49 protein-coding genes and 1 pseudogene are annotated in these 43,070 nt (G+C 42.3%); 12 read left to right on the top strand and 38 right to left on the bottom strand.

All coding sequences use genetic code 11. The features are described from left to right. Positions 1-371 precede the first annotated feature (371 nt). From V7K60_RS33825 to V7K60_RS33785, 9 genes are all read right to left on the bottom strand, one after another. The gene (locus V7K60_RS33825) at positions 372-911 is read right to left on the bottom strand and encodes a YqeG family HAD IIIA-type phosphatase (RefSeq protein WP_099100917.1); all 540 of its coding nucleotides are present in this window, start codon (positions 909-911) and stop codon (positions 372-374) included. A gap of 53 nt (positions 912-964) precedes the next feature. Continuing rightward, positions 965-1,591, bottom strand: a complete 627-nt coding sequence (locus V7K60_RS33820; RefSeq protein ID WP_334932449.1) for a hypothetical protein — start codon at positions 1,589-1,591, stop codon at positions 965-967. Positions 1,592-1,826: 235 nt separating this feature from the next. Continuing rightward, on the bottom strand, positions 1,827-2,399 hold the full coding sequence (locus tag V7K60_RS33815; protein WP_334932447.1) for a DUF3727 domain-containing protein: 573 nt from the start codon (positions 2,397-2,399) through the stop codon (positions 1,827-1,829). A 143-nt stretch (positions 2,400-2,542) separates the two neighbouring features. Then, on the bottom strand, positions 2,543-3,040 hold the full coding sequence (ruvX, locus tag V7K60_RS33810; protein ID WP_334932445.1) for a Holliday junction resolvase RuvX: 498 nt from the start codon (positions 3,038-3,040) through the stop codon (positions 2,543-2,545). Continuing rightward, positions 3,021-4,277, bottom strand: a complete 1,257-nt coding sequence (locus V7K60_RS33805) for a GNAT family N-acetyltransferase (RefSeq protein WP_334932443.1) — start codon at positions 4,275-4,277, stop codon at positions 3,021-3,023. The genes ruvX and V7K60_RS33805 overlap by 20 nt, the downstream gene beginning before the upstream one ends. A 208-nt stretch (positions 4,278-4,485) precedes the next feature. Then, positions 4,486-4,692: a hypothetical protein gene (locus V7K60_RS33800; RefSeq protein ID WP_094352643.1), complete on the bottom strand. Its 207-nt coding sequence runs from the start codon at positions 4,690-4,692 to the stop codon at positions 4,486-4,488. Positions 4,693-4,816: 124 nt separating this feature from the next. Then, positions 4,817-5,308, bottom strand: coding sequence for a hypothetical protein (locus V7K60_RS33795; RefSeq protein WP_334932441.1), 492 nt, complete (start codon positions 5,306-5,308; stop codon positions 4,817-4,819). Between the two features lie 103 nt (positions 5,309-5,411). Beyond that, complete coding sequence (locus V7K60_RS33790) at positions 5,412-7,553, bottom strand: pentapeptide repeat-containing protein (RefSeq protein WP_334932440.1); 2,142 nt, start codon at positions 7,551-7,553, stop codon at positions 5,412-5,414. Positions 7,554-7,840: 287 nt separating this feature from the next. Beyond that, positions 7,841-8,179 (bottom strand): hypothetical protein, encoded by a 339-nt coding sequence (locus V7K60_RS33785; protein ID WP_334932438.1) that lies wholly within the window; start codon positions 8,177-8,179, stop codon positions 7,841-7,843. 777 nt (positions 8,180-8,956) lie between these two features. Between V7K60_RS33785 and V7K60_RS33780 the strand changes: the two are divergent. From V7K60_RS33780 to V7K60_RS33765, 4 genes and pseudogenes are all read left to right on the top strand, one after another. Continuing rightward, positions 8,957-9,103 (top strand): annotated as a pseudogene (locus V7K60_RS33780) (energy transducer TonB); the annotation flags it as partial. A 135-nt stretch (positions 9,104-9,238) separates the two neighbouring features. Then, the gene (locus V7K60_RS33775; protein ID WP_334932436.1) at positions 9,239-9,376 is read left to right on the top strand and encodes a hypothetical protein; all 138 of its coding nucleotides are present in this window, start codon (positions 9,239-9,241) and stop codon (positions 9,374-9,376) included. Positions 9,377-9,846: 470 nt separating this feature from the next. Further along, on the top strand, positions 9,847-10,170 hold the full coding sequence (locus V7K60_RS33770) for a hypothetical protein (RefSeq protein ID WP_334932434.1): 324 nt from the start codon (positions 9,847-9,849) through the stop codon (positions 10,168-10,170). Between the two features lie 357 nt (positions 10,171-10,527). Continuing rightward, positions 10,528-10,959 (top strand): hypothetical protein, encoded by a 432-nt coding sequence (locus tag V7K60_RS33765; RefSeq protein ID WP_334932432.1) that lies wholly within the window; start codon positions 10,528-10,530, stop codon positions 10,957-10,959. A 42-nt stretch (positions 10,960-11,001) separates the two neighbouring features. Here the strand turns inward: V7K60_RS33765 and V7K60_RS33760 are convergent, their stop codons facing one another. From V7K60_RS33760 to petB, 6 genes are all read right to left on the bottom strand, one after another. Further along, on the bottom strand, positions 11,002-11,373 hold the full coding sequence (locus V7K60_RS33760) for a hypothetical protein (RefSeq protein WP_334932430.1): 372 nt from the start codon (positions 11,371-11,373) through the stop codon (positions 11,002-11,004). Between the two features lie 82 nt (positions 11,374-11,455). Beyond that, positions 11,456-12,637 (bottom strand): glycosyltransferase, encoded by a 1,182-nt coding sequence (locus V7K60_RS33755; RefSeq protein WP_334932428.1) that lies wholly within the window; start codon positions 12,635-12,637, stop codon positions 11,456-11,458. An 11-nt stretch (positions 12,638-12,648) separates the two neighbouring features. Next, complete coding sequence (locus V7K60_RS33750; RefSeq protein WP_334932426.1) at positions 12,649-13,638, bottom strand: GDP-mannose 4,6-dehydratase; 990 nt, start codon at positions 13,636-13,638, stop codon at positions 12,649-12,651. Positions 13,639-14,123: 485 nt separating this feature from the next. Then, positions 14,124-14,567, bottom strand: a complete 444-nt coding sequence (locus V7K60_RS33745; protein WP_292744744.1) for an ATP-binding protein — start codon at positions 14,565-14,567, stop codon at positions 14,124-14,126. A 629-nt stretch (positions 14,568-15,196) separates the two neighbouring features. After that, positions 15,197-15,679: a cytochrome b6-f complex subunit IV gene (gene petD, locus V7K60_RS33740; RefSeq protein WP_104907753.1), complete on the bottom strand. Its 483-nt coding sequence runs from the start codon at positions 15,677-15,679 to the stop codon at positions 15,197-15,199. Positions 15,680-15,932: 253 nt separating this feature from the next. Then, entirely contained in the window at positions 15,933-16,580 is a 648-nt protein-coding gene (petB, locus tag V7K60_RS33735; protein ID WP_094332660.1) for a cytochrome b6, read from the bottom strand. A gap of 407 nt (positions 16,581-16,987) precedes the next feature. Between petB and ctpA the strand changes: the two genes are divergently transcribed. Next, positions 16,988-18,232: a carboxyl-terminal processing protease CtpA gene (gene ctpA, locus V7K60_RS33730; protein WP_334932424.1), complete on the top strand. Its 1,245-nt coding sequence runs from the start codon at positions 16,988-16,990 to the stop codon at positions 18,230-18,232. A 74-nt stretch (positions 18,233-18,306) separates the two neighbouring features. Here the strand turns inward: ctpA and V7K60_RS33725 are convergent, their stop codons facing one another. Together V7K60_RS33725 and V7K60_RS33720 are read right to left on the bottom strand one after the other, a co-directional pair. Further along, entirely contained in the window at positions 18,307-24,600 is a 6,294-nt protein-coding gene (locus V7K60_RS33725) for an ATP-binding sensor histidine kinase (RefSeq protein WP_334932422.1), read from the bottom strand. Between the two features lie 502 nt (positions 24,601-25,102). After that, positions 25,103-25,231 carry a hypothetical protein gene (locus V7K60_RS33720; protein WP_334932420.1) on the bottom strand — a complete coding sequence of 43 codons (129 nt, stop codon included), beginning with the start codon at positions 25,229-25,231 and terminating at the stop codon, positions 25,103-25,105. 577 nt (positions 25,232-25,808) lie between these two features. Between V7K60_RS33720 and V7K60_RS33715 the strand changes: the two genes are divergently transcribed. Together V7K60_RS33715 and V7K60_RS33710 are read left to right on the top strand one after the other, a co-directional pair. Further along, positions 25,809-26,117 carry a hypothetical protein gene (locus tag V7K60_RS33715; RefSeq protein ID WP_334932418.1) on the top strand — a complete coding sequence of 103 codons (309 nt, stop codon included), beginning with the start codon at positions 25,809-25,811 and terminating at the stop codon, positions 26,115-26,117. A gap of 173 nt (positions 26,118-26,290) precedes the next feature. Further along, the gene (locus V7K60_RS33710) at positions 26,291-26,575 is read left to right on the top strand and encodes a hypothetical protein (protein ID WP_334932416.1); all 285 of its coding nucleotides are present in this window, start codon (positions 26,291-26,293) and stop codon (positions 26,573-26,575) included. A 166-nt stretch (positions 26,576-26,741) separates the two neighbouring features. Here the strand turns inward: V7K60_RS33710 and V7K60_RS33705 are convergent, their stop codons facing one another. The 21 genes from V7K60_RS33705 to V7K60_RS33605 form a co-directional block, all read right to left on the bottom strand. Further along, entirely contained in the window at positions 26,742-27,053 is a 312-nt protein-coding gene (locus tag V7K60_RS33705) for a hypothetical protein (RefSeq protein ID WP_334932414.1), read from the bottom strand. Between the two features lie 8 nt (positions 27,054-27,061). Continuing rightward, positions 27,062-27,871: a LamG domain-containing protein gene (locus V7K60_RS33700; RefSeq protein WP_334932412.1), complete on the bottom strand. Its 810-nt coding sequence runs from the start codon at positions 27,869-27,871 to the stop codon at positions 27,062-27,064. A 3-nt stretch (positions 27,872-27,874) separates the two neighbouring features. Continuing rightward, a complete protein-coding gene (locus V7K60_RS33695) occupies positions 27,875-28,186 on the bottom strand; it encodes a hypothetical protein (RefSeq protein ID WP_334932410.1) in 312 nt (103 codons plus the stop codon). Continuing rightward, on the bottom strand, positions 28,186-28,509 hold the full coding sequence (locus V7K60_RS33690; RefSeq protein WP_334932408.1) for a hypothetical protein: 324 nt from the start codon (positions 28,507-28,509) through the stop codon (positions 28,186-28,188). Before V7K60_RS33690 ends, V7K60_RS33695 begins: the two co-directional genes overlap by 1 nt. Continuing rightward, the gene (locus tag V7K60_RS33685) at positions 28,509-28,856 is read right to left on the bottom strand and encodes a hypothetical protein (RefSeq protein ID WP_334932406.1); all 348 of its coding nucleotides are present in this window, start codon (positions 28,854-28,856) and stop codon (positions 28,509-28,511) included. Before V7K60_RS33685 ends, V7K60_RS33690 begins: the two co-directional genes overlap by 1 nt. After that, the gene (locus V7K60_RS33680) at positions 28,853-29,356 is read right to left on the bottom strand and encodes a hypothetical protein (RefSeq protein WP_334932404.1); all 504 of its coding nucleotides are present in this window, start codon (positions 29,354-29,356) and stop codon (positions 28,853-28,855) included. Before V7K60_RS33680 ends, V7K60_RS33685 begins: the two co-directional genes overlap by 4 nt. Continuing rightward, positions 29,340-29,558 carry a hypothetical protein gene (locus V7K60_RS33675; protein WP_334932402.1) on the bottom strand — a complete coding sequence of 73 codons (219 nt, stop codon included), beginning with the start codon at positions 29,556-29,558 and terminating at the stop codon, positions 29,340-29,342. The genes V7K60_RS33680 and V7K60_RS33675 overlap by 17 nt, the downstream gene beginning before the upstream one ends. Then, positions 29,558-30,100 carry a hypothetical protein gene (locus V7K60_RS33670; protein WP_334932400.1) on the bottom strand — a complete coding sequence of 181 codons (543 nt, stop codon included), beginning with the start codon at positions 30,098-30,100 and terminating at the stop codon, positions 29,558-29,560. The genes V7K60_RS33675 and V7K60_RS33670 overlap by 1 nt, the downstream gene beginning before the upstream one ends. 116 nt (positions 30,101-30,216) lie before the next feature. Continuing rightward, a complete protein-coding gene (locus V7K60_RS33665) occupies positions 30,217-31,038 on the bottom strand; it encodes a hypothetical protein (RefSeq protein ID WP_334932398.1) in 822 nt (273 codons plus the stop codon). After that, positions 31,038-33,905 carry a hypothetical protein gene (locus V7K60_RS33660; RefSeq protein WP_334932396.1) on the bottom strand — a complete coding sequence of 956 codons (2,868 nt, stop codon included), beginning with the start codon at positions 33,903-33,905 and terminating at the stop codon, positions 31,038-31,040. Before V7K60_RS33660 ends, V7K60_RS33665 begins: the two co-directional genes overlap by 1 nt. A 9-nt stretch (positions 33,906-33,914) precedes the next feature. Then, on the bottom strand, positions 33,915-34,220 hold the full coding sequence (locus tag V7K60_RS33655) for a glucose-6-phosphate dehydrogenase (protein WP_334932394.1): 306 nt from the start codon (positions 34,218-34,220) through the stop codon (positions 33,915-33,917). Between the two features lie 474 nt (positions 34,221-34,694). Next, positions 34,695-37,628, bottom strand: coding sequence for a DUF3854 domain-containing protein (locus V7K60_RS33650; protein ID WP_334932392.1), 2,934 nt, complete (start codon positions 37,626-37,628; stop codon positions 34,695-34,697). A 140-nt stretch (positions 37,629-37,768) separates the two neighbouring features. Then, complete coding sequence (locus V7K60_RS33645; protein WP_334932390.1) at positions 37,769-38,056, bottom strand: hypothetical protein; 288 nt, start codon at positions 38,054-38,056, stop codon at positions 37,769-37,771. 159 nt (positions 38,057-38,215) lie between these two features. Next, positions 38,216-38,506, bottom strand: a complete 291-nt coding sequence (locus V7K60_RS33640) for a hypothetical protein (protein ID WP_334932388.1) — start codon at positions 38,504-38,506, stop codon at positions 38,216-38,218. A 9-nt stretch (positions 38,507-38,515) separates the two neighbouring features. Beyond that, the gene (locus tag V7K60_RS33635; RefSeq protein ID WP_334932386.1) at positions 38,516-38,722 is read right to left on the bottom strand and encodes a hypothetical protein; all 207 of its coding nucleotides are present in this window, start codon (positions 38,720-38,722) and stop codon (positions 38,516-38,518) included. Positions 38,723-38,733: 11 nt separating this feature from the next. Beyond that, positions 38,734-39,114, bottom strand: a complete 381-nt coding sequence (locus V7K60_RS33630; RefSeq protein WP_334932384.1) for a hypothetical protein — start codon at positions 39,112-39,114, stop codon at positions 38,734-38,736. A gap of 11 nt (positions 39,115-39,125) precedes the next feature. Next, complete coding sequence (locus V7K60_RS33625) at positions 39,126-39,383, bottom strand: hypothetical protein (protein ID WP_334932381.1); 258 nt, start codon at positions 39,381-39,383, stop codon at positions 39,126-39,128. Continuing rightward, on the bottom strand, positions 39,376-39,636 hold the full coding sequence (locus V7K60_RS33620; protein WP_334932379.1) for a hypothetical protein: 261 nt from the start codon (positions 39,634-39,636) through the stop codon (positions 39,376-39,378). Before V7K60_RS33620 ends, V7K60_RS33625 begins: the two co-directional genes overlap by 8 nt. Before the next feature lie 28 nt (positions 39,637-39,664). Next, positions 39,665-39,886: a hypothetical protein gene (locus tag V7K60_RS33615; protein ID WP_334932378.1), complete on the bottom strand. Its 222-nt coding sequence runs from the start codon at positions 39,884-39,886 to the stop codon at positions 39,665-39,667. An 88-nt stretch (positions 39,887-39,974) separates the two neighbouring features. Beyond that, complete coding sequence (locus V7K60_RS33610) at positions 39,975-40,466, bottom strand: hypothetical protein (protein ID WP_334932377.1); 492 nt, start codon at positions 40,464-40,466, stop codon at positions 39,975-39,977. Between the two features lie 238 nt (positions 40,467-40,704). Next, the gene (locus V7K60_RS33605; RefSeq protein ID WP_334932375.1) at positions 40,705-41,094 is read right to left on the bottom strand and encodes a hypothetical protein; all 390 of its coding nucleotides are present in this window, start codon (positions 41,092-41,094) and stop codon (positions 40,705-40,707) included. 303 nt (positions 41,095-41,397) lie between these two features. On the opposite strand from V7K60_RS33605, the gene V7K60_RS33600 reads away from it, so the two are divergent. The 5 genes from V7K60_RS33600 (at position 41,398) to V7K60_RS33580 (ending at position 42,922) form a co-directional block, all read left to right on the top strand. After that, positions 41,398-41,655, top strand: a complete 258-nt coding sequence (locus V7K60_RS33600; protein ID WP_334932373.1) for a hypothetical protein — start codon at positions 41,398-41,400, stop codon at positions 41,653-41,655. Between the two features lie 25 nt (positions 41,656-41,680). Then, a complete protein-coding gene (locus V7K60_RS33595; RefSeq protein ID WP_334932371.1) occupies positions 41,681-41,863 on the top strand; it encodes a hypothetical protein in 183 nt (60 codons plus the stop codon). Between the two features lie 121 nt (positions 41,864-41,984). Further along, entirely contained in the window at positions 41,985-42,221 is a 237-nt protein-coding gene (locus tag V7K60_RS33590; protein WP_334932369.1) for a hypothetical protein, read from the top strand. An 86-nt stretch (positions 42,222-42,307) separates the two neighbouring features. Continuing rightward, positions 42,308-42,541, top strand: a complete 234-nt coding sequence (locus tag V7K60_RS33585) for a hypothetical protein (protein WP_334932367.1) — start codon at positions 42,308-42,310, stop codon at positions 42,539-42,541. 63 nt (positions 42,542-42,604) lie between these two features. After that, positions 42,605-42,922, top strand: a complete 318-nt coding sequence (locus tag V7K60_RS33580) for a hypothetical protein (protein WP_334932365.1) — start codon at positions 42,605-42,607, stop codon at positions 42,920-42,922. The last annotated feature ends 148 nt before the right edge of the window (positions 42,923-43,070 follow it).

Here is a 43,070-nt window from a genome sequence, read left to right as displayed (position 1 = left end):
TACTTCAACAGCAAGATTTGATTCAAGGCTTAACTGGTTTTCATTGGTGGATTCAAATCGAGGCTTAATCATAAGTAATTTACCGAACATGATATCATTGGTCATTAGTCATTAGTTATTGGTCATTAGTCATTGGTCATTAGTAACTGACGAATGACAACGGACAAATTACAAAGGACAAATGACTAAAGAAATTGTAAAGCGCCAATCCCTCTATAGTGAAGGTTGACGCTTTACGAAAGTATATTTACTTAGTATGAGTTAGGGTCTTTTTTGGCTGACCCCATGTTATTAATACTTATGATCCCCGATTTTTTGGTTCCAGTAAGATTCCTTAACCATTTCTTTAGATTTACTTTCCTGATGATTTCTCAACTTTTGTGAATCTTGGTTTTCTTGGGAGTAATAGAGGCTCCCAGAATTTCAGATATCCAAACTTCAAAGTTGCGGACGGGATGAGAACGGAGAGCTGCGTCGGCATGAACAATCGGTTCAACTAAAATGGTAAACATTCCCAGACGATTACCTGCTAAAACATCAGTGAACAAGCGATCGCCTACCATTCCCACTTGATGCACTGGTAGATCCATTCCCCTCAGTGCTGCTCTAATTTTGCGTCGGGAAGGCTTGGCTGCACCTAAGTAGTAAGGTAAGTTGAGCGATCGCGCAATTCCACCAATTCGGGCTTCACTGAGGTTGTTACTCACCAAGCACAGTGCAGTACAGGTACGGATTTGCTCTACCCATTCTCGTAGTTCTGGGGAAGCTATCCCGACTGTAAAGGGTACTAAAGTTTCATCTACATCCAATACCAGCCCTTTAAGCCCGTATTTTTGGATAATATCTGGTGTTAGGTTCAACACTGAACCCTCTAAAATCAAATCAGGCTGTAAAAGATTGTTCCAGACCATAGTCAACAGTCAAATGTAGATAGCTAAGACAAATGAGCATAACCCAATATAGTTTAGTCAGTCGAACTCCATTTTGGAATATCTACCTGAACATTTTGAGATAAAATCCCTAAAATCTTATCTATTTCTTTGATGTAATAATTACTCAAATCAATAAATATATCGTTTTCTTCTAACTTCAAAAATTTCCAAATGTCCCCTGTTGTTACTGCACCGCAAATTTTTCTGATTTCATTTCCTTCTTGTTGATTAAACAATTGTGCTGCCAACATTGCTGCTGCACATTGACCTAATCCACCTTTAATATTTTCATTTTTGGCTTCAATAATAACCACCACAGGCACATTAATTGTTAGTTGCTCTTTAGAACGACTAATGATAAAGTCACAATAGCCATTCAGACCGTTTTCTGCATCTACATTAAAATCTATTCCCGAAAACAAACTAATTGGATAATTAGCCCTACGTCTTACCTCCAACAAGATTGGAGTGATAATCATTTCTGAGCGAGCTTTTTCAGTATTAATTGCTAAAGCTAGTTCTGTAGTTTCTTCTAAAGAATTTTTGAGTTTCTCACTTGCCTGTAAAGGTTCTATGTCAGCACATAAATCAGTTTCTTCATCAATGCGGATGCTGAATGACTTTTTAAATTTACTTAATGTAAAATCGCTATAAGCCATCTATTCTCAGCACCTCATCCTAATTTTGGATTTTAGATAATGGAATTAAAAATCCCTACCAAAATGCTTTTTTCCGAATTTTAAACAATACTAATTGTCCCAATGTAGTGTTAATGTTTCATTGCTTCTAACATTTAATGGGACATAGTAAAAGATTTAAGTAAATTGTGATTTCAATGAAAAATTCCCAATTAAAAAATTCAAAATGAAAATATTACATTTTGAATTTTTAATCTTATTCCACTTCATTAAAAAGATGTTCTTCTAACAGAGGTTGCACTTTACGAAACTCCTCTGGAGAAAGTAATTCAGGCTCACCTGTTTTTGTTATCCGTGCAAAAAACAACAGGGGATCTAGAGGTGTATAAATTGCATACTCCTGATCTTCATCATAGAAGCTAGCGAGTAGCTGTAATTGCTCAGGCTCTAAATCTGCCTCTTCGTCTTCGATTTCTAAGGTGAAGAGTTCTGATTCTTCCACTGGCGGTAAATCACCTGCAACTGTCAGAGCATAAGCTGTGTTCTTCAATATCAAATTTTGCTCAGATAGTACAGCTTGGGCATTAGCAAAAATTTGCTCAATTATAGTGTCATCTTCTACCAGAACTGCTTCTTCTTCCTCACCGTCACCTTCCCAAGAAAAAATTTCTACAGGTGAGTCTACAGGAAGAAGCAAAACGTATTCTTGTCCATCTACCTCCAGGGAATGCTCTATGTAACAGTCGAGCGATCGCCCTTTGTCATCGGTTAAAGTGATGGAACCCGCATGAGCGTTATCATTTTCTTCAGGAAATGGAGAGGAAAACATAGCCGAAATGTAGAAATTTAATAAATACCAGCAAGTTTGAAAATCGCTTAACTATAGTCAATGACATATTATGTCAAACAAATAGCCTTATACGTAGATACAACTGCTGGCTAATCGTTTTCAGAATATCATGTTAAAAGGTATCAATATTCAATAGCCGTAACTGAACTGCGGGAGTTGGCACGCTTAACATCCAGCCATTGTTGCAAAATCAAAGCGGCTGCCTTGCGGTCAATCAAAGCTTTATGGCGTGATGGGGAGCAGTTTTCAGCTATCAGCAGTTGCTCTGCTTGAAATGAAGTTAATCGCTCATCCATATATTCCACAGGCAAGTTTAGTGCTTTAGCAAGTCTTGTAGTAAATTTCTGAACTTGACGAGCCTGAAATCCTATTGAGCCATCCATTGAATAAGGTAAGCCCATAACTAAAACTTGCACCTCACGTTCATTAACTATTTGTCGGATTTGCTGGACATCTTTCTCAAAAGATGTACGCTCAATTGTGGTGATACCCGTGGCAATTAAACCCGTGCGATCGCACCCAGCCACACCAATCCGCTTGCGACCAAAATCTAGTCCCAAGGCTGAAATAAACGGTTTTGGTTGCTCTTGGGATATCACACTAATTCTCCTGCTTTCCATCTGCTGATTCAGAAATCGGCGATGTTTCTATGCTAGGGTTTTTTACCGAAAAGTTAATCGGTTCTGACTTACTTGGCAGAGGTTTATCTGATGATGGCAACTTTCCTGGTTGTATCCATGACATCCCACCTGGTATAGGTTTACGAGTCGGTTGTAAACCTTGCAGCATATCAGTCCACTGGATTCCTTCTAAAGAGACGAATTTCGACTCTCGTAGCTTGTGCCACACAGAACGAGACATTACTAATGTATGTTCTATGCGTTTTGCTCCAATTCGCTCCAAATATTCTTCTCGCTCTGCCTGATAATCTGAGGAGGCTAGTTGTAACCCTTGCTGGGGAAAATCTTGGGCAATGCGAGCCAGTTGAGATAGTAATTCTGGATAAAGCCAGGTGTAAGCAGGATGAACTGTCAGCGTTGCGGCATGGGGAACTTCACCCTTGCGATCGAGTTGTACCTGAAAATAGCCGATCGCAGCTTTGCGTTGCGGTTCAAATACGTAACCACTGACTACTTCTGTTTTGGTCAGCCATTGCTTCACTGCATCAGTTAAAGCGCCGAACAAGCTGGTTTTAAAGTCGCGGGTATTGCGGTCAAAAACCTGACGCACCAAAGGTGGCATCGATGCCGTATCTAATTGATACAGTAACTGGGCATCAGCATTGCTCACTGGCAACAGGTTGGGCAAGTCTGGCTCTGCTTGTGCCAATTCAGCCAGTAATTCTGGCCCAATTTCCCAGTATGTCATTTCTGCTAGACGCTGGAATCCATTTTGCCGATATAGTGCTAGCGCCTCTATGTCATTGATGTTAACTTCTAGTAGCCAAGTGCGAGCTTCTAAAATCGACTCAAAGCAGTGACGCAAAAGTTGCGAACCAATTCCTTGTTTATCGACACCACGCTCTAGTAACACTTGATCGATCCGCCAAGTGCTACGTGTGCGGTTAAAGGGTGACACTTGAATCATTCCTAAAAGTATCCGCCCTTGCTCCGCGATATAAGCACAGAGGCGATACTGTAGCGGGTTAGGAAACCAACTTAAAAATTTGAGTAATCCATACCAGCGACGCAGCCTTTGCATCTGGCTGATGGCAAAACCTGCTCCCTTCGGAGTGAGGGCTGCGAATGACTCTTGAGTTATGCGCTCAATGCCGTCCAGATCCCGGTATTGGACTGGTCGGATAACAACGCTGAGGTTTCTGGGAAGTAATGAAGTCATTTTTATTCGAGCCGCCATTTAGCCTTAACTAACTGCTCTTGAAAGGAAGGAACTGCTGCAATAATCTTAACTAGTTTCTGCTCTCTACTATTGTGCCAAAAGGGTGATTTTAGTAACTTAATACTTAAAAAGCAGAAAAAGCAGACCCTGTGAGAACACCATTGGCATTGACCCAACAACATCTGCCCTTATTTTATTTGAATTTTGATTAAAATTTGTATATATTTTATAACCCTTGCCGAGAAACTAGCTTTTCAAAGTGGGCTTGGGTTTGATGGAGTAATTGGTGGCGACTATCTACCAGTGTTTGCTTCAGCGTTGGAACAAGATTGCGAGCTTGCAGAGTCATGTGAAGTTGCAGATTGGCGACATATTCACTGAAATCTTGATTCACTTCATCTGCGCCCGCATCTGTTAATAAATTTGATTCCATTGCCACTGTGTTCTCCTGTGTTAATCCTGTGCTGTCTCTCTTCATGACCAAAAACTATCACGTTGTTTGGACTAACTTCTTTATTTGCAATGAAGTTTAATGCTTCTTAGGGATAGCGTGTCCCTTAAAATCTCAAACCAACACCACCTTGTACTGAGATAGCTGTACCACTGCTATCTCGGTAGGCATCAAAAGCAATAATCGCATTGCCAAAAAGGACAGTATTGCTATTTGGGATCATATAATCAATGCCTGGTTGTAAAGCAAAACTAATTTTGTCACCCACAGGAGAAGAACCACCACCACCAGCCAGCACTAACCCAGCACCCAGGTAGGCATCAGCTTGCCAGTTGAGGGGGAAATCGTAAGAAACCGTTGGTACAACAGCCGTATTATTACCAATTAACACTTGGGCACGCAGTGAAATTGGTGCTTCCAAAAGCTTGTAGCGCCCTGCTATCACCCCCCCAAATTGGATACCATCAGTAATACCAATAGTGGGAGCGATACCAATATAACTGCCATAAGCTACTTGAGCTTGTGCTGGTTTAGTACTCGCCAGACTCAAGACCAAACCAACCCCCAAAACTGAAACCAAAGATGGAATATACTTCATAACCAACTCCTCACACCATTTTATTATTGGGCATTGGGCATGGGACATTGGGCATAGTTATTTTCCTTGTCCCTTGTCCCCCTGCTCCCCTGCCCCCTCCATTCTACGGGCAACGGGGATGAATGCCTCCTTGAGTACAAATGTATGCTAACTGCTTGGCATCTAAATTTTTGGCTTGAGAAAAATCAACCCCTTGGACTACGGCAGATACTGAGCCTAAATCTGGGGTTTGGACAAATTGATCTGCTGGATCTTGTTTGCTAGGAGCGAGAATTGCTCCTTTAAAATCTGCTCCAGCGACATTTGCCCCTCGTAAATCTGCAAGACTCAGGTCGGCATTTTGCAAGTTAACGTTTTCCATTTGGGCAGAACGTAAAACAGCACCAGTTAAACGAGTAGCACTAAGGTTAGCATTGCTGAGATTAGCACGATCCAAATAAGCTCCTGATAAATCTGCTCCTTGCCAATCAGTGTTAGTTAAGTTGGCAAAAGATAATTGCGTTCCAATGGCAGTGGCGCGACCTAAACGCGCTGCATACAGATTGGCTTCGTTCAATTTGGCATCGCCTAAATCTGCCCCAGTCAAGCTAGCTTTTTCCAAAACTGCGTTTCGTAGATCGGCTCCTACTAGTTGGGTGCTGTTGAGTTTAGCATCATATAGACGCGCGTTAGATAAGTTGGCTCTGTTAAGAGTGGCGCGACTCAAATCGATCCGGTTCATCAAGACGCGACTGAGGTTAGCATCAGTAAGATTGGCTTGCTGCAACTGAGCTTGGCTTAAATCAGCCATTACATCGTCGTAGGTATCCCAGCGCCCATCTTCACCCACACCCCGAAAGCGGCTACCTTTAAAGCTGGCTTGGTTAAGATTTGCAGATTTAAACTTAACTCCAGATAAATCAAGATTGTCCAGTACTAAGTTGAAGAAGGAACTTCCTGAAGTACCGCTTTGACCTAATTGGGTGCTACTAAGGTCAACACCCTCAATTTTTTTACCGCTGTAAACAGAGAGAATCTTGTTGATTGTCCGCTGATTTCTTTGTAGCCGCCCTTGCCGTAATTCCCGCTTTTTGGTTGCAGTGCTAGCCACAGATTCCAGTTCGCTGACCAAAAACTGATTCTTATTTTTGAGTTCCGGGATGACTTGGGGACCAACAGTTGTCAAAGCTTGTTGAATCGTATCCAGGAGGCTGGGGTTAGTTTCGCTAACTAATAAATCCGCGAGAAATTTAATCGATTGTGGGTCATTAAGACCACCCATAGCCAGAATTGCACTTTGGCGTTGCTCATTAGTCGCCCCAGAGTTGGGAGTCAATTGTTTGACGATCTCAAGGAATTGTTGGCTGTTGATTTGCTTGGTTGCTCGCTGGGATTGTTGAATTTGGATATAAACTTGAGTGCCAATTAAAGTTGCTAGCACAGCAGTCATACTCGTCAGCCCTACCCCAAACAAAGTCAGATTGGGATTTTGCTGTATCCGCCGCCACAAATTAGGCGACTGGCTGGTTTGCTCTGCCGCTAATTCTTCACCCTCGTGCTTTTCTTCTGCTTGATTGTTACCGTCAGCAGACTGAGCTTGTCTGTTGTTAGCTAAGACTGCATCGATTGTATAAGTACCTGCGAGTTGATCGTGGAATGCGCGACGCCCCCGACGCGACGGTAAGCTTATCCCTTCACCCACAATCATTAACAAAGACAAAAATGTGAATAATCCTAAATTCGGAAAAGCAAAGCTGTAGCGCCACAGCAAATAGGCTATGGAAATGGGTACAGTCCAACGCCCAACGCCTTCTCTAATTACAACTGCCCCCAGTCCGGGCGGCTTTCCTTGCTCGTTGACAACCCGCACTTTTAACCAACGTTTCGGAATTGTACTACCAGTCTTAGCTAATAAATACAATTGCCACCACGAAAGAGTTACAGGTGCTAACAGGGCGATTGTCCACAAAATATTAGTCGGCCATGCAACGTTACGGATGCCATAGCTTACAGGTAAAGCTAGGGGTCTGGCGATCGCTCTTTCTGTGACTACTAGCACGGGGTTAAGCGGTACTCGGTTCAGATCGCTTCTAGAATTGGCATAGACACCAATGCCGAAGGGAATCAACCCACTAGTAACCACTAGTGTAATTTCAGCCGCCCAAGCAGCAAAACGCCTACTTGCTAGCAGCAGCGAATTGGCTCTTTCCGATTTTTTTGGCTGACCAGATTGATTACTAGTTCTCCTGACAATTGGTGAGGTCATCGTATAATTTCCTTTGATATTATTTCTACGCCGCGATCGGCACAATTAAAATAGACTAAGCTAATCAACAAAAAGAAAAGCATATTGAAATAGGATTTAGGAGTTATACAGCAGAATTCAGGAGTCAGAATTCAGAATTTAGAAGTAAAACAGGCTTTATACCTAGTTTTGACACTTCACTTCTGTACTTCACCTTCCTTGAAATCCTCTGTAAGTCAGAAGCCGTTTTGATTCCGGCTCCTGACTCTCATAACTCCCGACAGAGTGCAAAGTAAATGCATATCAACTTATTGCTTACGTTGAAAGCTACCAGATACAAAAAATTTGTATCCAACATACACTAACACTGCCAAAAGTGCCAGACTGATTACAGATGCAACTAGTTTAAACACTGCTTGCAGTATCGCCAAGCCTACTAGCACCGTCACACCTGAAACTACCAGCTTTTTCACACCAGATAAGCTGTTGAACCAAATCTGAAATCGCTCCAGTTGCAAGTTGAAGCTGGCAAAAACAGACTGAGACGTTTGTTTTTGTTCTTGTGAAACCACCCCAGGCGGGGAATTAATCTCTGCCTCTAGCTGATCGAGGCGACGCTGTAAGTCTTCTTCTGGTTGAGGATTCATCAATCTTTCCTACCTCATTAGCATACTTATTCAACAATAGACCAACCAAATTCTATTTTTGGTGGTTGTCTTAGTGATTTTAGCTAATCTCTGTGCGTGCAAGACCTTACAGGCATCAATTCTAGAGACGTTGCAATGTAACGTCTCTAAATACATCTATCAAATCTTCACAAATAATCCTTAACTACTGCAAGAAAAACCGCTAACAAAAGAAGAACAATTCTGAGGATGAATAAGCCAATTATCCTTGCGTAGCAGCAAAATATGTATATCCATATTTTCTGACTACAGGAAAGGTATCAATCATCTTGGATAATACTGGGATGGTTTTTCTAACTCTAACCAAAGGGAGTGCTAAAAATCAGCAATTAAGTTAGCACTACTTGGAGTGAACCCTAAGCCTTGTATAGAGAGGTACAGATATTTGTCAAACTTATCAATGGCGGTGAAATTGGGATTTTGAGGGTGTGAATGATAAGGGTGGCTTAACTGAGGTCAGTTGTGTGGTGGGTATTCACGAAAGCATCAGGGTTTGGGAGAATGGGTAATGTCCATAAAATGAATCTCTGAACAATTCAGATAGCGGCATTCATGATAAAAAACAAACTATTTCTAACACTGATTATTGCTTTGATACCCAGTTTGTTGATTTGCTCGGCTACAACTTGGAATGCAAGCGCAGAAACACCCAATAGTAGTAAATTAATACAGTGTTTAAAAGATATAAGAAATTCCAGAGCATCTCAAGCAATTGCTAATTCACCAACAGATCAAAGAATTCAAGGAAGGGTATAAGTAGCAGTTGATACTGATGAGCGAGGTAATGTTAATAATGTGCGTCTTGTTCGTTCATCAGGAAACCGTGAATTGGATGAAATGGTTCTCAGACAAGCGCGAGATTGGAAATTAAAACCTGCGACAGGTAACATTGACGCTCGTTCGACGTTTAGAAAAAGGCAAAACGTTTGCTAGATATGAATTTAAGAAATTAGACATCATAAATTTGCTAAAAACCTACAACTCACCACACAAGTGGGTTTTTAGTATCCCAATCCCAAAATGTCGGTTAAAGGTAGTTTGACGACATCAGGACAAAGACTCAACACACGAGGACTTGAGGCATTTGGCACTGAAGAGAGGAAGTGCGATCGCGTATTGATCAGAAAGCGTGAGCGCACCTACCACGGTTACACATGAGATGCAACGCACTTCTTGTATTAAGGAGTTTAAAGTCTAAAGGATTATATTATTTGCAAAAATTTGATTTAGGTTGCAAAAATTTGATTTAGGTTTTTCTTTACAGTGTCCATTCAGAGATGTAACTTCAGGGGATAATCCTCTTATTGCAAGGAACGTTGAAAATACGGCCTCTAATTGTAAAGAATTATTACAAACGCGTTCGTGCCCGATCGTGTCACAGCAACTTATGTCTTAATACCTACCCTGATAAAAAATCGACTCAGCAGATGCTTTAAGACTGAACTAGCCTATTGAAAGTTGCTTTTTGATTTTTTCACTATTACGCTTTTCACTTTTGATTCTTTGCTGATTACGGTTACAAAAATCAAAGCCTTACCAGGGAAGGCTTTCAAGCAATTGACAAAAGTAAAAATCCCCTGATACGGTTGAAGTTACCACACACCAACTAAATATCAGAGGATTCGCCGGTGTTTGATTTGCACTCAAACACGAGCATTGATGCTTTCGGCTCTAGTTTATCGTTTTGTCCTGAGTTTGACCAGACCCCAGGCTCAATTTTGTATGCACAGTACATTTGCTGTGATAGAGATAACAGAGTTGATAAGCATGATGCCCGTGATTGTTCTTGCTTAAATGAGAGACATTTATTTTATGAAGCTTATGCAGCCGCAATAACCCCAGAAGATTGGCGACAGATGGATAGGGAAGATATATCTAACCTTGCTCTTCCAGGGGATGAGCCTCATCTTAAAGATGGACTTTGGAACGGATGCGATGATGAACAAAATTAATAGGGGGTCTTGGTAATAAACATAAATATGTATGATACCAAAGCTGAAAAGGCTTGTTGGGGTTAGCAGAGTAGAAGACGTTTCCACACTCTTGAATTGACATAAATAGAAATCAAAACCCTCATAAATTTTATGAGGGTCTTACTTATGTATGACAAAATCGAGGCGATCGCTCAAAGTGCGATAAATTTGGAGACGTTTTGTTGAAGTTGCTGCTAATAATTTAGGAATAAAGTTAATGACTGGTATTGCTTTATACGGCAACTTTTGGAACCAAGAGGGATTGCTGTCGTCTATATAAATAAATCAGACTGTATAACAATATTGCTCTGAAACAAATCTGGAGCATTAATTAAAATGAAGACTCTTAGGCTACTTGCAATTATTCCCACAGCTTTGGCGATGAGTTTGGTTTTCACTGAGGCTAATTTGGCACAGACACCAACAATCCAAATTAATCGAAATTCCCAACCCGAACCATTGATTTTGAATGGAAAATCTGGGGGAACTGTCAAGAGTAATTGTGGCAATATTACTACTGAACCTAGTCAAGTTATCCAAGTTACAGAGTCACTTCCTTATTTGCGATTAACAGTAGAAAGTAAAGGCAAGCCAACACTTTTAATCGACGGGCCTGGAGGGCGCTTTTGTGTACTAGCAGATAGTTATTCTGGAGGTAAGTCAGAACTTTCTGGTTATTGGCAGGCAGGAAAATACTCGTTGTATGTGGGCGAACTATCCCCGCAACAGTATACTTACAGCCTCTCAATCTCGCAAAAAAATAAATAGTCATTAGTCATTTATGCTTTGCTAATGACTAACGATCCTTGATTATTCTTCCAGTGATTTGGCTGGAACTTCGACAGCAGTGACATCAATTGTGCCTTCTGGTGTGAAGCGCTGAAAATGACTATTTTGTACTAACAGTAATTCCTGACAGTTAGGACATTGCAACTGAGTATTATTTAAACCTGTAAATTCATATCCACAGACAGGACATTGATCGGCAACCAAGTTGCGTTGCAGCCACCAACGAAAGCCAAAAAAAGCCACAATAGGTGCCAACAACAGCAACCCGAAAATAATTAGCAATGAATTAACTAACCAACCCAAGCCCACTGATGCCAGTAACAAAACAACTACCAGCAGGGTGAGCCAAGGGCGGAGATTTAAAAGATTCAATTGAAATGACTTAAAGCTCATTTTTTAAATATCGTCCTGCTCTCCTTCTAGGATAGCGATTTTAGTCATTAGTTATGAGTCATTGATCGTTTATCATTTGGACTCAAATGGACTTTATTACTGAGGATAGCAGCATTTTTTGTAAGTGCTGTTGAAAGGCATTTAGGCCAAACAGAGCGATCGCCTGTTCTCTTAGCCACTCCCCATCACATCGCTGGTCATCCCCTTGAAGCATTTCTATACAAGCTGTTGCTACAGCATCAGGACTGCGGTGTGGTACTCGCCATCCCAGTTTACCATCCTGCAAGGGGTCAGCGGAACCATCGTCGTCACCGGATAACACCGACACTCCACAAGCCATTGCTTCTAGATAAACTATGCCAAAGCCTTCTTGCGAAGGCATAATATAGGCGTCAGCAAGGCGATAATGTTCCATTAGTTCTTCTGTGGCAACGAAACCCGCAAACACGACGCGATCGCTCACACCTAAATATGCAGCAAGTTTAGCTAATCGCGGTTGGTCATCGCCGCGACCAATTACCAAATATTTCACTTCTGGAAAAACTTGAGCGATTTGTGGTATTGCCCGAATAGTGACATCTACACCTTTGTAAATATCTCCTGACCATAACCGCGCTACTGTCATTAACACTTTTGCACCAGTTAAGCCATACTTCTGGACTAATTCTGGTTGTTTGGAACCAGGAGTAAATTTATCTGGATCAATTGCACAAGGCATCATCTGTACCATTTTCGGGTTTAGACTATTAGCAATACAAGCGCGATCACGGCTGTAGCGACTAATTGTCCAAATTCTATCTGCTGATGTCAGAGCGCGACGTTCTTGATTTTTCAACGGTTCCCAGACTTCTTTGCCGTAAGTTAGCACAGTGTAAGGAATTCCCAAGGGCTGGCAAAGTGTTTGGATTAATACTGCTAAGTTAATATGACCACAGAAAACCTGCTGCGGACGGCTCTGCAACAGACACTTCAGTAAAGCCGCTGCCATTTGCAATCTCCCCAAATAGGGGGACTGATTTTTAAAGTAATGAAATTTTAAGTTCTCGTCTTCAAACGGATTTAAGCTATCAGCACTATCTCGCAGTAAAAAAACTTCTGCCTTGTAGTCTTGGCTCAATCCCAGATAGGTACGAAAAATATCTTTTATATACGATTGAATACCACCTTCGTGAGCGAAAATTTCTAAAAACACGAAGACATGGTTAGTTTTTTTGTTAACTTTATCACCTAGATTCAGGTTTTTTGTCACTGTAGTGATGTGCATCTTAAGATTATTTACACTCGCGGTAAGGGCATGATCGCACCGCTTTGTAACCGCTCCAAATCTGTTTTTACCATTTTTTCTAAAAGTTCCTCAAAGCTTACTTGGGGTTCCCAGCCGAGGTTTCTTTTAGCTTTACTGGGATTAGCTACTAGTTGAAAATGCTCATCTTGCCGCAACAAGCTAGTATTTAAGACTACATGTTGCTTCCAATCCAATCCAACTGACTCAAAGGCTGTGGCAACTAAATCTCTAACACTATGCAGTTTACCAGTGCCAATCACATATTCTTCTGGTTCATCAATTTGCAACATTAGCCACATAGCCTCTACATAATCACCTGCAAAGCCCCAATCACGTTTGGCATCGAGATTACCGATTTCTAAGGTGTCAGTTAAACCCAATTTAATTGATGCAGCCGCCAAAGAAACTTTGCGTGTGACAAACTGAGGTGCGCGGAGAGGAGACTCGTGATTATATAAAATTCCGCTACAGGCAAATAGTCCATAGCGCTGTCTATGATGTACCATCGTCCAGTGGGCGTGCATTTTAGCCGCAGCATAAGGATTTTTGGGACGAAAAGCGGTTTCCTCATCTTGAGGCGAGAGGAATACATCGCCAAACATTTCTGAACTGCTTGCTTGATAAAATCTGGTAGACAAACCAACTTTTCGTACTGCTTCCAAGAGCCTGGTAGCTGTACCAGTTATTAAATCCAGGGTTCCCAATGGGTCGTTCCAAGAGTCGGGTACAAAACTGGGAGCCGCCAAATTGTAAATTTCTTGAGGACGCAGTTGTTCAACTGCGGTCAACAGTGCTGCACTATCCCTCAAGTCAACCGTAAAAATTTCTACCTGATTTGCCAGTATTCCCAGTTTTGTCAAATTAGGTTGTCGATGTGGGGGTACTAATCCGACAACTCGATAACCACGATTGAGAAGCAAATGGCTGAGATAGTAGCCATCTTGACCAGTAATTCCTGTAATTAGGGCTGTCTTAGTCATATTTTGTCCCCTATTCTGTCTATCTCTTTAAGCACAAAATGGCACTTGTTAGAGAACAAACATTAAGATTCTCAACACTGCTGACAAATCTTAACAAGGGAGCTAGTGTAACTCGAATGCTAATTTTACTATATTTACTAATCCTTTTTATACAAAAATATTACTTAAAATTTTACCAAAAAATCATAATTAATAAGCAATTTTACGTAAAAAATATATTTCTCCAATTTAAATAATCTTAAAAAAGGAGTATACTTTTATCAATCAAATAACTATGTATCTCAACAAAAACTGCTTCTGTTTGAAAGTGTGTACCTCAACTTTTAGCAAAATCTTCGTTAGCTTGGTGACGACTATAGGAGAAGTTTTATTTGTTTGACTCCTAAGTACAGGCGAGCTAGCAAAAGAGTATTGTAGAGAAGAAAAGCCCTAGTTTTTTGTCGATACTCCTTCTCTACACTCCGCTTACAAGCCAAATTTCACTGTTACTTTTGTGCTTCTACAGAGTATTTGACAATGAGCAGGCAATTTCTACCATCCGCACCACGTTCGTATACAACCCGGTCAGCCAACCGCCGGAGGAGAAACCATCCATACCCACCTACTTGCAGAGTACCTGGGGCTGGCTCTGCGATCGCATCAGGATTGAAAGGTTTTCCGTAATCCCAAATTCTAATCTCTAGTCGGTCAATCCACAGATAAACGTTAATTTCAATGGTTGTTTCCGGGGGTAAAGCATGATGAGCATGACGAACAGCGTTGGTAAAGCCTTCTGCTAATGCTAAATTGAGGCGATCAAGTTGGGTTTTTGACCAGCCAAGTTGAGACAAGTGTTGCAGACAAAATTGCTCAAACCATTCTTGCACCTGGTTTAAGAGCCTGAGTTCGCTCTTAACAGTCAGATGGTCTTGCTGCACTATACTAAGCATTAACTGTGAGTTGAATATAAGTAAACCCAAGTTGCTAGTTATTAAATTCTGCGCTGTTCGCAAAATTTCTCTCACATAAAAAAATCTAAATTGACATATTCTGTGTACCAAAATACAAAACATGAACGATTTTGGCAATCTGAGGGTTGTAACTAGCAACTTACGTTAAGTAAGTAAGAAATGTTTGTATTTGTTGACTTTTGATCATTTGAGATTTTGGAATAGCTTTTCCATCCAAAACTTCAAATCCCAGATGCAATCTGAACTATTGAAGAAGAATTCAGAATAGAGAATTCAGAATGCAATCAGTGAGGGATACTCTGCAGGGTCTTGCTACAGACCCAACACTATCTTGTTGACCATTAAAAACAGCATATTTAGTGTAGGAATTAAACCCGTTTCTTCAGACGCTATCTACGAGACGCTGTGCTTAACTTGCTTCTCCATAGGATACGCGGACTCGCTTTGGGTAGCGTTATCCGCTTTTCATTCAGAATTTAATTCTGAATTCTGGCTTCTGACTCCTGAATTCTTTCCTGTTAAAATTGACGCCTGTTGATTGTTTTCAAAAGCACATCTGCATCTGCTCTTGAAACTTACAGGCGTCAAAGCATTTTCTAGTGACTAATTTAGAATAGTCCCAAGGTCAAAGATTTATCCAATGGCAAAGCAGCACCAATACCCAGCCACAAGGTGACAAGAGTACCAACGAGGAATACTGTGGTTGCAACTGGACGGCGGAAGGGGTTTTGGAACTTATTCACGTTCTCAATAAAGGGAATAAGGATTAGACCTACTGGTACGGAACCCATTGCTAACACTCCTAAAAGTTTGTTAGGAAGCGATCGCAAAATTTGGAAAACTGGATACAAGTACCACTCTGGTAAAATTTCCAATGGTGTGGCGAAAGGATTTGCTGGTTCACCGGTCATTGCGGGATCTAGCACAGCTAGAGCCACAATCGCAGCGAAGGAACCCATGATCACAATTGGAAAGACGTAAAGTAAGTCATTAGGCCAAGCGGGTTCACCATAGTAGTTGTGACCCATGCCTTTAGCGAGTTTGGCTCTTAACTGAGGATCGCTCAGGTCAGGTTTTTTTTGTGTTGACATTTTGAAATGTGCTCTCCTGCTTAAGTTCAATTAAAGCATTTGTGAAAGCTATCAGCTACTAGGCAACCAACAGGCAAGAAACAGCGCTTCATATCTACAGTCATCCGCCTGAAGGTTTTCTATCGCTTGAGGCTTCAGATACAAGTATTTTTTTTTGGAACTTATGTGCCATTCATTTATTGTGTTTCATAAGTTTAAAACAAACAACTCGATCTGAAAACTAACAAATGTTGCCTTTCACTAATAGCTGAGATTACAAAGGCCCGGAAATGCCTTGCTTGCGGATCATCAAGAAGTGAAACAGCATGAATACTGCAATCAACCAAGGCAGTACAAATGTGTGTGCGCTGTAGTAACGAGTTAGTGTTGCTTGACCAACACTAGAACCGCCGCGCAGCAGGTCGGAAATCAGAACTCCAACCACGGGAATCGCTTCTGGTACGCCGCTAACGATTTTCACAGCCCAGTAGCCAACTTGATCCCAAGGTAGGGAATAGCCGGTGACTCCGAAGGAAACGGTAATCACAGCTAGGATCACACCACTTATCCAGGTCAATTCGCGGGGCTTTTTGAAACCACCAGTCAGGTAAACCCGGAAGGTGTGCAAAATCATCATCAATACCATCATGCTGGCAGACCAGCGATGGATGGAGCGAATTAGCCAACCGAAGTTTACTTCATTCATGATGTACTCCACTGAGGAAAAAGCTTCAGTGACTGTTGGCCTGTAGTAGAACGTCATGGCAAATCCAGTGGCAAACTGGATAAGAAAGCAAACCAGGGTAATTCCACCCAGGCAGTAAAAAATATTGACGTGGGGAGGGACGTACTTGCTAGTGACGTCTTCGGCGAGTGCCTGAATCTCCAGGCGTTCCTCAAACCAGTCGGAAACGTTGGCCATACAATCTCAAGTTCCTAAAAGTCGGTTGCGGTTGATAAATCCCGAAGTTCTGAATCGGCAGAAGCCTTCGCTCAGACTTCTCTCCCAACTAGTAATTTTGGGATTTTAGTAAAGGGGAGTTTTTTTGTTGGCTTTTGGGCTTTTGGCGTGCTAAGAGACTTCAGAAACTTTACACTCTGTAAAGATGGAATATATTGCGATCTCTTTACGCCCCTACACACAAAATGGTGGACACAAAGTAGATTTTATCCTTTGGTGAGTGGATACGATGCATCAGTTGACTGAACAACTTGATGAGAAAAATGCACCACTTCTATAAAAAAAGTAACATAATCGAGAGATAGATTTCATCAACAACAGAGGAAGTGGGCATTATCTAGGCAATTTGGGTTGAGGTGGAATTGATAATGGGGTTCATGAACAAACAAGTCTTTCGGGTTGGATTTTCATTGTTAATGGCATTTTGCTTGGTGTTGGGTACGCTCACTCAGCCAGCACTGGCTTTGACTGGGGAACAAAAGCTGGTTTCGGAAGTTTGGCGAATTGTTAATCGTACTTATCTAGATGAAACGTTTAATCATCAAAACTGGGCGGCTGTCAGGCAAAAGGTTCTAGAGAAGCCACTGGCAGACTCAAATGCCAGTTATGCGGCAATTGGGAAGATGCTCAAGAGCCTCGACGATCCTTTTACCCGTTTTTTAGATCCAGAACAGTACCGCAGCTTGCAGGTCAATACTTCTGGGGAACTGACTGGGGTAGGATTGCAAATTGCCCTGAATCCTGAGAATGGGAAGTTGGAAGTAGTGGCTCCCATCGCCGGTTCACCGGCAGATAAAGCGGGGATTCGACCACGCGATCGCATTCTCAAAATTGAAGGTGTTTCCACAGAAAATTTCACCCTTGATGAAGCTGCAACCAGAATGCGCGGGCCAAGTGGCAGCCTTGTTACTCTTTTGATCGAACGAGACGGAAAGGCAGAAACGGAAATTAGACTGACACGCGATCGCATTGCTCTTAACCCTGTGGTTTCAGATTTGCGTGTTTCTGCTGAGGGTACACCCATTGGCTACCTAGGTCTTACACAATTTAATGCCAACGCTTCAATGGAATTGGCACACGCTATTTCTAGTCTAGAAAAAAAAGGCGCTGCTGCCTACATTCTAGATTTACGAAATAATCCTGGGGGATTATTGCAATCAGGAATTGAAATCGCCCGTCTGTGGTTAGACTCTGGGATTATCGTCTACACTGTTAACCGACAAGGCATTCAGGGTAGTTTTGAAGCCCTTGGGCCAGCCCTGACCAAAGATCCTCTGGTGATTTTGGTGAATCAAGGAACTGCTAGTGCCAGTGAGATTCTCGCTGGCGCACTCCAAGATAACCATCGCGCCCAGTTGGTAGGCGAAACCACCTTTGGCAAGGGATTAATTCAATCCTTGTTTGAATTATCAGATGGTTCGGGCTTGGCAGTGACAATTGCTAAGTATGAAACTCCTGAACACCGGGATATTAACAAACTAGGTATTAAGCCGGATAAAGTTATTTCCCAACCAGCCATTAACCGCGAACAGATTGGCACGGAAGCGGATCTACAATATCAAGCAGCAGTCGAACTTTTGAAGAAAAATTCGGTGGTGGTGGGTAAGGTTTGAATAAGGGGACAAGGAGACAAATCAGGTGGGGATTTAGACTCCATCTGATACCATAACTACCAAATAAGATTTAGTTATGCCGATAACGGTAGCTGAATCACAAATTCAGTTCCTTCGCCAAGTTGGGAATTCACCACGATCGCTCCGCCATGTTTTTCTACAATAATTTGACGAGCGATCGCCAATCCTAAGCCTGTGCCTTTACCGACAGCTTTTGTCGTAAATAAATGGTCAAATATTTTTTGTTTTACCTCTTCATCTATACCCTTTGCATTATCGGCGATTGTAATTATAACTAGATTATTTTTTAGTGTAGTTGTAATTGTAATACAGTTTGGATTTGCTTTAATTTCGTCAAAACTTCGGCCAAGATTCGATTCCTCTAAGGCATCAATAGCATTTGCTAGTAGATTCATAAATACTTGATTTAATTGTCCAGGAAAACACTCAACTTGAGGTAAAGTGCTGTATTTAGTTATCACTTCAATTGCTGGACGTTGCTCGTTAGCCTTGAGACGATGTTTCAAAATTAAAATCGTGCTGTCGATGCCTTGGTGAATATTAAACGGTACTTTATAATCTTTATCGGCACGCGAGAAAGTTCGTAAACTGGTGCTGATATTTTTCAGGCGATCGCACGCCATCGACATGGCATCAATTATCTTGGGCAAGTCTTCTAAGCTATAATCCAAGTCAATTTCTTCGGCATGGTCTTTGATTTCATCATTTTTGTGGGGTAAATTTTCTTGATAAAGCTTTAAGTGTCCAACAATATCAGCGATGGTAGGTTTAGCTTGTTTGAGACTGGCAGCAATAAAACCAAGAGGATTATTCATTTCGTGAGCCACACCAGCAACTAAGTTGCCTAGTGCAGACATTTTTTCGCTTTGCACCATTTGTAATTGGGTGTTTTGCAGATCAGTTAGCGCTTGTTCTAAGTCTTGTGATTTTTGCTGCAAGGCAAGTTCAGCTTGTTTGCGATCGCTAATATCTCGCATCACAACTACTGCACCGAGTTTGTTACCTGAAGGATCAACAATCGCTTGTCCGCTTGCTAATAAAATTCTTTTAGAACCATGCTTTGGCGCAATTACCATTTCGGCATTTTCAACGATTTCCCCTTGTAAGGCACGAAACAGAGGAATTTCCGTTTTTGATAGGGGTGTTTGACCATCCGGTTGATAAAGATCGAAGTGTTCTGTCCATTCTTCTGCTGGTAATGATTCTACTGGTAAGCCATGAAATTCACGAGTTGCTTTGTTAAATAGAGTCAATTTCCCACTAGCATCGCAAACAACAATCCCATCGGTAATATTGTGAATGATGGCATTCAAGAACTCTCGTTTTTTGACTAGAGATGCTTCGGCTTGTTTGCGATCGCTAATATCAATCACCACCCCATCCCAGATGATTGAGCCATCGGCTTGTCCCTCTGGCCGAGAAGCAGATTGAATCCATTTCACGGTTCCTGAAGGCAGGATAATGCGCCATTCTTCCTTAAAGGGTGTGAGAGTTTGGGCAGAGTTGGCGATCGCTTGGGCAATAGCTGGGCGATCGTCAGGATGATTCATGGCATAAAGGCTATGCGTCCCTGCCATCACCAACTCTGGCTCTAACCCATATAAGTCAAAACAGCCAGAGCTAACATAGGGTGTTGAAGTTGAACCGTCAGCCGCCAGACGGAATTGGTACACCATACCAGGAATATTATTCGCCAAATTTTGGAAGCGGATTTCACTAGCCTGCAATTTTGCTAGAGATTGTGTTAACTGTTGAGCATAGTTCTGGGAATTTCGATAAAGTCGGGCATTTTCCAGAGAAATTGCAGCTTGAGCGCAAAGTAAGTTTAGTAGTTCGACGCGATCGCTTGTAAAGGCTGCGGTTGCCAAATTATTTTCTAGGTACAATACGCCCAGCAATTTACCCTGATGCAAAACTGGGCTGCACAAGATACTCTTAGGTTGCTGTTGCTGAATATATGGGTCATTGATTAGTTGCAGATGCACTGTAGCATCAGTAATTACTGCTGGTTGTAAGTTGCGTTTGACATTATTAATTAAGCCAACTGGTACATCAACTGAGTCTTCAACGGGCTGTGGGTTGAGCAACATCGGGTAAAAATCGACCTTGGCAACCTGATTCTGTACATCACTCAGGGAAAGCTGTGCTAAAGCCTGAACTAGCAACCGATCTGACTCCAAAAGCATGAATACACATTTATCAGCTCCAGCATTTTCAATGACGATATGCAGCAAAGCTGAAAGCAGTTTTTCGAGTTCGATTTCCCCAGAAAGGGTTTGGGAAGCTTTGAGAATGGCTGCTAAATCTAAAGCAACAGATACGCTGCTACTACTGGAAGTGGCAAAACTGGTGGAGGTGAAACTTTCCAATGTAAAGATAGTTTCGTTAGTTGAGAGGGGAAAACGGGTTTGCTGGAGGATGGGGGCGAGGAGTTGGGGATAGTGGCGTTCTAAGTCGGCGACTTTAGCTTTTGCGCCCCAACGAGCATAGCCATAGTAGGCTTGGGTCATATATTCCCCAGCTATGCGCTGCTTGCCCCAATCGAGGTAAAATTTGGCGGCTAGTTCATTAGTGAGAGCTTCTTCTTGGATGTAATCGTTTTCTTTGGCAAGAGCAATGGCGCGATCGTACAATTCTATTGCCTCTGATTTATGTCCCAGAACCCGATATCGTTCTGCTTCAACCAAATAAAACTTGTGTAAATGATTGGCTGGAATATAGCTAGCCCAAGTTTTGATCTTTTCCTGATTTTTGCTCACCCGCCCAAGAATGTATTGTTGTTCTGTTGCGGAAACTTGGGAATAGATTGCCAGATGAGCTAGAGAATCATAGGTGTGGAAGATTGGAACCACAAATAATCCGATGACACCGCCTAGATAATTTTCAGTAGCGATCGCAGCTTCCACTGCTAGTTCAAACTTCCCAAACAGATAACCCAGAAAAAGTTTACTCACATAGAAATAGTACAGCGCAGTTTGATCGCCTGAGTGCTGGAGGACTGGCAGCATTTGCTCTTGATTGAAAACCTTACCAACCAATTGCCATACTTCAGCACCATCGCCGATTAAATTCAAAACTCCTTGCTGAAAAATAGTCAGATGGCTGAGAAGTCCTTCTTGTTTGAGTTGAGTAAGTTGAAAGCGGAAGGCATCACTTTCCCGACTTAGCTCCCCCAGTTCTTTACCGACAAACAAAGAGTGCATGATGTAACCGAATGCACAAATGGTAGATGATTCTAAATCTCCCGTTTCCAGCCCAATTTGATAGCCTTCCCGGAAAAGCGCTAAGGTGTTCTTGAGCGGCTCTTTCCAATGCAATACACTACAGCATACTGCGACATAAGTTCTGGCTTTCAACTTTTTGGCATTAAACTGTTCGAGTAATTTGAGTGCCAGTTGTCCAAACTGATAGCCGCATTCAATGTCTCCTACCGCCCCACAAAGCAGCAGTCCATAGTAGGCATAACCATTTGTAGAGTCTGAGGTATTGCCATACTGAACAGATAAATTTACTTGCTCAAGGATAATAAATGGTAAGAGTGTTGGAGCGACAACATAGGCAGAAGAAGAGACAGCTACGAGAATCCGCATAGCGGCTAATTTGTCTGACTCTATCATCTGATGTAGAGCCATTAAATCTGGCGGTTGCCTTCCAGTTAAGATGGATTTGGTTACGTCGAAAGCCGATGCAATATCTGATTCACCCGGTTGCTTGGGAAAATGGATTCCTAACTGCTCTAAAATCTTGAGAGCCAGCTCCACGCCCTGTAGAAATTGATGTTGGGCTTGAGCAGCTTGAATTTGGATTTCATAGACTTTAACGGTATCCAATAAGGTTCTAGCATTTTCCAAAATTACTGCTGCAAATTGTGTCATCTGCTCAAAGTTGCCACTTAGATAAGCTGCTTCGGTGGCAGCTTCATAAAGTGTCAGGGTTAGTTCATATTCTGTTTGCCACCGATTTTGTGCAAGCATTGCAATACCTATAGTGGTATACTCAAATGCGGCGACGTATGCTGTTGCAGCTATTGCTTTTTGTCCAGCTTGTAAATTGAGTTGAGCGAGTTCTGTTTTCTGAGCTGGATCGACAATTAAGCTATTCCCGATATTGAGTTGATTGACAATCTCAAATAGTTTTTCGTCTTGTTTTGAGGCTGGCGTATGATTCAGCAAAAGTTGCCCAATTTTCAGGTGAGTGACCTGTTTTTGCTGGTTGGGAATCAAAGAGTAGGCAGCTTGTTGGACGCGATCATGCAAAAATTTGTAACCTGTCCTTTGTCCGTTGTCATTTGTGCTTTGCAAATGATCGATGACCAATGAGGAATCTTGATAAAACTTGTAAACCTCATTGATGGGAACCATCAATCCTTCTTGCAATGCTTTCCACGAGTCTGAGGCGGTTTCCATCTGCGACTTTTCAGAGACGATCGCTAACGTCGCTAAATCGAACTGATTGCCAATACAGGCTGCCAGTTTCAAAATATCTTGAGTGTTGGATGGCAATTTTTGAAGCTGTAGTGCCATAAATTCCACCACATCATCGGTGAGGGCAAGCGATCGCACTTGCGCTACATCACACTGCCAAAAACCTACCTCCCAATCAAAGGTAATCAGCCCATCCTCGTATAGCGCTTTCAAAAACTGAGTTGTGAAAAAGGGATTGCCTTTGGCTTTTTGATAAACTAACTCTGTTAACGGTAATGCCTTTTCAGTTGCACAACTGAGCGAATCGGCGATTAAATGGTTAACATCTGCTTGACTTAAGGGAGCTAGACTTAAGGTGTTGATGCAGGAGGATGCCTTTTTGATTTCATCTAGCCTTAACATGAGTGGATGAGCTGCAAACACCTCGTTATCGCGGTATGCGCCAATAATGAATAGATAGCCGCAATTGCTCTGAGACATTAACAACTTCAGCAAATTGAGCGATGCCGAATCTGCCCACTGCAAATCATCCAGAAATATTACTAACGGATGCTCTTTGGTTGTGAACACCTGAATGAACTGTTGGAACAGAAGATTAAAACGGTTCTGGGCTGCACTGGCAGATAGTTCAGCGATGGCAGGCTGTTTGCCAATCATCTGTTCCAGTTCAGGAATTACCTCGATCAGAAGTTGTCCGTTCTCTTTGACTGCTGCTAAAATTTTACTTTGCCATTGCTTTAGCTGAGTATCGCTTTCACTAAGCAACTGTCCCATTAGGTCACGAAAGGCTTGGACAAAAGCAGACAGAGGAATGTTGCGGTTAAATTGGTCGTATTTGCCCTTGATGAAGTAGCCATTCCAGCGCACAATCGGCTTATGCACTTCATTGACGACTGCAGTTTTGCCAATACCAGAGAAACCTGCCACTAGCATGAATTGAGAGCTACCATTGGCAACCTGACCAAATGCCTCTAGTAAGGTCTTTACTTCCGATTCCCGCCCGTAGAGTTTTTCTCTTATGAGAAAGCGATCGCTGATATCGCGCTGTCCTAAATCAAACCAGGTGTGTTTGCCTGTTTCTCGCCACTGTTCTAAGCAGGTAACAAGGTCATGTTTAAGTCCTAGCACACTTTGATAGCGGTCTTCGGCGTTCTTCGCCATCAGTTTGCGGACAATTTCGCCCAGCATCAAGGGCAATTTGGGGTTGAAATCGCAGACGCAGGGTGGAAGTTTCGCAATGTGGTAATGCACCAACTCCATCGGTTCATGGGACTCAAAGGGCAATTTTCCACTCAGTAATTCAAAGAAAGTCACACCTAAAGAATAGAAGTCACTGCGGTAGTCAATGCCTCTGTTCATCCGTCCGGTTTGCTCTGGCGACAGATAGGCTAACGTTCCCTCCAATCCATTCAGGCTCTGGATTTCCTGGGTTTCTCGTGGTAAGAGCGAGGCAATACTAAAGTCAATCAGTTTGATTTGTTTCGTGTCAGGGTGAATCAGGATGTTGGCTGGCTTGATGTCTTTGTGAATGACGCGCTGTTGATGTAACTGGTGTAAAGTATCTAGCAGTTGCAGAGCAATGGGTAGGAATTGCTTTAATGTCAGTGTTTTTCCTTGAGTAAATTGCCGCAGGGAAACACCACCAAAGTCTTCCATGACAAGGGCATAGCCATTGTGATAGGCTTCCAGGCTGTAGGGTTTGATAATGCCAGGAATATCTAGGTTTTTAGCGATCGCGTATTGGTTGCGAAACTGTACTAATTCGGTAAAAGTTGGGTATTCTCGTTTTAAGAGCTTGATGACAACTGGTAGGCGATCGCATTCTCGAATTGCTCGATACACTTGAGTACGAGAACCTGAATAAAGTTGCTCGATGATTTGGTAGCCAGCAATCCTTAAAGTTCCATCAACTTTTGCGCTCATAAATTTTGACGAAAATTTATTTATACTAGTCTTATAATTCCCACTACCATATCTTGGTTAACAAACTTAGAAAAGTTGCATTGGGTATGGGGCACTGGAGGCAAAGAGTAGGAATGCAAAGCACCTTCATGTAGATATGGCGATCGCTTTTTGATGATTTCCCAAACTAGGATCAGAACTCTGTCAAGGAGTTTTTGATCTGATTATTGTCAAATAATTTAGCTCGGCAATTAAAACGTCTTGACGTTACCATGTTTATCGCCTAGTTATTTGGAGCGCAGCGCGGTGTGGCTGCGCCATTAGTTGTGACAGTTGTGTAAGTCCTATGAAAGGGGCGTAGGGGATAGGGTGTGGGGTGTAGGGAAAACGATGCTAAGAGCAGGGGTTTCAAAATAGACCGCAGGCAAAGCGGCTCGCCTAGGCGCTGTATTTCTTGCACATACGTGTCTCGAAATACATCTTTTTCTTTTTTCCATACCATATTTAAAAACAGGGGCAAGTACTAGTTGGGTGTGGGAGAGCGTTCTTTACCTACACCCAAACCTGCAACCCCACACCCTTCTTGGTCAAAAATCAAATAGATTGATTTCCTAATATAGCGCTTCTGGGTTGAGTGCAATACAGACCTCACCCTAACCCTCTCCTAACAGGAGAGGGGAGCGGAAAAACTTTTGTTGCTGGAAGGGGAGTAAGATTCAAAGCCTCTCTCCTTCTAGGAGAGAGGTTAAAGTGTATTGCTTCCATTCGAGAACTGCTATATATGTAGACAATTTGCAGAATTTTACTCTTTGAATTTAGATTTAATTGGGTGGTAATTCTAAACTAATGTGCTTGCCCCCTACTTATACAGTCCTTTCAGGCTTAGTTGTTAGTCATACTACTTAATTGCTACTCAACTCAGCCGTTTTTACCCTGATTTTTAGCGATCGCTAGGTGCGATCGCGCTACTCAAATGCTACTCATTTAGAGCACTAAACTCTTAATCTATTGGTTGCGCTTTCTTATCCCTCGTCACCCACTCTTTCCAGCCTCTGCAATTTGACTTTGACTAATTCTTGACTAAATTGAGTTGGTGACTGCCTCTGAAAGCCCCAACTCACAAGGATAAACACTACTAAAGCTTTGACTAATTTAAATAAAAATGCTTACTGTCCAGTGGAATGTCTAGCGCGTCCACTGGACAGTTAAAATGTGACTTTAACGGAATTATGCCTAGTTACTACAAATTGGAAGGGCAAACTCCTGTTGCTGTTGAGTCCTTCATGGAGTGGTCTTTGTGGTTGATGTCAGCCAAAACCACGGTCATGCTTAATGAACTCAACGATTCTGTGATTTCAACTAAATTCGTGGGAATAGATTTAAACCCTGGTAGTTACCCTGAGTCCCGACCAATGGTATTTGAAACATTAATCATGGGTGGAGGACTTGACGGGGAAAGGAATTTTTACCCCACTTGGGATGAGGCAATACAGGGGCATCTCAAAATATGCACTCAAGTTTTTAAATTACTAGAGTGAATCCCCGGTGGAGCTTATCGCAATTTAGAACTTTTTATAATCCAAAATCCTAGATTAAATACTATTCCTAGCTCCCAAGCAATTCCTAAATAGAGATTAATTTTCATTAGTCCTAAGCCGAAGACAGCCCCAAGCAACAATCCAATCAACTCATAATTCATAACTACGAACCAATGATTACAGAAGATCCTAAACAAATTATCTGGGACATAATGACCAGCTTTTCAGAAAGAATGTGGTCAGCTAGGTGGTGTTCTGGGCTTGAGTTTGTACTTTGGAAGAAAATGCGGGAATGTTCGCCGGACTTGACCACTCGAGAAATTGCTGATTTGAATTTCTACACCGGATTAGCTGGTGGGTGGTGGATGTGGGATAAAAACCTTAATTGTGAGGTATTTATAACTTTAAAAGAGTGGTTAGAAATTTATACCCAAAACACCGAATCCCCAAATGAGTAAAACCAGTATAGAAAAACTACTGCGGCTTCAAAAGGAAAGCTACCAAAAGTTAAAACTTGGTTTGTAACTAAAAGGAAAATCTCAAATAGAGCTTTTAGCAATAAGTCTAGCGCTGACAAAGTTGGCAACACAAGCACAAGAATTAGCAAGACAATCCGAGTCAGAGTTATTCCTCACGAGTACTACGTTGGTTACGGATTAAATAGGCTTTCATCTCAATTCCTAGTTCACAAAGATGGTCTAGTCTGCTTTCGATTTCGTTAAATCCAGTTGCAATGCCTTGTGAAATTTGTATTTGATTATTACGGAGGTGATTAAAATCACGCTCATCATTCAGCGCTTTCTCAGCATCTGCTACTGCTTTTTGAGTTGATTGTTGCCTTTCAAATTTTTGTTTATCACTCCATCGGAAAAACCAACCTGATCCAGCAACAATTACTGAAAGTATAAAACCAGCAAAGCTTAAATCAAATTTCATACAACTAACTAACTGTCAGGAAAAGTTTGAGTTGGAACAGTTACAGCAAAAGGAGTAGGTTTTGTTATTCTGAGTTCGTTAATGTGAGCGTAGCAATCTGAAGCACCCGTAGAGCCTAATAAGCTCTGTTCATTGTAATAGGTTCCTACAGAAAAATTAACATTATTCAATTGTTTAGTACCACTGTTAGAACCTACAGAAACAACAACTCCATTAATCCATAAGGTGAATTCATTTCCTATCCGAGTAACTGCTATATGATACCAATTATTAGCCTCTAGATTTCCACCAGATAATAAAGGAATGCCCCCAGAAAAAGGCGAAAAATAAAATATTACAGAAGATTCCGACAAGCCGAATATAAATCCTCCGCGCCCAGAAACTTGGCTCCATTGTGAAACAATTGGAATAAATCCTGTGACGGCAAGAGGATAATACCAAAGCTCTAGCTTGAAATCCCCTTGAAGAATATTTATTTCTGGAGTGTGAGGAAAAGATAAATAATCTCCTGCCCCATCTAGCAGCAAACTTCCATTACCAAATTTTGATTGCGCTGTACTTATTTTGCTATCACCGTAGTGGGTGATAATATTACCTTTTACATCTACAAGCGCAGTACTATTATTTGTGCCGTTAAAATGAGCCAGAAAAACTAATTTATCAAAATATTCTTTTGGGCTAACAAAGCCATTAAAAAAATCTTCTTTAGTAATTATGAACAATTCGTTATTTGTATCTACCATCAACAATTTATCTGCACTCTCAGCAACAAGCCGAATATCGATTGGGATGGTAAGGGGTGGTGAATATATAGGCATTAATTAGGTTAGCTCCCTCACCAAAGCATTACCATTTGCAGCTGACCAAATACCACTAATCACGCCAGTGTAATGAAATGGAACTTCAAAATATCCACTCGGTGATAACTTGGCAGTAAAAGCGCTTGTTGTGGCTGTTGCACCAAATTCTAGATACAACGTTGCAGTACTATCATTCCAAATCGTTGCACCTTTGCGATTGGAATTAGCAGCAAGAATTATGCCGCTAGTAGTACTAGAGGCAACAGTAGTAGGGGTTGAAGTACCACTAGTTGATTCAACTAATGTTGCTGTAGCCGGATTAAAAAGAGCCATTATTCAATACACTCCACAAAAGAAAGTTTGCAATTATTCGTAGCGATAGCGCTAACTTTACCTATATAGAGGTTGTTGCTATTAATTTCATAACTACCTCCACGAGGCTTTAAAACAATTCCTTTCCCAACTGTTGTATTTGCTTTATCACCCAAAACAAGAGTGATATCAATTGAGGAATTATTTATAAATGCCGCATAAGTTCTAACACTGTTAGCATTCAGAACAACGTCAGACATATTGCTAGTTAACGACTTATCAGAATTAATACAATTGCTAAACTTATTGACAACGCCGCCAGCTTCCTGAGTATTGTTAATCATTATTCAGTTGGGTCATCAAGGTTATCAACAAACAATGCAGTATCTACTTTGACTCGCACCGTAAATTCAAATTCTGGTGCTTCTGGCGTACCCGTAAGCTGTTGAGAGGCAAATTGAATTGGAGGCAAATTAGCCGTAATTCGAGCTTCATTTACTTGATTCGTTAATGCAGATAAACCTTGCAAAAGTTTGACAATACCTTTAACACAAGAAACTTCATCGGTTAAAGTGCTTCCGCTTTCAGTCAATAAACTTAAGTTTAGTTTTAACTGATTATTTCCAACAAATTCAATGGAGCCTGCTGGAAGCTTCTCTAACAATGCAGAATAACTAAGTGAAGTGGTCATAAATTATCTATTTTGAATTCAATTGTTTCTAATTTGGCTCGAACAGTTTGAATTAATTCTTCTGTTGAGTCGGTTTCTGTTCCTGTGTACTCCCAAACCCCAAGGGTAATTTCTTGAATCCAAGGGAGTGCTTCAAAACGTAAGCGAAAATTATCTGAAATTTTGGGAAATTGCACAAGCTCAATTGCATTGAGCTTGATCATCCGGCGATTGTAGTCAACCTCAGTGCTGGGAACTGCCCCCAATCCCTCAAAAATAATGGTGTCGTTGATTTGGATACCATCAATTTGTTGATAAAAGTAACCGGCTCTAACCCAACTGGGTTTAGCTTTGCTCGACGCTGCCCCGACCAAAAATAAATGTTTATCCGTTAGGTAAGGTAATTCAATTGGTTCAAGGACTGGCGCTCGAATACGGCGGTTGTTCAGGTTGCCTGTGTGCTTTTGGTAGTAAGTGAGTTCCCACGCTCCGGCAGCTTTGAGGTCAACTTGTAATGTCATCGCCTAAATTCCACTGTTGAGCTAAATCGAAAACGTCGTGTCCTGTCTCATCCAAGAAATCAAGGAAAGTATCAGCGTGAATCTCACCTTTAATAAAGGCCACTGTATACTTTGCTCTGACCATCATCAAATCTATTTCTTCTTGGACATCCTCATCAGTTTGCCCAGGATACCAAATAGCTGGAGTAGACAAGTTAAGCATTATTCGCCACTTGCTGTAAAAGGGTAATCTTCCGGCTCAAACCAGATGCGCCCATACGCACCACCAAGAGAACCCTTTTTAGCGGTAACTATACCCGTTACCTTCCCTTTTAAGTTGGCAGGTGTATCAGCAGTGATTGGTGCAGTGTAGTTGTATTGCGCTCCACTATTTATATTGCCTGCTCCGTAGCGGATATACGGTCGATTGCTACCTTTAGCTCGGATTACTGCGGGGCTGCTATCACTAACCATTGCCAAGATGCGAGCAGGCTTAAATCCTTTGGATGCTTTGGGGTCTGTTCCTTCTGCGGCTAGTCCAAGGGCTGCATTGCCCCCAAAAAATTCAATGGATTTTTTTGAGGCTTGGATGGTAAAAGCCTCATCGGCTTGAGCTAATGTTGAAAGAACAGCATACTTGACAGCAATTTTTGGCTGTCTCTGGGTAACTGCACCTTCTTCCCTTAATGGTCGCTTATAAGCCTCACGTGCCTTGGCGTACTTTAATTGTTCCTCTAATTGTCTTGCACTTTTGCGTCTGCCCATATCAGTGTTTGGTTGTTATGTGTATTTATCTACACTTCAGTCATAGCAAACGAAATTGCTCATTATTTCCAACCGGATAACATATGTTGTCCGTCAAATTTTTGGCATGATTCTCCCTAAATTCGTTCGATGACACTTTTAAGACGAGAACCAGACGTTGCAACCAAGTTAATCGGATTTTGTTTACCCCAAACGAGTAGTTGAGCAAAGCTGAACTTTACCGGAGCCGTTCTTCTCCTCACAAATTTTTTGACTGTACGCCCATAAACTCGATGAGTTCCGGGATTTGTGGAATAAGTCCGGTCGTTGTCGATAAATTGCAAAAAATCGCGGTCAAATGGGTGTTCTTGAATATCTAACACTGCTCTAATGATTCGTTCTCCCTCAGCCTTATTAGGAACTAAAAGTTTTAATTCATAGCCACGTTCTGTATCAAAATAGGTACATTTGAAGTGTCCTTTGTGCCAGAGGAAGGGAGGAGTAGCAAAGATATTTTTAATCTGTCTAGCAAGCCTTTCAGCGTCGCTTCTGCTAATAGTTTCGCTAGACTCGTGCATTAATCTAAAAGTAATTTCACCTTCTAACTGAGGTGTTGATTCATTGCCGTGAGTTTCAAAATCGTATGGTTCTAAAAAATAAAGTTTGACTTGTGGTTTAAATGTCCTTTCAGACTGAACATCAAACCAGGGAAACCCGTATACGGGACGTTGCAATGACTGGGCGTGCCCGACAGTGATTTCAAACAACCACATCCTCATTAAAGTCATGGTTGATGTATCTGAATCTTTCATCAAACAAGAATGCTTGAGTCTGGATTTCGGATTGCTAACATCATCGTCAGGTTGATTTTTAAAGTAAGTTTTAACTGCTTTGTTATGTTCAAGCCTAACAATATCTTGAAGATTCTCCCATTCATTAAAACCTTCTGGCAATACCATTATTCGTCAGCTTCCTTATCTGAATCTGAAATAGCTATACCTGTAGCACTAACTGTTTTGGAAACATCAGATGCTGCTTTTACTTTTGCTGCTTCAGGTGGTGTTGTCCCTTCTTTACCATCCGGTTCTTGTCCCAGTGCTTTAAGAAATTCGGTTTTCTGTGTTCCAATTTGAGTAACTGTGTCTTGAACACTTAAAACTTCGGAGGCAACGCTATCAATTTGACTAACTACATTTTCAGTTGTTTCTAAAGCTGTAAAAAATTTATTTTGAAAGTTAGGTGTAGGGTTCATCCATTGATAAGCCTTTTCACTAACCTCACCCCACTTACGCAAAGCATTACCAATTGAAGCTACCCACGAGCCAACAACTTCTAAAGCGCTCAAAATTGAATAACCAATAGATTGAATTGAATTCATCAAGTTAGCGGCTGCTTGATAAATTCGATTCCATTTTTTGTATTCTGCCTTAATGCCTCCCCACTCACTTTCCCCAATTACATTTTTAGCTAGAGAGTCAAATTGACTTCCTAAAATCTCCCCAATTTCTAATGGGCTGCCTTCAGCATCTTTTATTCCGATTGCTGCTAAAACATTTGAAATTGCACTAGTTAATGTTTGTCCCAAATTGGCAGAGAGCATATAAGCGTTATGAAGGGTTTGCCACCAAATTAATATGTTCAAAACCCGGTCAAGATGCAACCATTTTGCTAATCGTTCCAATTTGCTGCTCAGACCACCGGGTACTTGTGGCCCAAGTCTTTCTAAAATTGTGGCTTGTCCTGCTAACAAATCAGCGTTAGCACCCAAGTTTCCAGTGTTGAGCGCTGTGTTTATGGCATCTAATCTATTGGCGTTTTGGGCATTTTGTTGTTGTGTTTGGTCGTGGCGTGAACCCAAGCAGCCGCCAGGTTGAGCAATTTCACATACTGCCCCTTGGGTCGTTTCTCTGTTTGCCGCTTGCACTGTTGGAGATTTGGCAATTGCATCCGGTATTCCTTGTATTGCTGGTGTCAGGGCTGCTAATCCTGTGGCAATAGCTGTTAACCGTTTTATCTGGTCATCAAAATCTTTTTTTTGCTGTTCTATGGTTTGGTTAGTTTTATCAGTTGCTACTTGCTCCGGTGTTTTGGGTATGGGGTAGGCATTGGCTTTTAGTACATGACTATTAGCGTCACTAATCGGTATTGGTTGCGCTGTTGAAGGTGTTGAGCTTGGAACAGAAGTGATAAGGGTATTTCTATCTCTGGTTGATACGTTGTTGCCTAATGCGTCTGTTCCTTCAGAGACAGTGATTGTTGCAGGAGTGATTGTTGCAGGAGTAATTGTTGCATATTCAATTGGGACTACCCCACCCGAAGCAGGTGTAACCGTCAGTCCGTTCTTTGGTTGTAGCCGGGGCAATGGAATATCTTCCGGCTCGGCATAAGGTAATGGTTGTTTTGGTGCTGGTGATTCCATCCTTTGCAATTGCAAGCCCACTGACGGTAACATACCGCCAAGATTTGATGGCTGATGTTCAGGATTCGGGAGGTACGACGGCGCAAGTCCACCGTGACCTGGGAAAAATGGCGCTCCGTTTGGGGTGTTGTTTGAAGGCATTGAAGGAGCAATTTGCTTGTCCTTGCCTTTGTTGATACCAGCTGCCGGTGTTCCTGACGGCACGGTATTATCATTGCCAATTGGCGAAGTGTTGTAACGGTAAGGTGTGTTATCTGGTGGTGGTAGTGGCTGTTGCACGCCAGCAAGTATGTCTGATTTTCCGTCCATGCGGGTAATAGACAAATTCTGCATACTTTTGGCTTCACTTGCTGGGACGTAGCCCAACGATTGGCTCGATACTTGATCAGAGCCGTCGCTGTTAGTACCAATGACGAAACCGCCAACCGAGGATAGCCCTGGTGGAACGCCAAGTGTTATTGTTTTAATTGGCCCACGAACATTTGTGAATTCTGCGTACTGCGTACCTTGAGAATTTCCATTAAAATATTGATCCCATGCAAAGCTTACTCGGTATAAAACACCAACATTCTGCCCTGTATTAATTGGTGGGTAATTTAGTGTACTTGATTCCAGGTGAGTAGTCCCAGACGGAAACAGTAACGGTGTAACAGCATTTGCAAGATAACTGCCCACGAAACCACCGACCATTGACCCGACATACTCACCGATCGGCCCACCGACAGCAGTACCAATAATACCGCCAACAAGACTTGCACCCGTAACTATGACGGTTGATGTGGCAGCTTGTTGTACGGACTGCCCGGCGATTAACGCACCCGCGAATGTCAACGTCGCTCCCACGCCTGGAATGACGAATCTTCCTGCTGCCTGTGGCAAGGACTTTGGTAACGCTGTACTGATACCACTAATTGCATTCCCAACGCCTTCACGTATGGTTGCCGATCGCGGTGGTGCTGTTGGCTCTACAAGCGGATCAGCATGAGCAGCAGTACCTTTAATCGTTGGTGGTGGCTTCGCTTCAGAAGGTAGAGATTGATGCTCATCAACGTTTGTCGGTAACTTAAATTTTTTCTCGTAATCTCTTGCAGTCACTTCTGACGGATTAGCATCTGGCGTTTTTGTGCCTTGGAGTGCAACATTTCGGGCAATTTCTCGCTCTCGCAGTTTTAATTCTCTTTGGGCTTGTGCTTCCACCTGCTCACGAACGAGTGATTTTCGTCTAGCTTCTTCACTGTTGTAATGAGCGAGTTCACCAGGGGATAAGATGCCATTTGTTTCTTTATGCTCTAATCTTCCTAGTGGTAGATTGAGTGGGGTTGCTGTGGGCGGACGTTGTAAAACTGCCCCATACATATCAGCATCAGCGTAATCTAATGAAATGAATTGCCTGGGATTCTCGCTCACAATTTCACCCTAATTCTGCTTAAATGTGGCGGGTAACTCGGTGTTACTCAACGGCTGAATATATGTCCAGTTCTTATTTGGGCCGCTTGACTGATCGGGCGATACTTGCAGGGAAAAACGAACGATCATGCGTGTCTTTGCGTCAGCTGCCACCCAATAATTGTTCGCTTGGCAAGCCCGTTCCGTGTAACCCGCTCCCTCAATAACGACGAGTGTCGGATTGATAGTAAAAAGTGCCGAGCCTAACCATGCTGCAAGTTTTTCTAATGTATCGATTTGAGATGGAATATCTGTTGCTGGATTAAATGCTGTCATTTGAAGAGATTTCTAAATAGTTACTCTTCTGTTTTATTAGCCCATCAAAAATAAGTAAATATTCCACTTTTATGTAAAAGAGGAAGTACTTTACTGAATCAATATATTGCAAAGACTGAATTCCAGAAAGATTACTGCTTTTGTTAATTTAAAATATACCTGTTTAACCATTTGGCAAGATTAAACAGGAAGTCATACCCCCAAAAAGATTTTCAACAGCCTGAGTAGCTGTACTGATTTTGATAGAAAAATAATTTATACAAATCTTTAAATTAGGGCGAAAAGAATGAAAAGTTTGCCAAGACTTCAGTGTTAACCGCGATCGCTACTCTCTAAACACCAAATCTGTGACAAAGTTTACTCAGATAGGTAAGCTGGACTAGGTTGATAACACCTATTTCACTACATTGGATTTACTCGCGATCGCTTACTTACTCACAAAGCGATCGCGTTTTACTAGCTGAAAGCTTTTGGTCATGGCTTACTTAGCTGAGTGGCTCTCACGAAGTCGAAGCTCCCAGAAGCGAATTCTATTTGCCATTTTCTATCCCAACGTCCAACGATTTTGACCAATTCCCCACCGTACATAGCATCTTTATTTACTTGAGGTTGCCACGGCTTCTGCTTTTCAAGCCATTCCTTAGCTATTTTATTGGCGTATTCTTCAAAAAGTCCTTCTTGAATGAGTCTTACTCCGTTAATTTTGCCTTGTTCCCCAGTAGGGAAAAGCCAAGTAACGGAGCATTCATAACCAACAAGGGTCTTAGCTTTGTTCAAAATCCTTGCTTCTGGCTTGGCAGTACATACTATGTCTCCAAAGTGGCTCTTGATATGAAGAGTAAGAACCGTCGGGTCTATTAGCCAAAAAACGAAATCTTTTTTGGAACTAATGGTATTGGGTTTTTGGGTTGGTTCATTAACCGTTGAAACCTGAACTGCTTTCTCAGTTTTTTCCTCTATATAAGTTGCGGTTACTTCAGCACTATCTGTCACCTCGTTATCTGGCAAGGGTTCCAACCCGTCACCTGACCCGTCACCTGACCCATCACCTGACCCGTCACCTGACCCATCACCTGACCCGTCACCTGACCCATCACCTGACCCGTCACCACCCGTCACCCGTTCCATGAGTAAGTAATCGTATGTTGGAATTTCTACATCCAAAACAGTTCTTAGTCGCAGTCCCTTAATAAACTTGCCAGTTTTGGTATGGTGCTTGACTACCGGCCATTTCAGAATTGTGTGACAAAGTTCTATTAAATCGGGGGTAAAAACCTTGCTACTCTTGGCTAAGTCACCGGAGGCTTGACAATGGCGGGCATAAGAGCCAAATAAGGTTTGAACCTGTTCATCATTTGCACCCTCGTTTCTGTTGTTTCCAATTGAAGTAATAGCGTTGACATCGAAAATAATTTTGTCGTTGATCCAGGCTGCCACGGAATCGCCCTTCATTTGGTTGTTCCAGAATTCTAAGGTACATTCTGGAATTTCTTTTTTACCTCTGAGGACTGCGGTAACGCGATCGTCACTAATAGAAAGCAAGTAGTTAGTGAATGCCGCTAATTCCGGCTCAAATACGGTAGATAGCTGTTGACGCTTGGCTTCAGGAACAGTATTGTTACAAGGAACTGTTATGGTTCGACGCTTGGCGCGGCTGCTGCTACCGCCACTGAAAACGGGAAAATTGGAGACTACTAAGGTCATTCCCTGGTAGTCAAAGTTGAAAGATTTCTTTCTCTTCTCCTCAGCCCTAACCTGGTCTTCACCAGTCAAACTGAGGAATCTGCCTATGGTTCCCCTGTAAGGATCTTCGTCGGGGAATATCACCAGCCGCTTACCAAAAGCGTTGGCTCCCTCAAATTGGTTGGTACACCAGATGGGGAGATTGGTTACTAAAACGTTTTGCTTGCCAATCAATTCAGTCAGCAATCTGGTGAATGTTCCTTTGCCCGTTCCACCCAATCCAATTAGGTGAAGAAATTTCTGTAAGTCGTACCGTCCCTTGATGACGGCATTGCAATAACAAATTAGCAATTCCTTGATATCGGCATTACCAGCCGCCAGGTGTTCTAGGAATGTGTTGATATTTTCCCAGCTTCCACCAAGAGCCGAATAATCCCTTGGTAAACACCAAGTCAGCCGATATTTCGGTGAGTGTGGTAATAAATTACCTGTCTTAACTTCTACTACTCCGTTGAGAAAGGGGAGAAAATCGCGGGATGAGACTTGATTCCACTGGCGTTCAATCAGTTCGTGGCGGAGTATTTTGACTACGCCAGTCACATAATCGGGCCCAAAATTGTAAGCGCCCTCATTGCCGAGAATTTTATAAACGATTGATTCGACGTATTCCGGCGATTCATTAGACCAAACGCCATCAAAATCAGCCGCGTATCTGCGCCATTGCTTAGTTTCATTATCAAATGCCAGCAGTTGGCGGTAATCTTCGGCTATTTTCTTCGCCATCTGGTCAGGGGGCGAGTTTTTGTGTTTCTGTTCCTTGGAGTCTGATGTACTGTTGGGGTGAAATTGCTTCTCTAGTCGAGCTATAGCTCGATTGTAAGCAGAGTCAAAAGCCCCAAATCCTCTGTTTACCATTAGGTCATCTACTCCTTTGCCATCTTCTGATGACCAAACAATATCTTCTCTGTAAGTCTTGAATCCATCCCTGTCGAGGACATTTCCTAAATCTCGTTTGGCAGCGTTAACCCGATGTCTGGTTTTTTCTTTGCTGTCACGGTCTAGGGCAAATAGCCAAATTGCACTCTCTTGGTTGAATCGTCTCAGATCTGGAATTAGTTCTTGCCGTCCGCCGGAGCTACAGCCATAGAGAGGGAGCGGGATATACCCCTGACTGAGCATAGATAGCCCCTTCTTGCCACCTTCGCCAATAATACGGGGAAGGGGAGCAGTTTCAACCCATTCCCAGAAACTGCCATCCATCGGTACTTCTACCCCATAGCGGGAAGCGATGCGTTTTCTGGTAGATGGAGGAATGGGGGGGAGATAAACGCGATCGCCATTGTCTTTGGGAGCCCTATAACGGTAAGGTCGCTGACGCTCTTCGTCCCAGAGTGAGACAATAGCTTGCCAGACTGTGCCATCTTCGTTCATGAAAAAAGCGGCGTACATTGGCTCTTTGATTTGTTGGGTAAATCGGGTAAACGTCCAATTTAATGCCTCATGGATGGGGGTAGTAACTTCACCGCCATAGTCAAATTCTTGGTCTTCATGGAATTCGATACAGTGTTTAAATAGCTCTGAATCAATGCCACTGCCATCTATAAAGGAGGTTTCAACAAACTCTTTAAACTCGTTAAATGATTGAAATCTGTTTCTTGGATTAGACTGCTGATATTCAGCAGTTAGCACCGGAAAATCATGCTGTGAGGGAGTTGTGTTAATCATTTCTTCCTCCAGATATGCTATCATTTACTAGATTTGATATTAATCTTTCTCTTTTTTGTTTCTGAGCAATGCCCTTGCATTTACTCAGTTTTTTTTGTCTATTTATCATGTCTTTCTCCTAATAAATAATATTGGTGTACTTAAAAAGGTATGCCATCAATGATGCTATGGTCTACTTCGATACCTAGCGTTTTCATGTAATTGATAAAGTCACAAACGGCAGCATGAGGGGCATTTGTAAATACGCCAGTGGGGAAAACAAATGACAATCGGATTATGCGTAATTGATGTGCCCATTTTGGCAAGCAAAATATTAGGTTGAGTTGTGATGTTTCAAGCTCGAATATGAAGCGATCAAAGTAAGGTGAGTGCATGGCTCCCCACTGCCAAAATCTTAAAATTATCGCCATTGAGTTCATTTTTTTCATTGGTGACGGGTTGGTGACGGGTTGGTGACGGGTGAGGTGACGGGTGAGGTAACGGGTCAGAATCCTTGCTGTGTAAGGTGGTGACGGGTCAAGTCATTATTAGCCAATTTTTTAGACAACTGAGATCGCAATTTTCAAGTCCATTAGAAAGTGAATTAGTTAAAATCCATCAGGGCAACTGGACTTGCGTTGCATTTGCTCCTCTAGCAATTCGAGGATTTGCTCTGCTGCAAAGGAGCGATCATAGTGTGGAAGTCCTGCGGTGGACATTGCCGCCAGGAGGCATTTGATTTCTTCGGGGCGATCAACCGACAAATCTGGGACTAGCGCCAACATCAGCCTTCCATAAGCCCTTACTTCCTTGTGGGTGAGCTTGTTGCCTTCCTTGTTCTCCTTGATTTGTTCAAGGAAATGAACGATCGCTTTGGTTGATCCGTCGAAGCCAAACATTTTAGTTAACTAGGGGTTGGGGACTGGGGAATCAGTAAGTTGCAGGTACAGCAGAAAGTTATCTAGTTCGTCCTCGGTCAGCAAAAGGCGCGATCGCACTCCGTAATATTTCTCTAAATGCTCTCGACCTTGTTCTGTTGTCCAGCCCAGGCGCTGCATTTCGGTATCTGTCTGGTTTATTAGGTTGTTGAAGTTTGGGTATGGTTCGATAGTCATAAAGCATTAGCTTAAAAGCCATCTACTATTTCTGCTTCTGAGACTGATTCTTCTTCAACCTTTACCGCAGAAAGTAGGTTGTTAAATTGGGGCATTGGCGGTGCATCTGGTTTAATGCCCTGAGCTTTTAAAAATTCGGCTGTCGCATCCCACTCACTACGAACTTTAGTTAGTTTTTTCTCAAGTGCATAGCATTCGTTTCGTAGGCTTGATTGGGCATCATAAAGCTCGTCAGCTTTGGGACCAACTGCTTTTTTAGCTTCAGTTCTTAAGGTTGAAACTATTGAATCAACTGTGTCTCCATCTTCTGGCTCAACAGTGAAGCCAATGCGTTCGTTGCTGTAATCTCCAATAGAAATCAGGAAGTGAGCGTGAATTAGTTTGACTTTCATGGGTTTATTGGTTATTGATCATTTGTTATTAATTCTTCCTCACGTTCGGCGATCGCTTTTACATGATTGGCAGCAACAGCTAAAACCTCAGCTTTTTGCGAGTAATCAAGTTGATATATTCGAGCGATAACATTAGAATCGAACTCGTAGTCACCTTCATCAGCTACCTCACGGGGATTTTTTTCCACCAGCATCATACATTCGGCAAGAAATCTGATTAGGTCTAACAAGTAAGGTTCACAAAGGTCGATTAACAGGTTTTCAGTCATTGGTCATTGGGTGTTGGGGATTTTGTCTTTTATTCTTTATGTCCGCCGCAGCTTCTCTGAACCGCTCTACTAGCAAGGGGTTGCATTGGAAGAGGTCTGGCAAACCGTGCAATGTAACTGCTGCCAGATATGTGGCTTCGTGGGGTTTTAATTCTGGGTCAAGGCTGTGGATGTAGTTGATGAGTTTATCTAGCTCATGGATGGCTAGAAGTCTCGACTCAAGGGACTTTGATGACATTCTTCGTTTAATCATTCATTCCACCTCAGCGCGATCGCACCCCTTACACAGGGGTGAAGTCAGCGTAATAGTCTTCGCCTGGATGGAATTTAGAAGCTACCCCACCAATGTTGGTCATTTGGAGTGTAACTTCACCCGATGGTGTCGCTTTCCAGCAAGTCAGGTTTTCGTCAATCGGTGAGATGGACGGAGTGAGAACAACTGTGGCTGTCTGGGTTTCCTGGTCGAGGGTGTTCTGTTGACAGGTGAATTTAGCTCTAATCATTGGTTTTGTTGTTGGTTGGTGGTCAATAAAAATGGCGGTTGACCTTGGTGTTGATCAGCCGCCGCTAAACTTCAAATAAGAAAGTTAGCTAACGCCGATCACGTTCTAAGTCGTAAGTTACTTTTTCTAAATACCAACCGAAGTGTTTGCCAGGGTAAGTCTCTATTTGTTGCCGTAACAAACGATCAACTGCGGCATTATCTCCTTGCAGCATTCTCAGAAGTCGTGAATGCATTTCGTAATTTCTGAGTTTTTCGTCAATAAGTTGCTGCTCTATGTTGCAAATAACTTTTTCCAAATACCAGTTGTCGTGTCTGCCGGGAAATACTCGTCGCTGTTGCAGCAGTAATTCCTTGGCGGTAGAAACATCTCCCTGTAATATCTCTAGGAGTTTGGCTTGTAGTTCACGATTTCTGGGATCGGTGAGATAAGTATTGGAGTATTTGGTCCGTTGCTGGGGAGAGGATTTAGATTTGTGGTCTTGCTCTTGTTTGGCGTAATAGTAGTAGTAACAGGAGTAGCAGATACCCGGCAGCAAGTAAATTATTGCTTGCAAAATCCAGTAAGTTAAAATTTCCATAAATTGAGTTGGTAGCGCAACTCAATCCACCATGCAGGGATTCTCTGTCTAAAAGCATCAGGGAATCTCCGCATTTATATTTGAGCTTCTTTTGAGCGTTGGTATTCATCGGTTAGGTATCAATTTTTTTACTAAAAACAATCGCAACTCAATCCCGAATAGTCACAGATGCGTCGCCTGCTGAGAAGTAGGCGACATATCCATGAAAAAACCGTCTACTCCAAAGGGGAGGACGGTTTCATGAGACTTCTTGAAGTTGCTTCTGGATATCTTCTCGAAGGGATTTTAACTCTTCAATTCTGAAGCTGAGGCGTTTCACTTCATCTGAATAACGGTTTATGTCATCGCTAAGACGTTGAATCTCTTGCTGTTTAAGTGCCACCTGACCAGAGTAGTCTTCGATCAGGTGGTCGATCATTCCCCCAGCAGTTGTTGTTCCGGTACTGCTGAAGATACTTGGTCTCTGGCTATCTGTTCGATTAATTCGCTCTTGCTGAGTCCAAGAGCTTTGGCCTTTGCATCCAGTCTCTCCACTCCTTCTGGTGTCAGCGTTAAGGTCAGGTCTTTCTTTTTCTGCCCATGCATCGGCTTTCTCATTATCAATTTTACCCGTGTACATTACCTTCATTCTACCCCTGCAATATGTTTACATTTAACCCTGGTAGTATTAGACTAACATTAACAAACTAGTTTAACCGGGGTAAAACTATTTTTGACAAGTAAGTTGCAATGCAAACCAGGCAGAGATAGCAGCCTGTCGCCATTGAGGCATCAAAAGACCTGCTAGTGCTGAGTGAACTTACTAGAGAAATAAAACCCTACCCTAAACCAGGCAGAGATAGCAGCCTGCCAGCACTGAGCGAACGCCAAAGACCTGCTAGGGGGAACGGACAACTGACAACTGACAACGGACAACTTCAAAGAACTATGTATGGAACATTTGACTGCTACTTTTAATTTTGCAAGCCAATTTAATCAGTTCGGGAGAGGCTTACTTATTCTTTATGCAGTTTCCAAAGCGTTAAAAATTGAGGCTGATTTTGAAAGCATCCCGTCAGGCGTTAAGGCTGAAGCGTGGAATACAACTACTACAGCTTTAAGCAATTTGACTCAGGTAGAACAACTGGCATTCGCCAGTAGCTTAATTGACGAAATTGGACGTGAAGTAATGAGATCAACAAAAAAGTAATGATCAACAAACGGAGATAAGCAACATGAAACTTACAGTTCAAGAATTAATTGAACAACTGCAAGGATTTCCGGCTGACTCGGCGATCGCGTTTGAATTTGATAGCGGCGAGGAAGAGGAATTTAATTTTGTCGGCTTGAACCCAGGAGAGGGCAAGGTGATTATTGTTCTGAGCTACATACCACTGCCAGAAGACGAGGAGGAATAAAGTTTTTGGCAACTGTATTCACCCATAAGTCGTAGCGTCGTGGGGTTAGCAGTACTTAGCTCTCATCCATGATAAATGTATTAATTAAAACTGTAATCACCCGTAAGTCAGCAACCACCCTATGCCAAGAACACCCATTCACATCCAACAACCGAATGATGAAATCATTTTCAACTGGCAAGCAATTAAGTTCATTGTCAAATCACAGGCAGGTGTTTTCGTCCACTTTTTGGGAGAAGAAGAACCATTGCATTTAGAAGGAGGAGCAGCAAAAGCATTCTGGGATAACGAATACGAACTAAGTAACAAGATTTACCCCGCAGTACCAGAGGAGGAACTTAAGGAGTGGGAAATGTAAAAGGCGACCACTACACGAGTGCGATCGCAGGGTTAGCAGTACTTAGCTCTCATCCATGCTGAATGTATAACAATCAACGACAACTTATGACTCTCAAATTCATTCACTTAGAACATCTAAAATCTGATACCTTCCTCTGCTTTGACAAAATTGCCTACGTGCAACGAATTGAAGATGTAGTTTTCATCTACTTTGACGGTAATTCAAAGCCAGTTCAGTTACCTAAGCAAGAAGCCGAAGTCTTTTTGCGGGTACTCCAAGACAACAGCTTGACTATCTACAGCTCCACTCCTTCTTTAGCAGTAGAGGTAAGTCAGTAAAAAGGCGACCACTACGCGCAAGCGATCGCCAAAAACAATTCCTCACTCAAAAGACAAATCTAAATGACCAACAGCCTAACAGATACAAAACCAAATGACATCATCACCCACGTCGAGAACTTTAACTTCGACCAGGCTATCGGCTTAAATTGCCTACTCTTCTTGGCAGTGCGCGAACAAACCACTGTTGCCTACCAATGCGAAGAAATGGGCTTTGAGGACATCCCTAAGCAGATCGTTACCCTTTGCGATCAGCTAGATGATGACGCACTACTCAAACTGGCAGGACAAATCACACTCACTTTAATTGCGGAGGAAAACGCCGCAGCGCTGGACGAAGAAAATGCCCAACCCTTTGCTGTACAAGAGCTAGACGGATAAAAAGCTATCGCCTTCAGGCTGGTATGGAGTGACTTACGAGGCATGATCGACCCACTTACGAGGCATGATCGACCCACTTACGAGGCATGATCGACCCACTTACGAGGCATGATCGACCCACTTACGAGGCATGATCGACCCACTTACG

It is taken from the genome of Nostoc sp., from assembly GCF_036917555.1.
Classification (GTDB): Bacteria; Cyanobacteriota; Cyanobacteriia; order Cyanobacteriales; family Nostocaceae; genus Nostoc.
Note: the sequence above shows the minus strand (reverse complement) of the source record. Positions and strands in the feature narration are given on the sequence as shown.

Bases quoted from the DNA above. Each gene is read 5' to 3' on its own strand.
- V7K60_RS33775 (WP_334932436.1), top strand. From the start codon at position 9,239: ATGTCGGTTAAAGGTAGTTTGACGACATCAGGACAAAGACTCAACACA.
- V7K60_RS33630 (WP_334932384.1), bottom strand. From the start codon at position 39,114: ATGAAAGTCAAACTAATTCACGCTCACTTCCTGATTTCTATTGGAGAT.
- V7K60_RS33645 (WP_334932390.1), bottom strand. From the start codon at position 38,056: ATGAAAAAAATGAACTCAATGGCGATAATTTTAAGATTTTGGCAGTGG.
- V7K60_RS33695 (WP_334932410.1), bottom strand. From the start codon at position 28,186: ATGGCTCTTTTTAATCCGGCTACAGCAACATTAGTTGAATCAACTAGT.
- V7K60_RS33795 (WP_334932441.1), bottom strand. From the start codon at position 5,308: ATGAAGTATATTCCATCTTTGGTTTCAGTTTTGGGGGTTGGTTTGGTC.
- V7K60_RS33760 (WP_334932430.1), bottom strand. From the start codon at position 11,373: ATGAGCTTTAAGTCATTTCAATTGAATCTTTTAAATCTCCGCCCTTGG.
- ctpA (WP_334932424.1), top strand. From the start codon at position 16,988: ATGGGGTTCATGAACAAACAAGTCTTTCGGGTTGGATTTTCATTGTTA.
- V7K60_RS33625 (WP_334932381.1), bottom strand. From the start codon at position 39,383: ATGACTGAAAACCTGTTAATCGACCTTTGTGAACCTTACTTGTTAGAC.
- V7K60_RS33605 (WP_334932375.1), bottom strand. From the start codon at position 41,094: ATGAAGGTAATGTACACGGGTAAAATTGATAATGAGAAAGCCGATGCA.
- V7K60_RS33800 (WP_094352643.1), bottom strand. From the start codon at position 4,692: ATGGAATCAAATTTATTAACAGATGCGGGCGCAGATGAAGTGAATCAA.
- V7K60_RS33600 (WP_334932373.1), top strand. From the start codon at position 41,398: ATGGAACATTTGACTGCTACTTTTAATTTTGCAAGCCAATTTAATCAG.
- V7K60_RS33590 (WP_334932369.1), top strand. From the start codon at position 41,985: ATGCCAAGAACACCCATTCACATCCAACAACCGAATGATGAAATCATT.
- V7K60_RS33745 (WP_292744744.1), bottom strand. From the start codon at position 14,567: ATGCTTAGTATAGTGCAGCAAGACCATCTGACTGTTAAGAGCGAACTC.
- V7K60_RS33655 (WP_334932394.1), bottom strand. From the start codon at position 34,220: ATGACAGCATTTAATCCAGCAACAGATATTCCATCTCAAATCGATACA.
- V7K60_RS33675 (WP_334932402.1), bottom strand. From the start codon at position 29,558: ATGCTTAACTTGTCTACTCCAGCTATTTGGTATCCTGGGCAAACTGAT.
- V7K60_RS33680 (WP_334932404.1), bottom strand. From the start codon at position 29,356: ATGACATTACAAGTTGACCTCAAAGCTGCCGGAGCGTGGGAACTCACT.
- V7K60_RS33805 (WP_334932443.1), bottom strand. From the start codon at position 4,277: ATGGCGGCTCGAATAAAAATGACTTCATTACTTCCCAGAAACCTCAGC.
- V7K60_RS33820 (WP_334932449.1), bottom strand. From the start codon at position 1,591: ATGGCTTATAGCGATTTTACATTAAGTAAATTTAAAAAGTCATTCAGC.
- V7K60_RS33595 (WP_334932371.1), top strand. From the start codon at position 41,681: ATGAAACTTACAGTTCAAGAATTAATTGAACAACTGCAAGGATTTCCG.
- V7K60_RS33615 (WP_334932378.1), bottom strand. From the start codon at position 39,886: ATGATTAGAGCTAAATTCACCTGTCAACAGAACACCCTCGACCAGGAA.
- V7K60_RS33710 (WP_334932416.1), top strand. From the start codon at position 26,291: ATGATTACAGAAGATCCTAAACAAATTATCTGGGACATAATGACCAGC.
- V7K60_RS33755 (WP_334932428.1), bottom strand. From the start codon at position 12,637: ATGCACATCACTACAGTGACAAAAAACCTGAATCTAGGTGATAAAGTT.
- ruvX (WP_334932445.1), bottom strand. From the start codon at position 3,040: ATGGAAAGCAGGAGAATTAGTGTGATATCCCAAGAGCAACCAAAACCG.
- petD (WP_104907753.1), bottom strand. From the start codon at position 15,679: ATGTCAACACAAAAAAAACCTGACCTGAGCGATCCTCAGTTAAGAGCC.
- V7K60_RS33705 (WP_334932414.1), bottom strand. From the start codon at position 27,053: ATGAAATTTGATTTAAGCTTTGCTGGTTTTATACTTTCAGTAATTGTT.
- V7K60_RS33825 (WP_099100917.1), bottom strand. From the start codon at position 911: ATGGTCTGGAACAATCTTTTACAGCCTGATTTGATTTTAGAGGGTTCA.
- V7K60_RS33610 (WP_334932377.1), bottom strand. From the start codon at position 40,466: ATGGAAATTTTAACTTACTGGATTTTGCAAGCAATAATTTACTTGCTG.
- V7K60_RS33785 (WP_334932438.1), bottom strand. From the start codon at position 8,179: ATGAATCCTCAACCAGAAGAAGACTTACAGCGTCGCCTCGATCAGCTA.
- V7K60_RS33690 (WP_334932408.1), bottom strand. From the start codon at position 28,509: ATGATTAACAATACTCAGGAAGCTGGCGGCGTTGTCAATAAGTTTAGC.
- V7K60_RS33640 (WP_334932388.1), bottom strand. From the start codon at position 38,506: ATGTTTGGCTTCGACGGATCAACCAAAGCGATCGTTCATTTCCTTGAA.
- V7K60_RS33715 (WP_334932418.1), top strand. From the start codon at position 25,809: ATGCCTAGTTACTACAAATTGGAAGGGCAAACTCCTGTTGCTGTTGAG.
- V7K60_RS33815 (WP_334932447.1), bottom strand. From the start codon at position 2,399: ATGTTTTCCTCTCCATTTCCTGAAGAAAATGATAACGCTCATGCGGGT.
- V7K60_RS33670 (WP_334932400.1), bottom strand. From the start codon at position 30,100: ATGGGCAGACGCAAAAGTGCAAGACAATTAGAGGAACAATTAAAGTAC.
- V7K60_RS33665 (WP_334932398.1), bottom strand. From the start codon at position 31,038: ATGGTATTGCCAGAAGGTTTTAATGAATGGGAGAATCTTCAAGATATT.
- V7K60_RS33790 (WP_334932440.1), bottom strand. From the start codon at position 7,553: ATGACCTCACCAATTGTCAGGAGAACTAGTAATCAATCTGGTCAGCCA.
- V7K60_RS33700 (WP_334932412.1), bottom strand. From the start codon at position 27,871: ATGCCTATATATTCACCACCCCTTACCATCCCAATCGATATTCGGCTT.
- V7K60_RS33685 (WP_334932406.1), bottom strand. From the start codon at position 28,856: ATGACCACTTCACTTAGTTATTCTGCATTGTTAGAGAAGCTTCCAGCA.
- V7K60_RS33765 (WP_334932432.1), top strand. From the start codon at position 10,528: ATGAAGACTCTTAGGCTACTTGCAATTATTCCCACAGCTTTGGCGATG.
- V7K60_RS33585 (WP_334932367.1), top strand. From the start codon at position 42,308: ATGACTCTCAAATTCATTCACTTAGAACATCTAAAATCTGATACCTTC.
- V7K60_RS33750 (WP_334932426.1), bottom strand. From the start codon at position 13,638: ATGACTAAGACAGCCCTAATTACAGGAATTACTGGTCAAGATGGCTAC.
- petB (WP_094332660.1), bottom strand. From the start codon at position 16,580: ATGGCCAACGTTTCCGACTGGTTTGAGGAACGCCTGGAGATTCAGGCA.
- V7K60_RS33620 (WP_334932379.1), bottom strand. From the start codon at position 39,636: ATGATTAAACGAAGAATGTCATCAAAGTCCCTTGAGTCGAGACTTCTA.
- V7K60_RS33635 (WP_334932386.1), bottom strand. From the start codon at position 38,722: ATGACTATCGAACCATACCCAAACTTCAACAACCTAATAAACCAGACA.
- V7K60_RS33580 (WP_334932365.1), top strand. From the start codon at position 42,605: ATGACCAACAGCCTAACAGATACAAAACCAAATGACATCATCACCCAC.
- V7K60_RS33725 (WP_334932422.1), bottom strand. From the start codon at position 24,600: ATGAGCGCAAAAGTTGATGGAACTTTAAGGATTGCTGGCTACCAAATC.
- V7K60_RS33650 (WP_334932392.1), bottom strand. From the start codon at position 37,628: ATGATTAACACAACTCCCTCACAGCATGATTTTCCGGTGCTAACTGCT.